Below are 55,999 nucleotides of genomic sequence, written 5' to 3'. Positions count from 1 at the left end.
CCAGCCGAGTACGAGGACAGCTACTACCGTCAAAACCCCGCACTGGCTACCGTCAGAGCGTCAGTTCCGAGCCTCCACTAAACCCGGTACGGGACAGTCCGTTGTTGATGCGCCGCGACGGATCAAGGGGGCCCCTGGAGGAGGGACGCACTGTTGCATTCAGTTAGTCGATCGCGGGCGAGGTGGTGCCGCTCTGCAAGCTGACGCGGACGGAATGTACGAGGAGCTCGCCGTGCCCTTCGTCAGAGCCGCGGGCAACGATTGCTACGCACAGCCGTCGCTCGGGCGGCGGCACGCGCCACCCCGATGCACGCTCAGCCGGACTTCCTCCACTGCTCGATGGCCGCGCGGCACTTGGCGGCCTGTTCTGGATCGTCGGGCAGGTGGAGGTTGATGGTCATGGAGTCTGGGACGGAGACCCATTCAGCGAACGTGAGCGTTGCGCCGTTGCGACGAAGCGCGTGGATGAGCGGCCCCAGGTCTCGGCCGGGCTCGGGTGCGAACTCTTCGACGGTCATGGTCGGGACGATAGCCCCGGGGTGCGCCTTGGAGCAGCGACGTAGACTCGGGAGTGATGAGCATCCAAGACCGGTCCGGGACCACGGCGCGACGCGCCTTGTGGTTCGGCGGGCTGCTCATCCTCCTCGCGGGGATCGTCGGAATGCATGGCCTGAACAGCCACAACGGTGGCATGGCCCATGACATGGAAGTGGTGTTCCACGAGCCGGTCGACGCGTCGATGCCTACGGCGCCGCTACCCGGGGCCCACGAGGCGATGGTTGCGGCCGCCCACGATGTCGGAGCTGTTGGTGCCACGGTGGTCGACGCCACGACCGGCTGGGACATGGACATGACGGCTATGTGCATGGCTGTGCTGACGATGGCTCTGCTCGTGCTGCTCCGCATGCTGAGTGGCGCCCCCGCGCTGCCCTTGTATCAGCGTGTGGCGGCCCCAGCGAGGGCACCCGGTCCGCACGGGCGTGACCCTGATCCTCCGTCTTTGATTGTTCTGTCGATTCGGCGCTGCTGACCGGCTGCGGAGCCCGTGTGTGACGCGTGGCCGATCCGCGGCTTCAGCATGCCCCCTCTACCCGACAGACCTGATTGGACGACCCGTGATGAAACGACTCTTCAGTGCCCTCGCGCTTGCCGTGGTGGCAGCGCTCGCCTTGACCGGTTGCGGCAACGCCGCAGACACCACCGCCAGTGGCAGCAACAACAGCAGTTCCAGCAGCTCAAAGGCCGACTTCAACGACGCGGACGTCAAGTTCACGCAGTCGATGATTCCTCACCATGAGCAGGCTGTGGTGATGGCGAAGATGGCCGCGACTCATGCTCAGTCAGCCCAGGTGAAGGATCTGGCCGCCAAGATCGAAGCAGCCCAGCGCCCCGAGATCGACACCATGTCCGGCTGGCTCAAGGCCTGGGGGCAGGAGCAGCCCTCCCGCGGCGGCATGGGTATGAGCGGCATGGACCACGGCTCAGATGGCATGGCAGGGATGATGAGCGACGACGACATGAGGTCGCTCGACTCGGCCAAGGGAACGAGCTTCGACCAGATGTTCCTGACGATGATGATCGCGCATCACGAGGGCGCGATCGAGATGGCCAAGACCCAACAGGCGGACGGCAAGAACGCCGACGCGGTCGCACTGGCGAAGAAGATCGAGGCCGACCAGACGGCCGAGCTCGCGCAGATGAAGGACATGTTGAAGTCATGACCCCGGCCGCCCAGGTCGACCGCACGGCCAAATCCACGTCGCGGTCGACCTGGGCCCCTCGGTAGCGCCCGCCTTGACTGGGCGTGCACCACTCTCCGAGTCGAATCCCGCCTGTCAACGCATGCAACGACCCTGTCGTTCGTTGGTTGACCAGATACCCCCAGGGGGTACACGATGAATGACATGAGCGAGCACAGCGAACACGCGCGGGTTGCGACCACGGTGAAGGACCCCGTCTGTGGGATGGACGTCGACCCCGCCTCCAGCGAGCACCACGCGTTGCACGACGGGCGCACTCATTGGTTCTGCTCCAGTCGGTGCCGTAGACGCTTCGAGGAGAACCCTGACGCCTTTCTGCATGCGGTGCCCGCTGACGCGAACGCTGATCACGGCCACGGCCCTATGGAAGGTGCGCCGGGGCAGGAAGCCAGCAGCGGTTCGGCCGGGGACTTACAGGAGTGGACGTGCCCCATGCACCCAGAGATCCGGCGCCCCGGCCCAGGCTCCTGCCCGATCTGTGGGATGGCCCTCGAACCCCTCATGGTGACCGCGGAGAGCGGACCCAGCCCGGAGCTGGCCGACATGACTCGCCGATTCTGGACCGGTGTGGCCCTATCCTTCCCTGTTGTCGTCCTTGGCATGGGCGGCGACTTGATCCCAGCGATCCACGACCTGATCTCTCCACGAGCGTCGACCTGGGTCCAGCTGGTCCTGGCCACCCCGGTGGTGCTGTGGGCGGGGGCCCCTTTCTTCCAGCGCGGCTGGACCTCGGTGCGGACCATGAAGCTGAACATGTTCACCCTCATCGCGATGGGCACGGGCGTCGCTTGGTTGTTCAGCGTGGTCGCCACCGTGGCGCCGGGTATCTTCCCGGAGGCGTTCCGGATGGACGGTGCGGTCGACGTCTACTTCGAAGCCGCCTCGGTCATCACCACACTCGTGCTGCTCGGGCAGGTCCTTGAGCTCCAGGCCCGGGAGCAGACGTCCGGCGCGATCCGGGCGCTGCTCGATCTGACCCCCGACACCGCGCGCCGGATCAACGCGGACGGCACCGAGCATGAGGTGACCCTGGACCAGGTCACGGTGGGTGACCGGTTCCGGGTCCGTCCGGGCGAGAAGGTCCCCGTCGACGGCGTGGTCGAGGATGGTCGTTCCACTCTCGACGAGTCCCTGGTTACCGGTGAGTCGATGCCGGTGACCAAGACCGTTGACGACTCGGTCATCGGCGGCACCATCAACCAGACCGGGTCGCTGGTCGTCCGCGCGGACAAGGTCGGCCGGGACACCATGCTGGCCCGGATCGTGCAGATGGTCGCCGAAGCTCAGCGTTCCCGTGCACCGATCCAGCGAGTGGCGGACAAGGTCGCCGCCTGGTTCGTGCCCATAGTCATCCTCATCGCGATCGTCGCGTTCGTGGTCTGGGCCGTTGCGGGACCAGACCCGCGCCTGGCTCACGCGCTCGTCGTGGCGGTTTCCGTCCTGATCATCGCCTGCCCCTGTGCGCTTGGTCTGGCCACACCGATGTCGATCATGGTCGGTGTCGGACGTGGCGCTGGGCTCGGCGTGCTGATCAAGAACGCCGAGGCCCTCGAACGGATGGAGAAGGTCGACACGGTCGTCGTGGACAAGACCGGGACGCTGACGGAGGGCAAGCCGTCCGTGACGCAGATCGTCACCGCGGCGGGGTTCGAGCAGGACGACCTGTTGCGGCTCGTGGCCGGGGTTGAACGTGCCTCCGAGCACCCACTGGCCACAGCCATCGTCAACGCCGCCACGGACGCTGGTCTGACCATCTCGGCCGCGACCGACTTCGACGCGCCGGTCGGCAAGGGCGTCATTGGCAGCGTCGATCAGCGCAAGGTCCGGGTGGGCAGCGCCTCATTCCTGACCGGTGAAGGACTCGACCCGAGCGCACTGACCGCGCAGGCCGACCGTTTGCGCGCCGACGGGGCCACCGTGATCTTCGCCGGTGTCGACGGCCAGGTCGCGGGGATCATCGCGATTGCCGACCAGGTCAAGGGAACAACCCCTGCGGCCGTGGTAGCCCTGCGCGCCGAAGGGGTTGAGGTTGTCATGCTCACCGGTGACGACCGCCTCACCGCAGAAGCCGTCGCTCGCCGACTTGGCATCGACCGGGTCGAGGCCGAGGTCATGCCGGACCACAAGGCCGACGTCGTCAAGCGACTACGCAGCGAGGGACGCGTCGTGGCAATGGCTGGCGACGGCGTGAACGACGCACCCGCCCTCGCTGCAGCCGACGTGGGCCTGGCCATGGGGTCGGGCACCGACGTCGCCATTGAAAGCGCGGGCATAACCCTCCTTGGCGGTGACCTGACCGGCATCTTGCGTGCACGGAAGCTCTCCGAGGCGACCATGTCGAACATCCGCCAGAACCTCGTGTTCGCGTTCGTGTACAACGTCGGGGGAATCCCCATCGCAGCCGGGGTGCTCTACCCGACCTTCGGGCTCCTGCTCTCTCCCGTCATCGCCGCAGCCGCCATGGCCCTGTCGTCCGTCAGCGTCATCGGCAACGCCCTGCGCCTGCGCGCCCGCCACATATGACCCGGACGGCACGAATGGCCGCATCAGGCCTTGACCTCGTAGGAGCCAACTTGTTCCGCCGCGCAATCACATTGGCAGCATCCTCGATGCTGGTCGCCGCCGTCGCAGCGTGCTCCTCTGGGTCGCCGGAAGGCGTGACCACTGCGCCTCCGGGATCTTCGGCACCCGCGCTGGGCCATGTCCACGGGCTAGGGGTAGACCCCGCCGACGGCACCCTGTACGTCGCCTCCCACACCGGGGTCTACCGGCTGGCAGCCAATGGCAGCGCCGACCGGGTCGCCGACCGGTACCAGGACACCATGGGGTTTGCTGTCGTCGGTCCCGGCAACTTCCTTGCCAGCGGTCACCCGGACCTGCGCGAAGACCTGCCGGGCCAACTGGGGCTGATCGAGTCCAAGGACAGCGCGAAGACGTGGACCGCGGTCTCCCTGCAGGGCAAGGCAGACTTCCACGCCATCGAACCTGCCGGGAGACGAACCTACGCATACGACTCCGTCAACGGAGCACTGATCACCTCAACCAACCGGCGGGACTGGACCGTGATGGAGAACCAAGAGCTGCTGGACCTCGCCGCCGACCCCTCCCACCCCCGCGTCCTGTTCGCCACCACGCCGGAGGGACAGGTACTCCGCTCCGAGGACGGGTCCAAACTGACGCCAGTGACTGGGGCGCCTAGGCTCGGACCGCTGGACTGGCAGACCGACGGGCCGCTCGTGGGCGTCGGTGCCGACGGGACCGTGAGCGTCAGCAGCGACGAAGGCGCCACATGGGCCAAGAAGGGCACGGTGGCGGGTCAGGTCGAGGCGCTTGACGTCATTCCGGGTCGGTGGCACGTGGCAACAGACCGCGGCATCTACGAGTCCACCGACGACGGTCAGACTTGGATGCCAGTGCTTGTGGCCACCACGAACCACTGACCCCGGCAAGCCAGATGATCGGGCTGACTCTCCCGTGCCGGTGGCGGCGGTGTCCTTGCTCCATCCCGGGTTCTACGCCCCGGGATTCCGGATTCTGGTACCTGCCGCAAGAGGTCCAACCGGGACGAAGAGGCCATCCGACCGTTTGACGCAGTGTCTTTGACCTGCTCGCGGACGGCAGCAGCGTTGCAAGCGAGGCGCATGACTTCCACATCAGCGACCAGGCGGGGTACCGGTGGCGTCGCCAGACCGGATCGACCCCGGCCTGCAGCGTGACCTGAACCCTAGAAGGCGAACCGCCACGTGAAGGAGCGGGTCGCGGAGCTGCAGCCTGAGCTTGAGCCTGAGATCGAATCGTCGCACGAGCAGTTTGCTCATACAGGCCAGCCTCGAAGGGCGGTAAGCGGCCGCCGAGGGTCACCGCACACCCTCCCTCTCGACGTCGCGTTCAGGGTTATCGTCTCTGAGTCGGGTACCACCAGCACATCAGGCGCCATCGGAGCGCTCCACTACGAGGGCTCACCCAATCGCGTTTGAACGCAAGGGCAGCAACACCTTGGTATGAGGATCGAACGAAACGCGACTCCTCCGAAACCGGGACAACTGTGGCCGATGACTGGTCCCGGGGCGCGGGATCTGCCATGGCTGGAAGACGATCATGCAACGCCAAAGGCGGCTAGCGGTCTTTCAGGTCCAGCGCGGGAGGCGCGATCCTGACCTGCGTCTTAACGCCGTGAAGATCGGCGGATCCGCCTGGTTCGGTGCCGATTACAGCCGCGTATGTCATGTTTCCGGGAATCCATTGAGCTGAACTGTCATGCGCGATGACGTGTCGAAGAGCCGGAGTTCGTTCTCGGTCGCGACGTGACGGACGACAAAGGCGCGATTGCCAACGCGCCAAAGTCCCTCTCCGACCTGCAGATCCGGGAGTTGTGCTTGCTCAGCACTCGAGAGCCCGAGTTCGAGCGCGGTCCGGGGGCCTTCGGAGATCTCCTGTTGGTAAATGATCTTGGTCGAGCAATCCGCGAGCAGTCCTCGGGCCAAGGCTCGGGCTTCGGAGTTGCTGTTGCCGACGGCGTCGAGGTCGGACAGACGGTGGACGATGAGCAAGTTGGCGATGCCCAGCCCTCGGCAGAGCTTCCACTGTGACTGCATGCGGGCGAGCAACGCCGGCTGCCGCATGAGTCTCCAGGCCTCGTCGTAGACGACCCAGCGTTGTCCACCGTCTGGTGCGGCGAGCGCTGCCTCCATCCAGGCGGAGGCGCAGGTCATGACCATGGCGATGAGCTGGTCGGCGCCTTGGATCTGGGAGAGGTCCAGCGACACCATGGGCAGTGAGGGGTCGAAGACAATCGTCGAGGGCCCGTCGAAGAGTCCTGCGAGGTCTCCGGAGACTAGGCGCCGCATGGCGTGGCCGAGGTCCCGCCCGTCTCGCGCGAGTTCGGCGCAGGTGGCCCCGGGACGTGACGACTTGGGCTCCAGGAGCGCGTCAACGACCGACGGCAGCGTGGGTGTGGGGGATTCGGCAATGGCCTCGTCCAATGCGACGTCGAGAGCGGTGTGCTCCACCGAGCTGAGCGGGCGTCCGAGCGCCGACTCAGACAACGAGCCGAGCAGCGTCCGGCGACGGATGCGGACCAGGGTCGCCCACTGCAGGTCGTCCACGGTGCCGACTCGCGGACCGGGGTCCATGGGGTTGAGCCGGTTGGCGCTGCCACCCCCCAGCTGGATGGCCGCCCCACCGACAGCTCGTGCGACGGCGGACCATTCGCCCTTGGGGTCGCCGGGGACGTAGACCCGTCGTCCGAAGGCGATGGAGCGGGTCGCCAGCGACTTGGCCAGGCACGACTTGCCCTTACCGACGACGCCAGCGAGGAGGCAGTTCGGGTTGGTGATGACCCCCTGCCTGTAGAGGGCCCAGGGGTCGAAGCAGAAGCCGCCGCCGGACCAGGCGTCCTGCCCGACGTAAACGCCTTCGCCGCCGAGACCGGCCTCGGCCAGGAATGGGTAGGCGCCGGCCACCGTGTCCGAGGTGGCGCGGTGGGTGGGAACCCGTAGGTGACGGAGAGACCGCAGCGCCTCTGGTCCGATCTCGCCGGGTGCCGGTAGTAGCGTCGCCTGGTGCTCCTGCTCCTGCTCCTCGTGTCGCCCGACGGTTACGTCGTGTTGCAACGAGTTGGCCGATCGGCCTCGTCCCTGCGCGCGACGGCTGCTTCGCGATGCGTCGGCCTCAAGGTAGAACCCTGCTGGTGAGGCCTGTCGGCGGCGCCCTCTCATGCTGAGACCCGCCTGGCCAGGGGGAGTGAGGCTGCCGCGAAAGCTCGCGCCTGCCGACCGTACAGTCGCCTAGTCTCGCAGCCGCTCTGGATGGCGGCGCGCGAGATCTCAGCGACCGCGGCCTCCAACCCGTCGCGCGTGGCGGCCGTGATGGCAAGCATCCCGGTGAAGCGGATGTCGGCATGTCCGCTGATGAGCGCGCGTTCGCGTTCGAGGACGTCGTCGCGCTCCACCGAGTCGGAAAGGTCGGCGATGGTGCCCAGTTTGGCCTTCTGTGCGGCGTCGGTGGCGTACTCGACCTTGGCCTTGCGAATGTCTCGCAGTGCTGCCTCAGCCGACACCGGCTCGAGGGTGAGGGACAGCGTCTTGCGGATCCCCTGCTGGAACACCAGTGCGTGCAGGAAGAACGGCGGGACAGCGACACGTGGCCACTCGCTGACCCACAGCACTGCGGAGAACCCGGTGTCGTGTCGCAGGTAGTCCCAGTGCTCGTCGACGGCAACCGGGCCTGCCGTTGAGAGGGCGCAGGTGCCAAGATCTTCGCGGTCTACCACCGGGTCGTAGGCCGCCCGCAGCGTCGCAGCGAGTTCCGGCTCATCGAGCCACCCGGTCAGCTGCAAGTCGGCCGCGCGCAGGCCCGCCTCGAGCGAAGTCATCTCCTGACGCAGGAACGCGGCCGCACCGGCCATCCCACGCCCCGCCTGCCTGATGTGGCGTCTGGCCTTTCGGAGGTCGAGCGAGATAGCAATGAGCGTACGGTGGGTAGAGGCCGCCGGAGCACACGTGCGCATCAGCTCCTCGTACTCTCGCACCGCCCACTGACGTGGATCCTTGACCCCGTGGGCGTCCCACCACCCGGTGATTCCTCGACCGGAGTCCGGCAGGGACACCTCAAGCACCTGCACCCGCGCACAGGTACCGGTCGCGGAGAGTCCCGCGAGGGCGCGTCCCCAGCCGTGGACGCGACGCGCCTGCTCCTCCGGTGAGAGGAGCACGTATGCCGGGTGGCGAACGAGCGCCACGGCGGTCAGGGTCTGCGCGTGCGGGTCGTGGAGCATCGCAGCCCCGCTCTCTTCATCGATGTGGAGGCGCAGCGACGCGGCGTCCCCAGGGAGGGCCAGCGTGCCGGCCGGGCGCGGACGGTCTGGCCGCGCGCGGTACCTCGTTTGACCGCGCGCCTTCCGGAACAAGAAGTGGCCCGCCGTTGGTGCAAGCTCGGCGGCCGGTTGACCGCCCCAACGTGCAAAGGCGAGAACGAGGAAAGTGAGCCAGAGCGGCGACGAGGCCGCCGCGCCCGGGGCGCCCGCCACGAACATCATCGGGACGAAGGTCGCGGCCGCGCACGCGATGCAGGCGACTCGGAAGGCGGACAGCCCCAAGAGCAGGCCACGCCGGGGGCGTCGGCCGAAGCGGACGGTGAACTGGGACTGTGCGGCGTCAGTCATGGATGTGATCTCTCGGACTCATCAGGTGCTCCTGGGTGGCTGCGTCGGAACTGGTGGGTCGCCGCGCCCGACCGTCGCAGTGTCGAACGAGGGTGCGGCGGCCTCTACTGCGCCGATGGCCTTCTGCCCGGCGGCCTTCGTGGCTTGTGCCGTTGTGGCTGCGGCGACGACTGGAGCTGCGGCTGCTGAGACGGCTGCGGCGCCTCCGCTTCCTGCGGCAGCTCCCGCCGCCCCCCGACCGCCCGCGGCCGGGATCGCTGACGGTGCGGGTGTCGCCGGCCGGGAGGTGTTGATGAGCTCTGCCTCGCGGTCCTTCGACCAGGTCGGCGCCGAGGAACTGCGCGCTGGCGGCCTGGGCATGAGTGCGCGCGCTTGGTACTGCAGGGCGTTGACCTTCTGGGGTGCCCTGATGACGGTCCGGGCGCCTGCGGAGGCCTGCCCGGCAGTGGCGTGCGCGGCATACAGGGTGTCGCCCGCGAAGCTGAACATCTTGATCGCGACCCAGGGCGCGAACCCACCCATGAGCAGGATCAGCGCGCCGCCCGCGAGTTGCGTGCCGGTCTGCGTGGGGCCGCCGCCGTCCTGACCGGCACCGTTGAACACGGAGATTCCGATGCTCAGGATGATGACGAGCAGGAGCTTCGAGACGATCATTGCGCAGACGAACTCGACCCACTTGCGCACCCAGCCGCGGGTGATGTCGGCACTTGCGCCGGCGAACGCCAGCGGCGCCAGGACTGCGGCGATGAGCAGCATGACCTTGCGGATCATCATCGCGGCCCACACGACGACCACTGCCGCGAGGATGACGATTGAGAAGATGAGCGTGACCGCGGGGTTCTGCACGTTGGCGAGGCCGGTGAAGGCGAGTTTGGAGCCCAAGCCGTTGATGTTGGTGCCCATCGTGTACTGCACGAGGCCGGCACTGAGCGAGTCCACTGCTCCGAGGAGTACTCGTGTAGCGGTGAGCGCGAGTGCCGACCCGACGAAGCTGATTAGGAGTCCCTGCAAGCCACGTCCGAGTGCTGCCGGTTCGCGTCGCAGGACGGAGGCGATCATCTGGATGACGAACAGTCCCAGGCACAGGACCGCGGCGACGCTAGCGGTGGCGGCCATCTCTTTGGCCAGCTGGGGTGAGCTCAGGTCGAGGGTGGTGGCGGTGTCGATCTCCTTCCAGAGCCAACTCGTGGCGTTGGTCGCCGCAAGGCCGAAGTAGCCGGCCATGCGGCTGAAGGCGCTGTCGACCGCGCCGGTCGTCGCGCCCTGTGCGGCCTGCCCGGCCAGGCACATCGGGTTGAGGGCGAAGATGCCAGTGCAGCTCATGGCGCACCAATCGGGATGGATGCGTACGTCACCGCGGCGACGAACCCCCATGTCGTCCGAGCGGGCGGGCCTTCGAGGTTGAGTGTCATGGCAACGCTGAACCTTTGCGTGTGGTCACCGCGAGAGCCCTTGGTATGCCGCGTCACCAGAGCGGCAACCTCGCGCCCGGTGATGCTCGGGTCCGTGATTCGACCGTCGGCCACGGCGTTGGTCCAAGCCAGTGGCTCCGTGACGTGCTGGATCTGGACGGAGGTGTACGAACCGGCAACGGCTAGTTGCCTCCATTCCTGCTCGGTGGGAACGGGGGATGCTCCGTCGGCAGCGTCGCTGACCGAGTACACGGCGAGCCGATCGCGCAGTTCGGACGGCACCAGTCCGACCACCAGCGGTTCCTTCGTCGGTGCTGACTCGGTCTGCACCCACGCGAGGTGCGTCTGGCGTGGCGAGCGGTAGTCCTGGGTGAGCAACCGGCGGACGAACTCGGCGGCATACAGGTCGGGTTGTTGCGCTTGCTCGCCCGCGATCCGGCGCGGAGCGCCGCTGGCATACTCGGGCTCGACGGCGCGCAGGCGCTTCAAGTCCTGCTCTGCCGCAGGCGCGTCGGAGCCCCGAGCAATCGACGGGCGCGGTGACGTCCCCGCGGTGGCCGGAGCCCGCTGATGCGTCTGCACTCCTTCGCTGCCGACCGTCGTCGGTGAGGTGTGATTCAGAACTGTCCAGCCGGCAAGGACCAGCAGCCCGATGGCTGCGCAGACCGCGACGGTCACCCCGGTGCGGCCGCTGGCGTACAACCTGTTCATCGAAGCGAGGAGCCGGCGTTGTTGAAGAACGTGACCAACGTGTTGGCGGCCCCGATGAGCATCGCCGCAGCACCGGCGACGAGGACGCCGTTCTTGCCCTTGCCCGCGACGTGCGGGTTGGAGGAGTTGGCACCCACGGCCCAGGCGATCGATGAGATGGCGACACCGGCGACGGCGGCGATCAGACCGAACGTGAGCACCGCTCCGACGATGTTCTCGAGCGCGCCGATGCCGGGCAGGCCAGTGGTGTTGGGCTTGATGTCGATTGATGGTACGGACATGGTTGACCCCTTCGCAGCACGCGGGCCACTCCCGCGCATGTACTGGCTACGTCACGCTGGGGGCACCATGCGTCGCGTCGCAGATCAACCGATGTGCCGCAGGCCCGACACACCGCTGGTGGTGAAAGCGCTCAGGGTGGTCACCTTGACCACGTCGCCGGTCCTTGGTGCGTGGATGACGAGACCGTGCCCGAGGTACATGCCCATGTGCCCCGGCGCGGCAAGGCTGCCCTGGCTGCCAGGGATCAGGACCAGATCGCCGGGCACGAGGGCTGCCTCGATGGTCGGCGCACCGTCGCGCAGCTGGTCCCAGGTGGTTCGGCCGATTGGTATGCCGGCCCGCTGCCACGCCGCCTGGGTCAGGCCCGAACAGTCGAACTGATCTGGCCCGGTCCCTCCCCACAGGTACGGCTTGCCCAGTTGGGCCAGGGCAAAGGCGATCGCCGTCGCGGCCTGCTGGCTGGTGTCGGGCGGAAGCGCGTAGCCCTCGGGGAGGCCGTGCGATGCCGAATCGCCGCGAGGCATGACGTCGGACGCCCCGCAGTCCAGTCTCGATGCGTCGCGTTCGACGACCGCCAGGACTCCTGCGGCGCGGTCTGTCTGGCGTAGATAGTTCTCGCCGACCTCGGCCGAATAGCCGTTGGCGGATGTGGGTCGGCCGTCGAACGCGGACTTCTGCACCAGCTGTGCAGCACGCCAGGGCGGTTGCCCTGCCCAGTTGGGGATCGTCAGCAGGGCGTCGACGAAGAGTGTCGTGGATTCCGTGGCGCTCATCCGTTGCACTGCGCTGCCCCAGCTGCGCCGCTGCTGGAAGAGGCCGAGCGAGTCGTGGTCGTAGCCTGTGCCTTGCGAGGGCAGACCAGCGCCGCTGGGGTCGTTGGGGTTGGCGAGGATCCGCAGGTCCGACTCCGCCATGGCCGTCATCAACGCGATCAGCGCTGCTCCGTGGCCCCCGCGCCCTGAGGCTGTGCTCACCACGACTCTCGCGTTCTGGGCCTGGACAGCTGAAAGGCCGACCACGGGACCGGACGTCGTACAAGCCGGCATACGAGGCGCGCTGGGAGAGTCGATGGCAACCACGGTCGCCAACCCCAGCCCGCCGCAGCCCAACACGGTGGCAGCGACCGCCGTGGCGGCCATCCCGGTCAACCCCATGGTTGCCAGACGCGCAGCGGGGGGCACCATGCGTCACGCGCTTGCGCTGTCGGTGCCTGGGGCGACAGTGTGGTGATGAAGCGGCAGCTCAAGGAGAGAACCGTGAAGGTGAACAGTCGTCGTGCACCCCGGACCCTGACCCGTCCGGAAATCGCGGACGCCCGCGCCCTTGCGCTCGAGCTTGCCGGGATGCGTGAGGCTGCACCGATCGACGCAATGCTCCAAGGGCTCATACTTGAACCGGACGAGGTGGCCCGACGAGTTTCGGCGCTGTGGTTGCGAATCCGTGTTGATGGGCAATGGAGCCCGGCGAGCTGGTCACAGGTTCTCATCAGCGATCATCGGCTGTTGCTCCGACTCAGCGGCGGGGAGCTGGTGTCACTGTGGTGGGGGTCGCTCGTCGGATTCGAGGTGAACCTGGACGAGGAATACGTCATCCTGGATTTCGGCGACGGTCGCCCGCGGGCGCTATCCGGTCCAGGGGTGTCCCTGGTCGCCGTCGCTGGAGTGGCTCGGCTCTACGGTGTGGAGGCTCTGACGACGCATCCGGCGCTGGAGCCGTTGCGCGCCGGATGATGAGGAGCTGACGCCGGACGTAGAGGCGCTCGGCAGGGGTGAGGTCTCGGCCCTGCCCATAGATCGCGAACAGGCCGGCCCAGGTGGACGTGCCAGTCAGCAGTCGATGGACCGCTCGACGCTTGTTTGGGGGAAACCGCAGCTGGTCCAACATCCGCCGAGTCACGGTTCGGGAGTGCCCGCCTGCCTGCTTGCTCGACGCGGTCACCAAGGGTCGGGCGGCGCCGTACCGACTTGCCATCAGTGCCCTCGAGACCAAGAGATCCGCTGCGGCCGAAAGGCCCATCTCCTCGAACTCCTCGCAGGACAGCTCCAGACGTGCCGCAGCCCAGACTTCCCACGACATGACGGTCATGACGCCACCGGCTCCTCGGAGTCGAGCGCGCAGAACCGGAGCGGACCGCCGGCGGGCACATGCGTGAATCCGTGCAGGGCGTCGGCCAGGGCGGCTCTGCCAGATCCGTGCATGCCCTTGGTGGCAGCGCACCGCATCTGACGGTAGAGATCGGCCGGATTCATCGCCCGGGCGCACTCCTCGTGGTCGACGACCCACTCCATCGCCGCCAACAGCTCCTGGCTGGCGTAGTCGGCAGTGACGACCACCGGCGCCTTGGAACCCAGGGGAATGACGGTGCGCCGGGATCTCGTGCACAGGAGCGACTGCACCAGCAGCCAGAGCGCGTTTCGCTCCTCCGACGGCTCGGTGAGTGACGCACACCTGGCGAGCGCCTCGGCGATCTGCACTGCGTGGACTTCATCGGTCTTCATCGCTGCACCCCGGCTTCGTACCTTGCCGCGCCGACCCTCGCGGCGCTTCTGCGATCGAACGACGTGCCGTGTGGCACGGGAACCGTGCGGTCCGCATCTGTGGAGGTCCTGTTCGGCGTTCGAGCGCCGTCCACAGGTCGCGGGATCCTGCTCCCAGCCATTGGAGCGCCTTGCCCGTGGATGCGGTCTGAGTTATCCACAACCCCGCAGCGGATGGCGCACTCTTCCTCGTGTTTGGCCACTTGCTTCCCTGCCTTCGCGCGTCTCGTTCTGTTCCGATACGCACCAGTCAGCCCGCGGACTGTTGACGTTCACACCGCGTGTGAGTGACGCTTGGGACGTTTATGAACGACCAGTGAACGTCCCAACGTCCTGAAGTTGGCGCCGATGAGCAACGAGCGACTTGCCGCAGCGATCTCTCGCGGCCACAAGACGATTGAGCAGATCGCGCGCGAGGTCGACATCGATCCCAAGACGGTTCAGCGCTGGATGGCCGGTCGGACACCACACCCGCGGCATCGTTATGCGCTGGCTCACTTGCTGGGGGAGAGCGAGGAGTTCCTGTGGCCCGGAGTGCATCGCCGTCCGGCCGATGCACTCGGCGCGACGGCTGAGGTGGTTTCGGTCTACTCGCACCGTACGGACCTCAACCCTGACCGGTGGTGGGACCTCTTCCAAGGTGCTGATGCCCAGATCGACCTGCTCGGTTACACGCTCTACTTCCTGCCACACCAGCACCCCGAACTGGTCGAGCTCCTCCTCGAGAAGTGTGGGCAAGGGTGTCGTGTCCGCATCGCACTGGCCGATCCGGAATCCGAACACGTCCGGCGGCGGGACGAAGAGGAGCACGAAGCCATCACCTTGGTGCCGCGGATACGGTCGACACTGGGGGCGTTCGCGCCGCTGGTGGAGTGCGAGAACGCGGACCTGCGGTTCCAGGACGTCCCGCTCTACAACTCGGTCTTCCGGTTCGATGACCAGATGCTCGTGACCCCGCACCTCTACGGGATGCCGGGTCGCTCCGCACCATTGCTTCACCTGCGCAGGCTCGGACCGAGCGGGGTCTTCTCCCGGTTCTCGGCCCACTTCGAGGGGATATGGTCGGACAGCCGGGCGATCGACCAGGAGCGTCCCACTACACCGCTTCGATCCGGCACCTGATCCGAGGGGAGGAGCCATGGGCCGGCGCGACTTCTACGACGACCCTGCCGCACCGCCGGCCAACTCTTTGGTGCCTGCCGCCTCGGCCGTGGTCATCGACGACGACAACCGGATCGTGCTTCAGCGTAGGCGCGACAATGAGATGTGGGCACTGCCGGGCGGTGTGATGGAGCTCGGCGAGTCCGTGGCCGGGTGCGCGGTCCGTGAGACCCTCGAAGAGACGGGCCTCGAGGTCGAGGTCACGGGCATCGTCGGCGTCTACAGCGACCCCAAGCACGTCTTCGCATACGACGACGGTGAGGTCCGCCAAGAGTTTTCGATCTGCGTCCTGGCGCGGGTCCGAGGCGGGAACATCGAGGTCAGTGACGAGTCGCACGAGGTGCAGGCGTTCACAGCCGACGAGATCGCCGAGCTGCCGATGGTCCCATCGATCCGGCTGCGGATCAGCGACTACCTTGCTGGCGGAGCGCCGGCAGTTCGCTAGAGGGAGACCCCGGCTTCTGCGCAATGTCGTCGAACCCGTTCGCGACCGCGCTCGAACCCGGGCATGCCAGCGAGGACGGTGCGAGCCACCACGTGATCGGGGCCGTACCGCTCGACGATCTCCGCCAGACGGTCCTCGATGGTCACGAGCTGCCCATCGGGACTCGTGCTCAAGTCGCAGAACGTCAAAGCGTCGTCGAGGAGCGTTCCCCCAAAAGGAAACTCGTCTTCGTAGTCCTCGATCCCGCGCAGTCCCGCCTCATGCTTGGCGTTCGTGTGGTGGGCGACCAGACGCGCCAAGTCCTCCTCCCCAAACGAGCGAAGGTGTCGGGCGCCGTCGAGGGGATGGAAGCCAGTGGCCGCGAGCCCGGGGGCATAGCCGATGTCATGGAGGTATGCCGCCGCCACCAGTAGTTCCCGATCCCCGCCTTCGAACGGAAGAGACGCAGCTCGCGCTGCAACGGCTTGAACGTGCGCCCAACGTCGACCCAAGGTCGACATGAACTGCTCGGCCTGGGCACGCGCCCAATCGACTCGGTCGCCCCGCATCTGCCACACCATACGCAGGGGTGCGGTTTGGTGTGTAGCGGTCACGTCGTCGACGGATGTGCACCTGGCGACGTTCCGGTCCCGGCGGCCGGCCGGGCACCAGGGGGCTTGTCATCACCGGCGGCCTGGGCCGCCAGCTTCACGCGTCGCCTGAGCTCGCGAGGCTGCCTTTCGAGGAGCTGGGCGGCTCGAGACAGTCCGGAGACCGACACGAGGTCGGACTCGGCCATGGCGAGCTCGAGATCGATCGCGTCGAGGCGCCCGACCAGCGAGTCGAGGCGGCGCGCCACCTTGTCAACCTCGCGAAGGGCCTGCGTCTCGGCCCGTTGCGCCTCCAACAGGCGGAGCCGGGCTTGTTGGCCAACGGGATAGGGGCGACTCATGAGTTCCTCCTCGATTCGTGTGTCAGGTCAACGGCCGCCACGGGGCACCATTCGCATGAACCACCCGGACCTGACTGCCAGGCGCTGCCTAGGGCCCTACGAACCGTCCCCACCTACGCGGCACACGCCCTCGACCCCAGACCGCCACGCCCGGCACCTTCTGACCCATGTCACCGGTCTCGTCCCCACGGCCCTCCCGCCAGCCCGCGCTGGCTCCCTCCGCTCCACCCCGTCTGCGTCAGGCCCAACCTCGGATCCACACGTCTGGCACCAAGGTGGTCGGGTGGGTGTCGATGGTGCCCCCACGACCCCGTTGTCCGACTATGACGATGTCGATCAGGCGCATGACGCTCGGTGCGGGGTACCGCTATCTGATGTCGTCGGTGGCTCGGGCCGACGAGGCCACCAAGGTCGTTGGGCTGACCGGGTACTACGCAGCAACCGGGACGCCGCCGGGCTGGTTTCTGGGCGCCGGTCTCGCGGGTCTCGCTGGGGGAGCGGGGGTCGAGCCTGGCTCGCAGGTCACCGAGGAGCAGCTGTGGAGGATGCTTGGGATGCTGCAGGATCCGGTCACCGGTGAGCAGCTCGGGCGACCGCCGACCGGTGCGGGGATGGTGTTCGTCGACCACCTCGGCAGGGTGCGGAAGGCGAAGGCGTCGGTGGCTGGGTTCGACCTGACGTTCTCTGTGCCGAAGAGCGTGTCGGTGGCGTGGGCTTTGGCGGACGAACCCACCCGGGCGCGGATCTACGCGGCGCACCAGCGCGCCCTCAAGGCGGTGATCGCGTACGGGGAGTCGCAGGTGTTCGCGACCCGCACGGGCCACGCGGGCGCGATCATCGAGGACGTGCGTGGGGTGGTCGCCGCCGCGTTCGACCATTGGGACTCTCGTGCGGGGGACCCCCAGCTGCACACCCACGTGGTCGTGCTCAACCGGGTGCAGTCGGTGGTGGATGGTCGCTGGCGGACCTTGGACTCCAAGGGGTTGTTCCGGGCCGCGGTCGGCATGTCCGAACTGTACAACGGTCTCCTCGCGGACGAGCTCACCAAGGACTTGGGGTGGGCGTGGGTGCCGCAGGAACGGGCTCGGTCGACGGAGCCGAAGTGGGAGGTCGACGGCGTCGGCAAGGAGCTTCGGGAGGAGTTCTCGCAGCGTTCGAGTGTGATCGAGAAGGCTAAGAACGAGCTGGTCGATGCGTTCATGGCCACCCGCGGTCGACAACCCTCGGCACGAGAGGTGATCGGGCTGCGGCAGCGGGCGACCCTGGCCACCCGCGAGGCCAAGCAGGTCAAACCGCTGGCCGAACTCATCCAGGGTTGGCGTGTTCGCGGCCGTGACTTTGTCGGCTATGACCAGCCGGCGTGGGTTGCCGGGCTGGCCGGGCGGCACACTCAGAGGCTCGTCACCGCCCACGATCTGGGGGAGGGGATCCTCGCCGACGCGGCCACGCTGGTGGTGGCGAAGGTCGCGGACAAGCGGGCCACGTTCACCAGGGCGAATCTGTTGGCCGAGGTACACCGGCAGCTGCATGGGGTCCGGTTCGCGACCCCGGCCGACCGAATTCATGTGGCCGAGCGGACCGCCACCTTGGCTGCCGACCGTGCGGTCATGCTCACTCCGGCCGAGGTCCTGCACGTTCCGGAGCACCTGCGCCGCGTGGACGGGTCAAGCATGTTGCGAGCCCGCAACAGTGAGGTCTACGCCACCCAGGAACTCCTCGACGCCGAAGCCCGACTGTTGGCTGCCGGACAAGCCAGCGATGGTCCCGCCGTCAGCACATCCGTCACGGCCCGGCTGGGTCGCATGATCGTGCCCGGCAAGGAGCATGTCCTGTCCGCGGAGCAAGCTCATGCCGTCGCCGCTGTGGTCACCTCCGGCCGACGACTGGACGTCCTGGTCGGTGCCGCGGGGACAGGTAAGTCGACTGCCATGGCGGGGGTGCGGGCGGCGTGGGAGGCCGAGCACGGGCCTGGGTCGGTGGTCGGGTTGGCCCCGTCGGCGGCGTCCGCGGAGGTCCTGGCCGACGCTGTCGGGGTCACCACTGAGAACACGGCGAAGTGGATCAGCGAGAACCAGCGCACCCCCGAACGCGAACAGCGCCTGCGCGAGTATGCGGCGCGGCTTTCCGGCGCGTACCCCTGCGTTGCCACTCGCCAACTGCAGCAGCGTGCCGCGGTGGAGCGGGCCGCATACGGACGGTGGACCCTGCGGCCCGGTCAGCTGGTCATCATCGACGAAGCGTCCATGGCTGCCACCAAGGACCTGGACCACATCACCGCCGTCGCGACCCGGGCCGGGGCGAAGGTGCTGTTGGTGGGGGACTGGGCGCAGCTGTCGTCAGTGCAGGCCGGGGGAGCCTTTGAGCTGCTCGCCGACGACCGGGGCGCCGATGTGGCGACCCTGCACGACGTACGCCGGTTCCGCCACGAATGGGAACGCGACGCCACCCTCCAGCTGCGCGCCGGCAACCCCGAGGTCGCCGACACCTACCTGACGCACGGGCGGATCGAGGCGGGCGCCCGGGAGGACGTGCTTGACCTGCTCTTTGACGCGTGGCTCGGCGACACCGGCGCCGGACGGCAGTCACTGATGATCGCCGCTGACGCCCAGACCGTCGCGGATCTCAACGCGCGAGCCCGAGCCCACAGTGTCGCAGTGGGCGCAGTTGTCGACGGTGGTGTCACCACCTCTGACGGCACGACCATCGGGGTCGGGGACGTGGTCGTCACCAGACTGAACGTCCGCGCACTGTCCACGGGTCGCGGCTGGGTCAAGAACGGCGACGACTGGATCGTTCGCGAGACGCGGGATGATGGGTCGGTGCGACTTACCCGCCCGGATGGCGTGGAGGTGGCGATCCTGCCGGCCGCCTATGTCGCTGAGCATCTCGAACTCGGGTACGCGTCCACAGCCCACCGAGCCCAAGGCCGCACCGTCGACACTGCCCACGCCTACGTCACCGCGACCACGACGCGCGAGCCGCTGTACGTCATGGCTACCCGTGGCCGGGAGTCGAACCGAATCTATGTCGACACCGCACACGACCCGGACGATGCGACGAGGCACAGCGAGCCGGATCATGCCGATCCTGCCGAAGTGCTGGGTCGCGCCATCGCCACGACGGGCGCGGACTCTTCGGCCACCCAAACGCGCCGTGTCGAAACTGCGACGGCACGGGCGCTGTGGCGCCTCGAGAGGGACGGAGCACCAAGCTTGGCCGTCCGTGATCTGGGAGGGCGAGGTCCGGCTTGAGATGCACTCCATGTCGGGTCTGCTGTCACTTCAGTTGACCCATGGATTGCTCTGTTCCTCGCATGGGCTCTTTCGGCAGAACGATTACGATCGTGCACTAGGGACCGCCCCTTCTTGCCGTCCGGCAAGCCCGCTATTGACGCAAACGCGCGGCAACAACTGCTCCGTCAGCAGTCAGGCCATCAGCCCCGCCTGCCCTGCATGGAGGGCCGTGCCCGCGTCGTAGTTACGAAGACCTACTCCGGCGGATGCCGAGAAAGTCACAGAGTCAAGCGGCGCTTCCAACAGTTCCGCCGTCGTCAAGGAGTACTTCTTGACGGCTGGGGAGTCCCGCCGCTGTCCGTAGCTCTGGGCAGTCAAGCGGCAGGTGAAGCCGGGGTTCGCGGGGATATGCGACGGTGCGCTATGAGGCCGGAGGTTGCGGTGAGAGCAGCAACGACCCAGATCGCGGGGCGGACCCCCCAGAGGTCGGCGATGACGCCGGCGAGTAGAGCGCCGACCGCGAAGCCGCCGTCGCGCCAGAGTCGGTAGATGCCGACCGACCGTGCCCGCCAGGCGGGGTGCGCGACGTCGCCGATCGCGGCGAGCAGGGTCGGGTAGACCATCGCGGTGCCGGCTCCGAGGAGAACGGCAGCGGCTAGCCAGGTACCGAACGTGTCACCCAGAGCGACCAGCGCCAGGGCGACCGCTTGGGTGAGCATGCCGGTGACGATGAACGGTTTGCGCCCCCATCGGTCGGACAGTGCGCCGGTGGCGACCTGTCCCAGCCCCCACACGGCGGGGTATGCCGCGGCGAGCCACCCGATGCGGCTCACTGACAGGCCCGCGCCGGCGAACAGGACGGGGAACAGTCCCCAGGCGAGGCCGTCGTTGAGGTTGTTGACCAGGCCCGCTTGGCTGACCGAGGACAGGGTGCGGTCGCGCCAACTGGTGGCCGCGAAGATGTCTCGGTTGGTCAGCGTCGCCGAACTGGCGTGCGTGGCAGGCGCAGTGGCTGCTTCGTGGTGGGCGTGGCCGCGGGTCTCTCGGACGAACAGCACGGAGGCGCCGAGGCCGAGGGCTGCGAAGGCGATACCGAGGTAGAACGGTTCGGGTCGTAGTCCGGCATGGGCGGCGATGTAGCCGGTGGCCAGAGCTGTCGCCGCGACGGCGCCGTACCCGGCGGCTTCGTTCAGTCCCATCGCGAGGCCGCGTCGGGCGGGCCCGGCGAGGTCGATCTTCATGACGACGGTGGTGGACCAGGTCAGGCCCTGGCTGATGCCGAGAAGGATGTTGGCGACGATGACCCAGGTCCACGTGGGAGCCCAGATGAGCAGGAGCGGGACGGGCACTGCGAGCATCCACCCGGCGACGAGGACGGGCTTGCGCCCGTACCGGTCGGACCAGGTGCCTGCGGCGTAGTTGGCTGCGGCCTTGGACAGTCCGAACGCGGCGATGAACGTCAGGGCTGCCGTGTGGGCGGTGAGCCCGAACTCGCCTGCTGCGAGCAGTGGCAGCACGGTGCGTTCCTGGCCGAGCATGCCACCGACGAGGGCATTGACAGCCACCAGCAGCAGGAACTGCGGCAGGTTCGCGCGCAGGCCCAGGGTGGGTGCGTCGGTGTGGCCCGCGGCTCGTGTCGTGGGCGGGGGTGATGTCGGCATGTCAGGCGAGGGTGAGGAAGAGCTTCTCCATCGTGGCCTGGTCCTCGGCGTTGATGCCGTCGGGGGAGGACATGCACTCGCGCATCCCGGAGGAGACGATGGCGAACCCGGCCCGGTCGAGCGCGCGGTTGACGGCGGCGAGCTGGGTGACCACGTCACGGCAGTCCCGGCCCTCCTCGATGAGACGGATGACGCCGCCGAGCTGGCCCTGGGCGCGGCGCAGGCGGTTGATGACGGGGGTCATGTCGTCGGTGTTGAGGGTGACCATCGGGGTGCTCCTTGGTGTGCGGAGGGTGCTGGGCGAAAGGTGCGGGGTTGGGCGGTGGTTCAGGCGGTGAGGGCGGCCAGGGCGGCAGTCAGGCGTTCGCGGGCGTCGGCGGCGACGTCGGTGAGGTTCTCGTTGCGGGTCATGGTGACCATGACCTTGGGGTCCATGGCTTCGACGAGGGTGGTGGTGTCGTCGACGGCTCGCACGACGACGTTGCACGGCAGGAGCAGTCCGATGGACGGCTCGGCCTGGACGGCTGCGTATGCCAGCGGGGGCCGGCATGCGCCGAGGATGACCTGGGCGGGGATGTCGGCGTCGAGCTTGGCCTTGAGGGTGGCGGCGAGGTCGATCTCGGTCAGGACGCCGAAGCCCTGGTCGGCCAGTGCGGACCGCGTCGCCTCTAGCGTGGGCGCGAAGGGCTGGTTCACGGTGGTGCTCAGTGCGTAGCTCACGACGGGGTCTCCTCGGGTCAGTGCTATCGGTGGTCTGGGGTGGAAGCCACTTGGTGCTTCAGGCGGGCTGGCTCTGCTGGGCGAGCTGGGCGGCGATGGCGTCCATGTCCAGGGCGCGAACACCCGCGATGACCTGCTCGAGGCCGGCCGCGGGCAGCGCGCCGGGCTGGGAGAACACCAGAATGCCGTCGCGGAACGCCATCAGGGTGGGGATGGACGTGATCTTCGCAGCAGCGGCCAGGGCCTGCTCGGCCTCGGTGTCGACCTTGCCGAACACGATGTCCTCGTGCTGGGCCGAGGCCGCCTCGAAGACGGGTGCGAACTGGCGACACGGGCCGCACCAGGAAGCCCAGAAGTCGACCAGGACGATGCCACCGGCGGTGATGGTGGACTCGAAGCTCTGCCCGGTCAGGGTCGTGGTGCTCATGTGGATGCTCCTTGGTCTGCTGAGGTGAGGATACCTGCTGGGGTATGGAGCGCTCGCCCAGTCTTATCCATTCCCACGGCCCCGACGATACCCCGTGGGGTACATCACAAGCGCCTTCCTCGATTTGACTGGAATGCCCCTGGGGGTACTAGCGTTGGCCTCACCAGATACCCCGCTGGGTATCAGTTTCGAGATGAAGGAGAGCAGTCAGATGACCGAGGTCAGCCTCGACGCGTTCGCTGCAGCCCACGCCGACGGCGCCACCGTCATCGACGTTCGAGAGCCCGGTGAGTACGTCGGCGGCCATGTCCCCGGTGCCGTGTTGATGCCGATGGGCCAGCTTCCGTCGCGCACCAGCGAGCTCGACCGCGACCGGACCGTGTACGTCATCTGCGCCAGCGGCAACCGCTCCGGTGCCATGACCGACTACCTCGTCCACTCCGGCTTCGACGCCCTGTCCGTGGCGGGTGGCACCTCCGCCTGGGCCACCAGCGGCCGCCCGGTCGTGACCGGTCAGCGCCCCACCGCCTGACCGCAGCGCCTCCCTCACGACCGCGTCCCGGAAAGGACCACCCATGAACACCAGCGCGAGCACGAAAGGCACGACCATGACCACGCCGGTCATCATCCCCATCGACACGCCCACTCTCGGCGACCGCTCCTACCTCGCCCACGACGGCCGAGTCGCCGTGGTCATCGACCCGCAGCGCGACATCGACCGCGTCCTGGCCCTGGCCGCCGACGCCGGCGTGCGAATCAGCGACGTGTTCGAGACCCACATCCACAACGACTACGTGACCGGCGGGCTGGCCCTCGCGCAGGCCACCGGCGCGAAGTACCACGTCAACGCCGCGGACGAGGTGTCCTACGAGCGGTCGCCCATCAGCGACGGCGACGTCGTCGAGGTGTCCGCCACGATGCGGGTCCGCGCCATCGCCACCCCGGGCCACACGTACACCCACCTGTCGTACGCCCTCGAGGCGGCGCCCGTTGCCGGGGAGGCGTTCGAGCCGGTCGGGGTCTTCACCGGCGGGTCGCTGCTCTTCGGTGCCACCGGCCGCCCGGACCTGCTCGGCCACGACCACACCCACGACCTGGTCCACCACCAGTTCGCCTCCGCGCACCGCCTGGCCGACGAGCTGCCCGAGCACACCCACGTCCTTCCCACCCACGGCTTCGGGTCGTTCTGCTCCGCCGGATCCACCGGCGACACCACCGCCTCCACCATCGGTGACGAGAAGCGCCAGAACCCCGCCCTGACCCAAGAGCAGGAGCGCTGGGTCGCCGACACCCTCGCCGGACTCGACGCCTACCCCGCCTACTACGCGCACATGGCCCCCGCCAACAGCTCCGGCCCCGGCGCACCGGACCTCACCACGCCAGAGAGCGCCGACAAGGACACCCTCGCCGCGCGCATCGCGGACGGGGAGTGGGTGGTGGACCTGCGCACCCGCACCGCGTTCGCCGCCGGCCACGTCACCGGCACCCTGAACTTCGGCCTCGACGGGCAGTTCGCCACCTACCTCGGCTGGCTCATCCCCTGGGGAACACCGCTGACGCTGCTCGGCGACAGTCCGCAGCAGGTCGCCGAGGCTCAGCGTGAGCTGGTCCGCATCGGCATCGACCACCTCGCCGGCGCCGCCACCGGCACCCCGGACCAGTGGACCGACAACCCGCTCGGCACCTTCGAGCGCGCCGTGTTCGCCGACCTCGCCCAGGTCCGCCACCACCGCCAGGTCGCCGTCCTGGACGTCCGCCGCGCCTCGGAGTTCGACGACGGGCACATCGACGGGGCCGTGAACATCCCGCTGCACGAGCTGCTCGCCCGCATCGGCGACGTGCCGGCAGGTGAGGTCTGGGTGCACTGCGCCGGTGGGTACCGCGCCTCGATCGCCGCGTCCGTCCTCGCCGCCCGCGGCATCCCCGTGGTGGCCGTCGACGACAGCTTCGGCGAGCACGCCGCCAGCTCCGGCCTGCCCATCACCACAGCAGCCTGACCACACCTGACCTGACCACCAACCCTTCGCTTCACCACACCCAAGGAGAACCACCGTGTGCCGTCCCGTGAACTGCAAGGTCTGCGGCAAGACCACCTGGGCCGGCTGCGGCCAGCACGTCGACCAGGTCATGGCCGGCGTTCCCCGCGCCGACCGCTGCCCCGGCCACACCGCCGACGAGAAGGCTGCCGCCAGCAGCGGGTCGTTCCTCGGACGTCTCTTCGGGCGGAACTGAGCCACCCGCTCACCCCACAGAGCTGGGCGTCGCCGTCATCCCCCCCTGGCGGCGGCGCCCTACCGGGACGCGCACCCCCCGAACCGCGTCCTGGTCAACCCGTCGGGGCCGGCGCCCCTGCGCTGGTCCCCGACGGGCCCACGAAACCTAGGAGAGAACACCCACCGTGTCGCCCCTGGTACTGCCCCTCGGACTTCTCATCGGCCTCGCGCTCGGCGCGCTCGGCGGTGGCGGGTCCATCCTCACCGTCCCCGCCCTCGTCTACCTGCTCGACCAGGACCCGCGGTCGGCCACGACCAGCTCGTTGCTGATCGTCGGCGCCACCTCGCTCATCGCCCTCCTGCCGCACGCCCGCGCAGGCCGGGTCCGGTTCGGTCAGGGCCTGATGTTCGGCGCCCTCGGCACCGCAGGGTCCTTCGCCGGGTCCGCCCTCGCCGCCCGCGTCGACCCGCAGGTCCTGCTGACCGCGTTCGCCGGCCTCATGCTCGTCGTCGCCACCCTCATGATCCGCCGCTCGCTACGGCGCACCGACGTCGCGGGCGACCTCGAAGACCCCACCGTCGAGCCCATCCTGACCTTCCACCCCATCACCTGCGCGTGCCCACGCCTGGCCAAGGTCGTCGTCACCGCAACCGCTGTGGGCCTGCTGACCGGGTTCTTCGGCGTCGGCGGCGGGTTCGTCCTCGTCCCAGCACTCGTCCTGGCCCTGTCGTTCCCCATGCCGGTCGCCGTCGGCACCTCGCTGCTCGTCATCGCCGTCAACAGCGCCACCGCCCTCACCGCCCGCGTCACCACCGGCAGCACCCACCTCGACTGGAAGCTCATCGCCGGGTTCACCGCGGCCGCCATCATCGGCAGCCTCTTCGGCGGACGCATCACCTCCCGCGTCAAGCCCTCCCACTTGACCCGCGCGTTCGCCGTCCTGCTCGTCGCCGTCGCGCTGTACACCGCTGCGCGCAGCATCCCCGCCCTGTTCTGACCCGCGACACCACCAGCGCCACCACCTGCGACACCACCAGCGGCACCACCTGCGACACCACCAGCGACACCACCAGCGGCATGCCCCCGGGCCGCACCAGGCGCGCCCTCAACACGTGTGCCGGGAGTCACCCGACACACCCTCGAAAGGAAACGATGACCCACCCCAGCACAACCACCCCCACCGTCCCTGCGGCGACCACGACGGGCACCCGACTGCGGCGCCCCGCCGCCCTGGACGCTCACACCGTCCAGAACTGGCTCACCACCTCTGACGGCCCGCGCCTGCTTGACGTGCGCAGCCCCGCCGAGTTCACCACCGCCCACATCCCCGGGTCCTACAACGTCCCCCTGGACCTGCTGCGCGAGCACAAGGATGAGCTGCGCACCCACCTGGGCGACGACATCGTCCTGGTCTGCCGCTCCGGCGCCCGCGCCGCCCAAGCAGAAACCGTCCTGGCCACGACCGGACTGGAGAACCTGCACGTCCTGACCGGCGGCATCACCGCCTGGGAAACCGCGGGTGGACCGCTGACCCGCGGCGCGCAGACGTGGGAGCTCGAACGACAGGTGCGCCTGGTCGCCGGCAGCATCGTCCTGGCCGGCGTGGTCGCCAGCACCATCGTCCCGTGGGCCAAGTGGGTCTCTGCCGGCATCGGTGCCGGCCTGACCGGAGCAGCGGTGACGAACAGCTGCGCCATGGGCATGCTGCTGGCCAAGCTGCCGTACAACCGGCACAACACCCCCGACATGGCGGCTGTCCTGCGCGAGCTTCACGACGACCGGTCGTAGTCGAAGCCGCGGGGTGGCGGTCAGCCGGGTCCGCCACCCCCGTTGCGCCGGGCCCGGACGACAGCTCACCGGGGTCGAGGGCCCGTCATGGTGCGCTCAGCCAGAGGTGATGAGTCCGTTAATGAAGGCAGCCAGATTGGTCGCGATGAAGCCGCCACCGACGACGCCGCCGACGATGGCAGGAATGCGGCCAGCGCGGCGGCCCAGACGTACCGCAGTGCGTCCGTGGGTGATGGCAAGGATGCCGGGGATGACGAACACGACCAGGGCGGGAACAGCCGCCAGAGCTCCTTGCCAGAACGCGGCATGCTCGGGGTCGTCGGTGAGCAAGGCCAGGATGCCTTCGCCGAGGCCGAACGCAAGCAGGAACGTGAGCGGGTACAGGGTCAGGGACCACCAGGCGCGACGGTAGGCGCGGGCGGCAGCCGCGTGGTCGTGCCGGCCGCCGTGCGTCGCATAGCCCGTGGGGGCCGCGGGACGTGGGTCACGAGGTCGGGTAGTCATCAGTGCACCTCCTGGGCGAGCCTCCACGATCGCAGGAACACGTACCCGCAGGCAGGGTCGTAGGTCACAGTTCGTTCCCGCAAGGCCGGGATGGTCAAGGCGCTCCGAATCGCAGGCAGGGTTGCAGCGAAGTCCTTGACCATGGTTGGCAACGCTGATGGTTGACCGCCGGCATGAAGTCAGCGTCGCAGGACCCCGTTGCCAGTGACGATGCCGGATTCAGCGGCGCACCGCAGTTCCACCGCAGTTCCACCGCGACCAACCGAGGCCCCGTGGAGTGTGTAGTGGTCTACACGCCGCGGTTAGGACCACGCTGGCAACGGGCGCAGACACCCCGCAGCGGGCCCGCACCCCGGGGGTTACCGCGGCACCCGCGATGGCGTGTGAGGTCAGGACTTGGCGGCGGTAGCGACCTTGTCCATGCCGGCCCGGGCGACCTTCTCCATGTCGTCTCCGGCCATGGGGGTCAGGCCGGCGGCGGTGAACGAAACGACGTTGTGCCCGACGGCGACGAACACGGCGTCGATGACGACCTCGATGCCGTCGGACTTCGCCTTGGCTCGGAAGGCGAGGGTCTGGTCGCCCAGGTTCGGGAACGACAGCCCAGTCATCGTCATCGGCATGCGGTCGGCACCGTCGACGACGGTCATCTTCGAGCACTCGGTGAGAACCTTCGCGAGTCCTTGGACCTTGTCGCCCTGGTTGTCGTCGTCGAAGGAGGCGACCTCTTCTTCGAACTGGACGCCGAGCATGCCGCCCTGGGTGAACGACGTCTTCGCCTTGTTCTTCGCCTTCACCTTCTTGCCGGAGGTGTCCATGTTGTCGAACAGCTTCTGGCACGACGCCGGCTCAACCGTCGACGTGTCGTCCTTCTCCGGCTCGGACTCGGCCGCCGCCCACCCGGTCGGCATGTCACCCACGGCCAACAGTGCAGCCTTGACCTGCTTGGCGTTCAGCTTGTCACCGGCACCCTTGGGCTTGGGGGCAGCCTCGCTCGTCTGGGCAGCCTTCGCGGCAGGCGACTGCGTGCCGACGGTGACGGCACGCTCGGGGGCGTTCCCGCAGGCGGTCAACGCCAGCGCCAGGACGGCGACGGGCAAGGCAAGGCGGGCGGTGCGGTTCACGTGGTTCCTCCAGGAGCGGCGTCGGTATGCGCGTGCGGGCGCCGGCCCAACGTAGGTGCCGGCACGGACATCGCGGGGACCGTTTTGTGGTGCTGTGACGCAATCGAGACGGTCCGCACCCGTTGAGCATCATGTCCGCCGTGCTCTCTCTGGTGGCGGGCGTGGCCGGGTTGGCGCCTCTTTTCAACGTGATCAGACCAGTTGGAGGTCCAGGCGGCGAAGCACCGGCCTGAGCGCCGGCCGGAGCTGGACACCGCCGCGCGTCGACTCGCGCGCGGCTGCCTTACTGGTCTGCTCACCGAAAGGTGACCGCGGGAGCGGTGTGGCACGCATCGTTCGATGTTGGCTGTGTCGGTCTACGGGTCCAGTTGTTGCGTGCGGTGATCGCGCACTCGTAGAAGCCGAGCACGTTGTGGATTCCGCCCGGCACCAGCAGCACGGACGCGACCGGACCCAAACGGTCCGCTGCGTCCCGGACGGTGGCCGGTGGGCTGAACGAGTCGAGGTCGCCCGTCAGCATCAGCATCGGCACGTCACGGGCGCTACTCGGGGACGGTGCCGCACGCACCGGCACGTCCCATGCTGCGCAGGCGTCCGCGTACGGGGACTCCTCGAAGACAGCGGCGTATACCGCGCGTTGGTCTTCGAGCCCTCGGGTCGTCTCCGGCGCAGTGCCGCGGGACGGCCAGGTGCTGCACAGGTCGGTGAGGAAGACGCCCAAGCTGAACCGCTTGTCCCGGCACTGTGGCCGGTAACCACTGCAGAAAGCGGGGTCGCTGGCCACCATGGTCGCGAGTTCTGGCGCGAGCTGGCCGTGCGCGGCCCCGGTGATGATCCTGGGTAGGGCCGCCAGCTGGCCACCCTCCCCGCCGAGGGCGAACCGAGCGGCCCGCACAAGTTTCGGCGCGTCCACGACAACGGCGACCTGCTCGGCTCCGACCATGGCCGTCCCACGCAACGGGTGGGTCCTCGTGCGCTCCAGGGCCTGAGTCCAGAGCTCCTCCAGATCAGGGGATGCCCCTCGACAGGCGGCATCTTCCGCACACAGGTCGAAGAGCGTGTCGAGTCGGCCTTGAAGAGCGACTGCTCCGTCGTGGAAGTTGGCTGGGCTGGTGAAAGCCGGTGAGTCGAGGTACGCCGCCTGTACCCGTCCGGGGAAGAGGCGGAGGTACTCGAACAACACGGCCGACTGCGTCCCGTACGACGCACCCATGGCCCAACGGTCGATTCCGGCCGCGACCCGAAGGTCCTCCATGTCCTGGGCCATGGCCGTTGACGTGTAGTCGGCCGGCTCCACGCCGCTCGCCCGCAGCCGCTTCGCGCACTGGGCGACTGCGGCGACGAACGCTCCGCGCAAGCCTGGGTCGTTGTTCGGGGCTCCGGCGGCACGCACCCCGATTGGGTCGACCTCGGGGCACCGTAACGACGGCTGGTTGTGTGGACCGGAGCCACGCCACTCCATCTGCAGGTTGGTGCGGCCCAGGCGCGCGGTCCCGGCTGCCATGGCGCCGCCGACGGCCTCGGCGTCGCCGAAGTTGGGGCCGAAGCTGGTGCCCAGACCGGGCATGGTGGCCCCCGCTGGTGGCGGCACCTTGGCGACGAGGAGCTTGACGGTGGCCCCGGTGGCCCCGGTGGGCCTGCTTCGGTTGGCCAGCACCGTGAGCGTTCCGCACTCATGCGGAGAGAGGAAGGTGGTCTCGACGTCGTCCGGGCAGGGCGCCCAGACCAAAGAGGGGCGGAACGGTTCGGGCTCAGACGGTGACGTGCACGCCGACAGCATCGCCACGGACAGCAGGCAGACCAACCCGGCCGCAGCGCCGCGATGCCGGTAACCGCTCACGCGGGTCACCATTGGCCCCTCATCCCTGCCGGTGCCAGGGACCCTCGAGGAACAAGCGCTCCTCATCCGACAGTTGCGGCCCGGACTTGGGTATCGAGGTCGTCAGTGTGTCTCCGCTGATCTTCCAGTCGATCAGAACCGAGCCGCCCGTGCTGTCGCTTGCCTGCACCCAGCGGCCTTCGGCGTCGTAGCTGGTGCCGCCCTGGTCGCCCACCTCGAAAGCACCCGCGTCGTCCTCCACCAAGATGGACCAGCGTGCGGCCTGCGACTTGAGCACCAGTCGGACGCTGCCGTCGTCGAGGTAGTTGCCGGTGATGACCTCCGGCGGGATTTGCAACCCACGACGAGTGATCTCAGCCTTCGTGACCTCACGGGTCCACGTCCCATCGGGGATTCGAGCCTTGTCCGTCGCCGGCGCGGTGGAGGTCGGCGCGGTGGTGGACGGTGGCGGGGAGGACGACTGCGTCGCTTGCCCGCTGTCCGGTGCGCCACCGCACCCTGCGAGCAGGATGCCGACGGCCAACAGCGTCGCCGCCTCGGTTCGTGTCCTCATGACTGGAGTCCCTTCAGGTCTGCTTACTTGTGTACAGGCCGGCGCCGTCGCTCAGGTTGACGTCGCTCAAGGGGCGACCGTCCAGGCGGTAGCCCCCAGCACGCCCACGCGCGCCGCGCATGGGTCGTCCACCGCCATCAGGGCAAGCTGCGACCCGGTCCGGGTCACGGCGTACCGGCCCAACGGTTGGCCCGCGCACCGGTCTTGGCTGAACAGGTCGGTGCGCATCTCCTGGCCCTGCACGGCGTACAGCACCCCGGACACCACGCCGGAGTAGGTGGGAGGCGCGGTGACGGTGAGCACCCCGCCGGCCTTGAACTCGAGCACCCATCGCCCCGCGACCTCCGGAACCGTCGGGAGCGCAGCGACCTGTCCGGCATACCGGCCCTGAATGGCGACCGATGCGGTCGGGGTCTTGGCTGGGAGCACCGGTGCGTCGCGGTCGCTTCCCCACCCGCCGATCACCAGGACGATTGCGGCGGACGCTGCCGCGACTAGCCCGCCCGCAGCGGCACCCCAGCGCAACCACAGTGCACGCCGGTGCGTGGCGAGGGCCGACTCGAGCAAGACCTCAACGTCGGGGTCAAGGCTGCGGGCGTTGCGGACCAAGCCGCTTCGCAGACGCTCGTCAACGGACATCGCCGGTCACCTCCTCGCCAAGGGTCTGAGCCAGCCGGGCCCGGGCCCGGTGCAGATGCTGCTTCACCGTTGACTCCGACACCTGAAGGATGCGGGCAATCTCAAGGACCGGTCTGTCCTCCCAGTAGTAGAGAGCGACCGCCGCGCGCTGCATCGGCGCCAGCGTCGCTACGGCCCGGGCGACGTCCGGGTCAGGCAGCGTCGGGTCCACAGGGGCAGGTTGAGCGCGACGCTCGCGCTGCGGTCGGGACCGTTCACGCCCGACGTAGCGCACCGCCATTCGCACCGCGACCTTGCGCGCCCACGCCTCGGGTCGCTCGTAGTCGGACACCGACGACCACTTCTGGAGCAGCTTGAGGAAGGCGTCCTGGGCAATCTCCTCTGCGACCGCCCGACTTCCCACGATCAGGAACACCGTCCGGGCCACGGAGGTGAACCCATTGCGGTAGACCCACTCGTAGTCCCGCTGCTCGTCGCGCTGCATGATGTCTCTCACGCCATCCCCGACACGTGCTTACCAGCGTGGTCCGGGCCGCCCACCGCTGATGCTGTCACTGTCCGGCCGTGGCTGCTGCGCATACAGCAGCGATGAAGGTGTCGTCGCTGAGGACCTCTGTGAGCGGGGCGTTCTCGTACCGGGTGGTCTGCGACCCAGCGGTCACATGACCGCTGAAAGTGGCGCCCGAGTCAGGTGGCTCGACGAGAGTGCCAACCGCCCGCCACACCGCAGGCCCCGCAGCCGGGCGGATGTCCCACAGGACGCCGTCGCTGACGATGGTGCGGGTGGTGTCGTCGCCCGGGACCGCGAACGTCTCGGCAAAGCGGACGTTCGTGCTGATCGTCGCCGTGGCCGGGCCAGTGGGGGAAGTGCGCAGGAAGTCGATGTCACGCGTGCGGAACTCACGGCGGGAGTCCAAGTAGTCGCGGTTGTAGTACCGGGTCTGGTATCGGTCGGACTCGCCACGAGCCCAGACCTGGGTGTCGCCACAGGGGAAGTCGGAAAGCTCCCATGCTCCGGAGAAATGACGCTCGCCCTTGCACACTGGGCCGGACTGCGTGGTCCGGCAGGACCACGGCGCGAACGACGGGCTCAGCGACGGCACGAGGCGCGACTGCTCAACCGGCGGCGGCGCTCCCGCCCGCGCGGACTTTGGTGCCCCAAGGACGGTGAACGCGATCACCAAGAGCACGATCAGGGCATGACGTGAACGATGCATGGCGGTTCCTCCATCGTGGCGACGCCGCACCGGCCGCGGGTTGTTCGCCACCCATGTACAGGCCGGCGACGCCCCGAAGGTTTACCCTGCGACGAAACTCTCGCTGCCCAACGGCCGACTCTTCCGCCCGGGCTCTGGTGTTACTCCAGGGCCGGCTGCCACTCGCAAGCCGGGTAGGCATGGCCACGGTGTGAGCCTGGGCTGCTGCCAGCCAGCCTTGAGGGCGCAGCGCACTCCCTCACCCCGAGGGGATCGGGGCGGGCGTGCTGCTACCCCATGGTGCACCCGCAACCTGTGCCGGGCGGCCGGACCCGTTCAGACGGTCACGCCGAAGTTGTCTGGAGGTGAGTGCGCTCCAGCTGAGGGCGGCTCACGTTGCAGGGGGTATGAGCTTTCCTTCCGCTGGGGCGACACCCACCTCGCTGGCAGGAGGCCACCGTCCTTGAGTGTTTCAACGGACGGGAGGCGCACCGGAGTGTCGCCCAAGTCTGTCCGTCTGGCTGAGAGCGGACCTGTACGACCAGGTGCGAGCTGGCGCATGTGCGATGTTTGCGCCGTGTGCATGAAGAGGGCAATTACGGGCGCGACCGGAAATGGCGCGCGGCCTGACGCCACCGGCTGGTGGTACGGCCACCTGCACAAGAACACGTCCGGCCTCGAACACGCGGATGAGCTTGCCCAGGTCGCTGGTGTGGCCTGTTCGCCTTTCGCCACGGCAACCAACACCGCACACCGGTGGGCTCCAGCCGCTCGTCGAGCAACGGCCGCACTTCCGTCAGCAGCTCCGCTGTACAACGCGCTGATTGCCCTGTCCCGACGAGCCGGTGAAGACCTCGCGCGCTGACAGTGACCTCAGGCGAGGCTCAGCCTCGAGCTGAAACATTCAGCTCGAGCACGAACCACACGCTCATCCCCCCAGGGTCCAACTCCGAACCCCAACCTGTCGCCAGCGCGTCGACCAGCGACAGCCCACGACCATGGACTGCCAACGGGTCCTGTTCCACCCTTTTGGGGTCGACAACGACGTTCGAGCCGCCGTCGCGAACGGTTGCAGTCAGGGCCTGCTGGTCGAGCAGGAGCTGAACCTCGCACCCAGCTCCGGTGTGAATGACCGCGTTGGTGACCAGTTCGCTGAGGCAAAGCAACGCGTTGTAGGCGACGGCCTCGTCAACGTCCCACGCGGCCAGCGTCCGCGACGCGAAGTGACGGGCCCGAGCGACGCCATGGGTGTCCGGGGCCACGCTGTGGGTAGCCGCTCGCACCCCAGCTGGCACCGCCATCGCCGCAAGCGCCCCCGCCGGGGTCACGGCACGCTGGACCCGGCGCAGCCCCTCTCCGAGCTGAGCCCCCACGTCCTCTAGGTCACTGACCTGTGACGGGTCGAAGGACTGCGGACAGTCGTAGAACAGGATGTACCCGCCCATCACCTGACCGGCCGAGACGACGGGCACAGTCACCAACGACATCATCTTGGGCAGCTGACGGTCCATGAAGTCCCCGAACCGGCCCGCCAGACTCTCCCGAGAGCCCGCCATAACGTCACCTGTGCGCACAGTGTGCGTCAACGGAACATCCGCGTAGGCGTCGATCTCACACCAAGGGACACTGCTCGTACCGTCACGGTCGCTGGCCGTGAACAACAGCCGCCGCCCGCCACCCTCAACCACAGCCAAACCCGCTCGGTAGGCGCCAGGCACATCAGCCAACACCGCGAGAGCGTTCAGCGCCCACGGCTCTCCTTCGGGAACTGGCCTGCTTGCGACGGTATGCGCCACTCGCGCAGGATATCGGCCCTGCCAAGCCCTTTGACGTGACAGTAACGGGCGCCGACGGGCGCCACAGCAAAGGTGCGCAACCCAGGATGGCACTTCCGGCGCGCCCGTCCGCCACGCAGTCAGGTGGTGGGCATGCCTCCTCGCTTTCGACGTCGCGCCGGCTACCGTCCCAGCCAACTGTCCGACCAGCTGAGCCAAGCGATCGCCGACGAGGCCCAGTCGGTCACGGACCTGGCCGAGCGGTTGGCGGCCTTGCGGCGGTCGGTAACACGTTCGCCGCGTTGGACGACGCGCTGACTCAGCTGGTCGTGCCGCGGTTGCGGGCGGTAGCGGAGCTGCGCCGGCAGGGGTAGAGCTACGAGCGGATCGCTGCGGCCACGAACCTGTCGAAGGGCGTGTGGCTCAGCTCGCGAAGGAAGCGCGCGCCCGTCGTTTGTGACCCACCGGGGGCAAAAGCTGTGGATGACCGGCGCGCAAGCTGCGCTCGGCACACAATGGCCACGGAACTGGGCGCACGATGACGGCCGTAAGGGGGTGACCGGTGACATCCTCGAACTACGACGCGGTGAAGGCGTGCGCCTTGCTGGGATTGGGCGCTGCGTGGGCCCCGGTCCTCGCCGAACACCTGGGACCCGCGGATGAAGACGGACGGTGGGCAGCCCATCAGGTGCACGTGGCGCGGCGCCGACTCCTGACCGGGTTCGACGAGGTGGGCGTTACCGACCTGCGCGCCATCGCCCGCGCTGCGACGTGGCACCGCGGCGCTGCGGGCAGTCGCATACCTCCCCGGCTACAGAAGGTGGCGCTGACCGTGGCGCTGGCGGCCTCTGGTGACGATGCCGGCTGGCGCGGCAGCCAAGGCCGCACCACCCGGACCCTGCTGGCCCGTGGTCTGGCCACCAAGAACGACACAGACGCCGCCACCCTTGTCGCGTTCGACGCGCTATGGATTGGCGGGTGCTCCCGCACCCACATTGGCGCCGTGCTTCTGTTGAGCAACACAGCGATCGAACGCCTCGCCAAGCAGGCATCTCCGCCAAGGTGGGGGTATCGGGCTGTGACCCGGCACCTTGGCTGGTCACCGGACAACCTGCGACTGCGCCGCAACAACGGCACCTTCCCAGCTCCGGACGGCACCGACCGCGGCAAGGACTGGTGGTGGCCGAACACCATCGACTCCTGGGCCGACCGGGCGGGGCTCGAGAGGTGACCGGTCGGACGCACCTGATGGGCCGTATCAGCAGACCGCGCGCGCCCAGGATGTTCTGCTCGACCTCTTGCCCGAGTTCGGTGACCGGGAGCGCCCGATCTCGCCTTCGAAGAGTCCCACGTCCTTGAACAGCAGGTCGTACTTCACATCCCTCAGGTTGTCGCCCATCCAGCTGTCCTGTCGACACCTCGATCCCTTCGGCGAGGTCCAGTGCGGGGACGCCCAAGGATGCGCTAAGGGTCAGCAGCCTTGAAGCCGCAGCGAGGTTGTAGGTGGCAAGCGCATTGTCATCGGCATGGGAGTGCATATGGCCGGCGAGGTGGGCGTACCTGTTGCGCGATAGTGCCCCGGCGAATGCGTGGGCAATGTGAGTGCCGTGCGGGCTCTCGTCGGCGACGAGATCAATAGAGGGGGCTTGCTTGACTAACTGTCTGACGACGGGTGCGTGTCCGAGTGGATGCCGGCGGACCGCGGAGGACTGGTTTCGTGCTCAGATGGACGTCCGGGCACGTCCGCGGATGGTCGGGGAATGCGATGCGGGGAAGAGGTCACTGGGGAAGCCAACCAAGGCCGTGCGACGCCGTCCCGTCGTCGAATAGCTAGGGGAGTACTCGGCGGCGGAACCCCGACGGCCCCTCCTAGGGTCATGGCGGCACCAACAGTGACATTTCATGGTCGGACCTCGGGCAACGGCAAGTAGACATGCGCCGATTCGCCATCGCCGCTTCGACCTCGCATAACACAGCCGACATAGGTCTTGACGGTCAACCGGAGGTCCGGTAGAACGGTTGTCATGACAACTGTGGATCGCGCCCAGCCGTTGCCTTTGTATGCCCAGTTGGAGCAAGCCCTCCTCGCTGATATTGAAGGGCGACAGCTGAAGCCGGGCGATCGCTTGCCCACCGAGGCTGAGATCTCGGCGACCTATGCGGTGTCGCGCGCGACCGTGCGTCAGGCCTTGACCCGGCTGGTGACCGACGGGCGGGTAGAGCGCGTGCAAGGGCTGGGTTCTTTCGTCGCACGTCCGCGTCCCACGCACCAGCCCATGCTGACCTCGTTCACTGAGAACATGAACGCCCAGGGCTTCCGCCCGCAGCGCAGGGTGTTGGTCAGTGAGCTGATCCCGACTCCGGACGAGCACGCTGGGGTATTTGGTGAGCAGACCCCTGAGTGCCAGTACATCTGCCGAATTCTGTTGGCCGACGACCGGCCGGTCGGGATCTCCCAGACGTGGCTTCCCCGTGAGGTGTTGGCCAACCGGTTCGACCTGTTCACCCCTGCCGCCCTCGAGTCGGGGTCGCTGTACGACGTGCTTCAGGGACCCGACATCGGAATCGAGCTGCATCGGGGCACCGAGACCATCGGCGCTGGCCGGGCGACCGAGGAACAGGCGCGACTGCTGGAGTGCCAAACCGCGGAGCCGACCCTGATCGTCCGACGCGTGACCTACACGCGCACGGATCGTCCTATCGAGTCCACGGTCATGACCTTTGCCGCGGACCGCTATGAGTACCGCGTCAACTTGTTTCCCCCCGCCATCTGACATCGAGACTCTCGCGTCAGTTCTCAGAGTTCGGCCTAGTTAGGAGAAAGCGTTGAAGATCTCACGCAAGCTCGCTCCGGTGTTGGTGTTGGTGTTGCTGTCGGCAACGGCGTGCAGCAAGGCATCCACGGTGTCATCGTCGGGCGGAGGTGGCAGCAGCGATGGAAGCGACAAGCTGGCTGGCAGCCAGACGCTCCAAGGCTATGACAGCCTGCCGTTCAAGGACATCTTGGCGATGCCTGAAGGCGACGTGAAGGTGGCCGGGAAAGAGAAGATCCTGCTTGGCTTCTCCCAGACCTGCTTCAACCACCCTTGGCGAAAGGCGATGCTCGAGAGCGTGCTCGCCGAGGTGAAGCGGCACCCCAACGTCAGTGTTGTGACTGTGGACGGCAACTGTGACGCTGCCAAGCAGTCCAACGACATCGACGACCTGATGGCCCGGGGTGTTGACGCCATCATCATGAGCCCCGTCGAGTCCGCGGGTCTGGCGCCGGCCGCGCGACGCGTCATGGCCAAGAAGATGCCCCTCGTCCTGCTGGATCGGGATGTTCCTGCCGAGAAGACCGTGTTCATCGGACAGTCCAACGTCGAGATGGCCTACGAGACGGCCAAGAAGATGATCGCCGACATGAACGGCAAGGGAAACATCGTGGAGATCACCGGGCTTTCGGGCTCTTCTCCGGCGACCGACCGCTCCACCGGCCTCAAGAAGGCCCTCGCCGAGGCCCCCGGCATGAAGCTGCTGGCGGTCGGTGACGGCCAGTGGGTGCGGGAGCCTGCGGTGAAGGTCATGGATGACTGGCTGACCAAGTACCCGAAGATCGACGCGGTGTTCTCCCACGCGGAGGAATCCTCCTGGGGCGCCATGCAGGCGATCAAGAATGCCGGGCGCTGCAACGACAACATCAAGGAGTACACCCACGACGGCTCCGCGCCCGGATTCAAGGCCGTCAAGGAGGGCCAGTTCCAGGCGGACGGCAACTACAGCCCCTTCATCGGCGACATCGGGGTCCGCGCAGCCCTCGGTGCTCTTGAGGGCAAACCAATCGACGGAGCGAAGGCGTACTCCCAGCCCGGCTCGTACCTTCAGCTTCCCAACCTGCCGCTAGTCACGGCCGAAAACGCTGACCAGTGGGTTCCCAAGGGTTGGGGAACCTTCGAACTGACCAAGAACCCCTGCAAGTAGTCACGTTCGGTGGCGCGCCGCTCTCGGCGCGCCACCGACACCAGCCAGACCACGGAGGACAAACGTTGACGCACGTTGCGGAGCTGAAGGGAATCACCAAGAACTATCCCGGCGTGGTGGCCCTCCGGGACGTGAGCATCGCGATCCGGGCGGGGGAGATCCATGGATTGGCTGGGGAGAATGGTGCGGGCAAGTCGACGCTGATCAAGATCTTGGGTGGCGCCCTCGCTCTTGATGCCGGTGAGGTTCTGATCCACGACCAGCCCGTACGGCTGTCCACACCGCACGCTGCCATCACGCGTGGGATCAGCGTGGTGCACCAAGAGCTGGTGAGCGCTCCGTCGCTGTCGGTGGCCGAGAACGTCCTGCTGGGCCACCTCTCGCACAACGCAGTCGGTGGCGTGCGCTGGAAGGCAACGCGGGAGCGTGCACGGGACGCGTTGGACCGGGTGGGCCTAGCGGTCGACGAACGCACCGAGATGGGCCGCCTCAGCCTGGGCCAGCAACAGCTTGTCGAGATCGCGCGCGCACTCCTTAGGGACGCTCGAGTCCTAGTCCTTGACGAGCCGTCCGCCATCCTCGGCGGCAAGGACCTCGACGTTCTTTATGACGTGGTGCGCTCCACGCGAGACAGCGGAGTCGCGGTCGTTTACATCTCCCATCGGTTGAAGGAGGTGCTGTCGTTGTGTGATCGAGTCACCGTGCTCAAGGACGGCAGGTCACAAGGAACCGTCGACGTAACAGACCTCGACGAGCAACGACTGGTGACGATGATGACGGGCCGTCAGCTGACTGCCCCCCAACGGCCGGTTGTGGTGGCAAAGGCCGAGACCCTGCTGGAAGCGATTCCTACAGAACGGGACTCGGGCGGTCTGAAGGTCACAGTTCGTGCCGGAGAGATCGTCGGCCTCGCGGGCCTCGTCGGTTCCGGCCGGACCGAGGTCGCTCGAGCCATCATCGGTGCCGAGCCTGGTCCGTACGACGTCACCGTCGCGGGAGAGCCGTTCCGCCGGCGCTCCCCAAGGGCAGCTCGCCGCGCTGGGATCGCCTATCTGCCAGAGGATCGCAAGGACCAGGGGCTGCTGCTCAACCGGTCGATCCGCGAAAACGTCGGGCTGGCAAGCCTTCGGCTCCGCTCGATCGCCGGTGTCATGCGCTCCAGGCGTGACCGCGCCTCGGTGGCGGACCTGGCCAAGCGGGTGCACCTCAAGGCGGCATCACTCGAAGCGCCCCCGTCCACACTTTCCGGCGGCAACCAGCAGAAAGTCATGCTCGCACGATGGTTGGCGACATCGCCCACCGTGCTGATCCTTGACGAGCCGACCCGAGGCATCGACGTAGGCGGTAAGAGCGAGATCTACACATTGATGCGCGAGCTCACGGACTCCGGGCGCGGCATTTTGATGATCTCAAGTGAGATCGAGGAAGTCGTGGCCATGTCTGACCGGGTCCTGGTGATGAACCAGGGGCGAGTCGTCGCCGAATACAGCGGTCATGAGATCACCGAAGACAACATCAGCCGCTCTGCGCTCCTAAGCGCCCCGACGGATCAAGGACACGTGCAATGAACGAGCCAGCGGCGACAATGCTTGCCAAGCCCAAGATGCAGGGCGTTCGCGAACGAGGACCTGCCGCGACCGCGACGATGCGCAAGTACGGGGCCGGTGTGGCACTCATCCTGCTCATCATCTTCTCCAGCCTGCAGTCCGACCGATTCCTGCAGGTGGACAACGTCCTGAACGTCCTTCGCCAGATCTCCATCGTCGGGGTCCTCGCGCTCGGAATGACCTTCGTCATCATCACGGCGGGCATCGACCTTTCCGTTGGTTCGATGCTGTCGGTCGTGGTCGTCTATACGGCCGACACTGTTCAGACCCGTGGGGTCTTCCTCGGAGTGATCATGGCCCTGAGCCTGGGCTGCCTACTTGGTTTGGTGAACGGCCTCGGTGTCGCCATCGGCAGGATTCAACCGTTTGTCATGACCTTGGGAATGCTGGCGTTTGCCAAGGGCATCGCCCTGATCTTCACAGAGGGTCAACCGGTGGCGATCACCAATGACGCCTTCCTCGCCTTTGGGAACGGCAGAACACTAGGCATACCCAATCCGGCGATCGTGTTCCTGGTGCTGCTCGCGGTGTGCATGTTCGTGCTGCGTGGCACCGTCTTCGGGCGTTCGGTCTACGCGGTCGGAGCAAACGAGGAGGCTGCGCGTCTGTCGGGTATCCCCGTGCGCCGTGTCAAGTGCGCGGTGTACGTCATCTCCGGTCTGATGGTTGGGATCGCGGGGATCCTGTACGCCAGCCAGCTCGGCGTGGGCACGCCCGTCGCGGGCGACGGCAAGGAGCTGGACGCCATCGCAGCGACAGTTGTCGGGGGTACGAGCCTGTTCGGGGGTGTCGGAACCGCCGGTGGCACCTTCGTGGGAGCGGCGATCTTGGGTGTCCTGTCCAACATTCTCAATCTGAGTGGGGTCTCCCCCTACGTGCAATACCTGTTCCGGGGTGGGTTGATCGTTGCTGCTGTGCTGTTGCAGCGCCGCGAAGGCCGAGGTCGCTGATGCGCAACATTGCCTCCGTTCTGGCGGACCGCCCCTCCCTGATCGATGACATCAACCGCTTGGTGACCCCCGAAAGCCTTCTCCAGGTGCTGCGTTCCGTGGCGGATACCCCTGCACCGTCAGGTACGTCGTCGTTGACACGAGGAGCGGTCATCCAGTCCTGGTTCGAGTCCCGCCAGCTCGAGCACGCCGGCGCAGTCCTGCGTAGAGACGCCTTTGAGAGCGGCTGCGACGTGCTGACCAACGGGGAGGGCGGTATCGGCATCCTGGCGCACCTGGACGAGGTCTCCTACCTGCTCCGGGAGCCTGTCAGGCCAGGGCTGTGGCAGGTAACCCCGTACTGCTACCACTTGGCCGAGGAGCCGACGCCCGCGCGGGTCGTCCGGTTCGCCCCTGACGGAACCTGGAGTGTTCTGTGCCACGCACAGATCTCGCTCGAAGAGGGACAACATCTGGTGTCGCATCCGGTTGAAGTTGAGCTGAGGCCGGGGGATCGCGTCGTCTTAGCTACGCCCCTCGCGCACGACCCAGACACCGGCCGGGTGACCGGCTCCTTGGACAACGCCGCGGGTGTGGCAGCGGCCCTACTTGCCAGCGAGACGATGCTGCGATGTGGGATCGCCTTCAGCACTTATCTGACCGACGAGGAGGAGGGGCCCAGCGGAGCCGCGAGCCAGACGATCTCTCGCGGAGCGGCGCGCCTTCTGAGCAGGCTGGATCCTGCGCCATTGACCGTGGCGGTCGACATCCATGGCTTGAGCAGCGTCGACCTTCAACGCAACGACAATTTCCGCCGCCCTTGGGGTGCATCCTTGGCGGAGTACTCCAGCCGCGGCAAAGGGTCCGTCGCGCGTCCCGACATCTACGCCTCGCTGGTGCAGGCTCTGGAGCCCCTGTCCAGCAAGGGAATCCACGTAAGGGCCAACGTCGGCGGACACGTTCCCCGCTCGGATGACGTAGTTGCCATGCTGCATAGCAACCGAGTCGTGATCCTGGGATACCCAGGAGAGAACAGGCACTTCGACCGCGGACTTCCGGCGACGAACCTGCAAGACCTCGTCGACCTCGCTCGCGCCCTGGTCGTCGTCGGGGCAATGGTCCATCCCTCGCCCGGCTCGGATCGATCGTGACAGCGCCTACTTCGGTCCTGACCATTGGCGAGCTCACTCTCGACGACGTCGTGATCGAGGATCGGGACGTCGACTGGAAGCAGGCGGGCGGAGGTGCGCTCTACAGCGCCATCGGCGCCTCCCTGTGGAACACCGAGTCTGCGATCTGCTCGACCGTGGGTCCGGACTACCCCGCCGAGCTCCTCACGGAGCTCACCGATGCGGGCATCGACCTGACCGCGGTCAGGCGTACCCCTGAATGCAACAGCCTCGGCCTGTGGCTGCTCTATGAGTCCTCGGGCATGCGCCACCAGTTTGAGAAGAGCTCCGGTGGCACCTTCCGGCAGCTTGACGCCCTCCGTCCCCGATCCCACGAGCTCGGTGACACCCCGGCGGGCATTCACCTCGCGCCACAGTCCAGTGAAGGCCACGCAGAGGCACTCGCAGACTTTGCGGAATCCCAGACCCTGATCACCCTTGACCTTTTGGTAGAGCCGTACATCGACACCAGCCGCTACACCGAAGCGAACTTTCTTGGCCGCGTCGACGCGTTCATGCCCAGCGTCGCCGAGGTTGTAGACCTCTGGGGGCATGACGACATCCGCGTCCTGCGCACGGAGCTGTCGAGACTTGGATTCGGCGGCACATTGGTCATCAAACGCGGACCGCTGGGTGTGGATGTTGCGGTCGCCGGCGAAATCGTCCGCGTTCCGGCAGCCCAAAGCACGGTGCTCGACGTGACAGGGGCGGGCGACGCCTTCTGTGGCGGCTTCCTTGCCGGACTCATCGCCACCGGCGATCCGATTGTGGCGGCCGCGCACGGGGTAGTCAGCTCCTCCTTCATCGTCGAGACGCGTGGTGCGCTCCCCGCGCTGCAGTCATTGGACCCAGAGCTTGCCGCCATACGGCTGGACGCCGTGCTCACATCCCTGAAGGGAACCTCTTGAACAGCAACTCGTCCGTGACACCGACCGACCGACCCGACGCCTTGTGGGACATGTTCGGAGTGGCCAAACCCATCATCGGCACCATCCACCTCCCGCCGCTGCCCGGGACGCCGCGCTACGACGGCCAACCCGTGAAGCAGATCCGCCAACGAGCGGTCGAGGACGCGCGCCGGTACGCCGAAGGAGGCGTCGACGGCCTGATAGTCGAGAACGAGGGAGACATCCCATTCGTCAAGCCAGACGACCTCGGCCCCGAGACGCCTGCCTGCATGGCAGTCGTCACCGCGGCAGTCATCGAGGCTGTGGGCCTGGTCACGGGAGTCCTCGTTCTGGCCAATGCCACCATGCACAGCATCGCCGTGGCCAAGGCGGCCGGTGCGCAGTTCGTGCGTGCCAACCAGTGGGCCAACGCGTACATCGCGAATGAAGGATTCCTCGAAGGTACGGCGGGTCAGGCGCTGCGGTACCGGGCCAGCCTCGGCGGGAACGACATCAAAGTGCTTGCCGATGTGCACGTGAAGCATGGAAGCCACGCCATCGTCGGCGATCGCACCATTGCTGAACTCACCCGCGACACCGAAGCCTTCGATGCTGACGTGCTGATCGCGACGGGGGAGCGCACCGGCGACCCCACAAGGGTTGACGAGATCCGGGCCATCTCCGACGTCGCCACCCGCCCCGTACTGATCGGCAGTGGCCTCAACGCCGGCAACGCCAACGAGCTGCTCATGCACGCGAACGGAGCAATCGTCGGAAGCGCAATGAAGGAAGAAGGCGCTTGGTGGAACCCCGTATCGGTCGACAACACTCGTCAGATCATGGATGTCGTGAAGGGACTGCGATGAACACCGGGCGACTCTTCCTCGACTCAGCGGACCTGGACCTTGTCCGAGCCGCTGCCGCCAGCGGTGTGGTCGCAGGCATCACCACCAACCCTGCGATCATGCACAAGCAGGCAGCACACGGACCGCAACACCTCGGCGCCCTGGTGCGCGAGTTCACCTCGGGCCCTGTGTTCTATCAACTCACAGCGCGAACTCCCGACACCGCCCGCGCCGAGCTAGGCGAGGTCGATCAGGCGGCGGCGGGCAGTGTGGACCGAGTGGTGATCAAGTTGCCCGCGCAACCGTGGCTCTATGCCTTGGCCGCCTCCCTGACCGCGGACGGGCGGGAGGTAGCGTTTACCGCGGTCTACGACCCTGGTCAGGTCGTCTGCGCAGTGGACGTCGGCGCTCGGTGGATCATCCCGTACGTCGACCGCGCCTCCCGGCTCGACGGCGACAAAGGACCGTTGGTGCCCCGGTTGGCGGCCTTCGTCCCCGACGGCGTCGCATTGTTGGCGGCGAGCATCAAGTCCGCCGACCAGGCCTTGACCGCGATGCTCAGCGGAGCGGACGCAGTGACAACCACATGGCCAGTGATTCAAAGCCTCATGACGCATCCCCATACGGACAGCGCGGTGGACGAGTTCGCTGCACTGCACGTCTCCTAGCGGCGGCGACGCCCGGTCTCCGCGTCCCCGAAACAGCCCGGACCTCCGCACCCCCGGCGGGGGTCCGGGCCTCCGCTAGTCCCACGCACCCAATGCATGGGTCAACCCGGCGGATTCCCCAGAACGGATCTGGCATGAAAAGCATTTCGCCGGCCGTACGTGTCGTAGCTGCCCCATCGGACAGCACGTCCGCGCCGTCGGTCGACCCGACCGGCAGGGCGCGCGACCTCCTCGGCGTCTCCCGCCTCACCAACTCCGCCCTCACCAGCTGGCTGCACGGCCTGCCGGGCGTCGACCAGGTGGGCTGCGAGGGCCGCGCCGCAGGTCTCGGCACCCGTTCGATCAAGACCACGTCGAAGGCGTTCGCCATCGACATGGCCATCTCGATGATCGACCTGACGACGCTCGAGGGCGCTGACACCGCCGGAAAGGTCCGCGGCCTCGCCGCCAAGGCGCTGCACCCGGACCCCAGCGACCCGAGCACCCCGAGCCCGGCCGCCGTCTGCGTCTACGGCGACATGGTCGCCACCGCCCGCGCAGCACTCGGCGACAGCCCGATCAACGTCGCCGCCGTCGCGACCGCGTTCCCGTCCGGGCGCGCGCTCATGCCGGTCAAGCTCGCCGACACCCGTGACGCCATCGCGGCCGGGGCCGACGAGATCGACATGGTCATCGACCGTGGCGCGTTCCTCTCCGGCGACTACCTCGGGGTCTTCCGCGAGATCGCCCAGGTGGCCGAGGCCTGCGTCCGCGAGGACGGCTCCCGCGCCCGTCTCAAGGTCATCATGGAAACCGGCGAGCTCGTGACCTACGACAACGTCCGTCGCGCCTCGTGGCTGTCGATGCTCGCCGGTGGCGATTTCATCAAGACCTCGACCGGCAAGGTGTCGCCCGCCGCCACCCTGCCCGTCACCCTGATCATGCTCGAGGCCGTCCGCGACTGGCGCGACCTCACGGGCGAGATGGTGGGCGTCAAGCCCGCCGGTGGCATCCGCACCAGCAAGGACGCCATCAAGTTCCTCGTCACCGTGAGCGAGATCGCGGGCGACGACTGGCTCGACCCGTTCTGGTTCCGGTTCGGCGCGTCCAGCCTGCTCAACGACCTGCTGCTGCAGCGTCAGCGGATGCGGATCGGCGCCTACTCCGGCCCCGACTACGTCACCGACGACTCCCCGAGCCTGTATTGAGCGAGCTCAATCCAGGCCCGTGGGCCCACCCCAGCCTCTACTGACACCTGCGAATTCGAGGAAGCACAGACATGGCCAAGTTCGAGTACGCACCGGCTCCGGAGAGCAGGGCGGTCGTCGACCTCGCCCCCTCCTACGGGCTGTTCATCAACGGTGAGTTCACCGAGTCCCAGGGTGGCTCCGCCTTCAAGACCGTCAACCCGGCGACCGAGGAGGTCCTCTCCGAGGTCACCGACGCGAGCGCCGCCGACGTCGACCGTGCCGTCGCCGCCGCCCGCCGCGCCTACAACGGGGTATGGGGCCGGATGTCCGGTGCCGACCGCGGCAAGTACCTCTTCCGTATCGCGCGCATCCTGCAGGAGCGCGCCCGTGAGTTCGCGGTCCTCGAGACCCTCGACAACGGCAAGCCGATCAAGGAGAGCCGCGACGTCGACGTCCCGCTCGCCGCAGCGCACTTCTTCTACCACGCGGGCTGGGCCGACAAGCTCGAGTACGCCGGCCTCGGCACCAACCCCCGCGCGCACGGCGTCGTCGGCCAGGTCATCCCGTGGAACTTCCCGCTCCTCATGCTGGCGTGGAAGATCGCCCCGGCCCTGGCCACCGGCAACACCGTCGTCCTCAAGCCGGCCGAGACCACGCCGCTGACCGCGCTGCTCTTCGCCGACGTCGTGCAGCAGGCCGACCTGCCCCCGGGTGTCGTCAACATCGTCACCGGCGCGGGCGCCACCGGCCAGGCCATCGTCGACCACCCCGACATCGACAAGCTCGCGTTCACGGGCTCGACCGGCGTCGGCAAGATGATCGCCCGCTCCATCGCCGGCACCCGCAAGAAGGCCACCCTCGAGCTCGGCGGCAAGGCCGCCAACATCATCTTCGAGGACGCCGCCATCGACCAGGCCGTCGAGGGCATCGTCAACGGCATCTTCTTCAACCAGGGCCACGTCTGCTGCGCGGGCTCGCGCCTGCTCGTGCAGGAGAACATCGCCGAGGACCTCGAGCGCCGCCTCAAGCGGCGCCTCCAGACCCTGCGCGTCGGCGACCCGCTCGACAAGAACACCGACGTGGGCGCCATCAACTCCAAGGCCCAGCTGTCCCGCATCACCGAGCTCACCGCGGCCGGCGAGGCCGAGGGCGCCGAGCGCTGGGACAACGGCTGCGAGCTGCCGGCCAAGGGCTTCTGGTTCCGCCCCACCGTGTTCACCGGCGTCAGCCAGGGCCACCGCATCGCCCAGGAGGAGATCTTCGGACCCGTCCTGTCGGTGCTGACCTTCCGCACGCCGCAGGAGGCGGTCGCGAAGGCGAACAACACGCCATACGGGCTGTCCGCGGGCGTCTGGACCGAGAAGGGCTCGCGCATCCTCTGGATGGCCGACCAGCTCCGGGCCGGCGTCGTCTGGGCCAACACCTTCAACAAGTTCGACCCGACCAGCCCGTTCGGCGGCTACAAGGAGTCGGGGTACGGCCGCGAGGGTGGCCGTCACGGCCTGTCCGCCTACGTCACGACTGAAAGCAACGGGTGATCTCCGCGATGCCGACCAACCAGCGGACTGCCACCGACGCCCGCGTCGACGTGCGCAAGACCTACAAGCTCTACATCGGCGGGAAGTTCCCCCGCTCGGAGTCGGGCCGTTCCTACGAGGTCCTCGACGGCCGCGGGCGCTTCCTGGCCAACGCCTCGCAGGGCTCGCGCAAGGACGCGCGCGACGCTGTCGTCGCCGCCCGCGCCGCGTTCCCCAAGTGGGCCGGGGCGACCGCGTACAACCGTGGCCAGGTGCTCTACCGCGTCGCCGAGGTGATGGAGGGCCGCCGTGCCCAGTTCGTCGCCGAGGTGCGCGCCAGCGAGGGCCTGACCGAGCGTCGCGCCGAGGCCGTCGTCAACGCCGCGATCGACCGCTGGGTCTGGTACGCCGGCTGGACCGACAAGCTCGCGCAGGTGCTCGGCGGGCTCAACCCCGTCGCCGGCCCCTACTTCGACATCTCGGCCCCCGAGCCCACCGGTGTCGTGGGCGTCCTTGCGCCGCAACGCTCTTCGCTGCTCGGCCTCGTCTCGGTGGTCGCCCCCGTGATCGCGTCGGGAAACACGGCGGTCGTCCTCACCAGCGAGCTGCGTCCCCTCCCCGCGATCACGCTGTCCGAGGCGCTGGCCACCTCCGACGTCCCCGGTGGCGTGGTCAACCTCATCACCGGTCGCACCGCTGAGGTCGCTCCGTGGATCGCTTCGCACCGTGACGTCAACGCCATCGACCTGGCCGGTGCGGCCGAGGCCGAGGGCATCGCTTGGGGCGACCTCGAGCTGGCCGCCGCGGAGAACCTCAAGCGCGTGGTCCGTCCCGCCGGCGAGGGCAGCGACGCTGTCGAGCCCGACTGGACCCGCACGCCGGACATGTCCCGGATGACGGCGTTCCTCGAGACCAAGACCGTCTGGCACCCCAAGGGCCGCTGACCCTTGACGTCATAGCTCGAGCCCTGGGGCGAGCTCCCATCTCTGCTGATCGAAATTGAGCTAGAGCTGCACGCGACCGGCGTGGTCGTCGTCGCACGCGACTGTGGCGGTGGGGGCTGCCACGGCTTGAGTGTGCGGAGGGCGGTACGGGGGTGAGTGACTAAGTGAGTGACAACCGGTGCGGATTTGGAAGACGTCGAGGGACTGTGGGGGAGTGGTTCCTGCTTTGGCGGGTGTCCACGCCCTGCAACGGATGGTGTGACAGTATTGACACGGAAGAGGTCGCTAATTCAAACCCAGTATCGCCCACCAGTACGAAACAGCCCCTGACCTGAGGAAACGCGTGTCAGGGGCTGTTTCCATGCCGGTGACGATGGGCGCCTGCTTGACCAACTACTTGACTAAGACGTCGCGTTTCGGCCTTGGTACCGGTCCCCCTGCACGTCCGCTGACGTGCGTGGACGTCCGGGGGAGGGCCAGTCACTTCCCGCTCAGGGAACAGGTCAGTCGCCTTCGTCGAGAGGGGACGCTGGTGCTCGACTCCTCGCGCGTTCGACGCCTCGCGAGTGAGGGTCATGTAGCCGCGTCAGGCGAGGCCGATCTTGAGGCTCTTCGTGACCGGGCCGCCCACTCTGGCCCGATCGGCGATGACACCCTCGTCCACCGAGTCGAGTTCCACGTCGTGTAGCGACTTCGCGGCGGTGTGACGCGACGTGCTCGGGTCATCCCGCGCGCATCAGACAGTGCTCCACCACTCTGTGAACGGTGCTGCAGGTCGGACGGGGAGCGCCGTTGGCCCGTGACTCTCCAGCAAGTCAATGGCGGCGTCGAATTCCGCCCTGCTGCAGGGGTATGCGGTTCGACGAGGCATCGACATGATTTGGTTTCCGGCGAAGGCTGTTGCGCGGAGCTCATCGATGGACACCGGGTGGTGCACCGAATACCAATGGATGGCGAGGGGCGCGAAGGGCGTCAGTGTTGATTTCTGCTTTTGGTCACCCCAACCGAGCGGGTAGCCCGTCCGTGGCTCACCAGAGACCTTGCCTGCCGCGTGGATGCCTCGCATCGCCGGTTTGGCGCTAGCCAGCCAGATCAAGACGCCATCTCCGACGCCGATCTGATTCTCGATGCCGGTCACCGACCATCCCAGGATCGGTTCGGAGAACAGTTTGTCGGGACGGTCCCACCTCTTGGGGTTTCCCTGCAAAATCCAGAAGTTGGTCATGGCTCGCTCTCTCCTCGTTGCCGCTCATTGCACGCTATCGAGTGTCGAGAAGGCGCGGGGAAGACTCGCACGCAATTTTCGAGAGGTGCGGCTTCGCACGACCGCGGTCTTGAAGCCGCCCATCGCCCTAAGTGGGCCCATCAGCTACGCCCGAAACTGAGCACGCAGCCGCCACGCGGCGAAATGACTCGCCTGGATCGAGTGGGCCGACCACCCAAGCAGCCACGAAGATGCCGGCCGACCTATAACGTTGCCCGTCCGATGGGTGCGGAGAGGTCGCGGTGAGCTGACTGCCCATTATGAGCCGGGGGTGAACATGTACTACGCGCTGGCGGCAGTTGCACTTGCTGTTGTCGTCTTCCTGCTTCTCAGGAGGCGCGATTCGCGTATTGCCACGATCAGGTCCCTACCGAAGTACGGAACGCCTGACGCGGCCGAGCTTCAGGATGCAATTGCGCGGCAAGGCCCCGCTCGACTCTTGTCCGGAGCCGGGACTGCACCGTCCTTGATTGACATTGAGCCGCCACGCAGCGAGGCGTACTTCCGAGAGCGCTTGGCAAAGGGAGGGCGCCCTTCTACGTCGCCGGTGGCCCGATGGCACCGTGCACGAAGCAAGCCTGTGCGGCCAAAGCCGCTCCCCGCCCCTCGACCTCGACCGGGACCCGCTCCACCTCCGACCATCTTGGTTCACGCCAGCCGATGCCGAATCTGCGGCCGTCCCCTCACCAACTTAGAGAGTCGTCGCCGTGGGTTGGGCCCGGACTGCTACCGAAACTACGGAGCCCGCCTCGTTCACGCTTCCAACCCCGCATTTGGCGAGTGGTCGGAAAGAAAGCGTTCGATGGAGGCACAAGAGGCACTGTGGCAGTCGCTGCTCGACGAGATGTACGAGCTGCTGATGGCCCGGTTCGAGAGCGAGATGCTGAATTGGAACTCGGCCGCTAAGAAGGTTGCGTAGGGAGGCCGCCTTCGCGCCCAAGGCATGGCGCGTGGTTTGCGGCGGCTAGATGCATCCCTCACGACGGGCAGGCGGCGCCGATCTAGACGGTGATGTGCTCGACGCGCGTGGTCATCTCGAGTGCGTCGGGCACAGCCTCAGGCACGGTCAGCTCGACTAGGGCCTCGCCTTTGTATCTACTTCGGTACTCGTCGTAGGGGTAGCTCGAGATCGACTGCCATGACTCATGTCCCCGGATCGGATGGTTGATCTGGGTGCAGGCGCCGCTGTTGAAGCGGCATAGGCCAATCACCGGCTCGTAGACCGCGACCAGGGCACGTGTGTCAAGGGTAAGTACGACCTGAGGGGAACCGCGATACTCCCGAGCCTTAAGGAGCCGTTCAAGCCGGTCCCTCGTGGGTGCCAAGAAGATTCGGGAACTCAATGCCTCGAGAAACGCTTCCAGGCTCGAACTGGGGTCGATCTTCTGCTGGATGAACTTCAGCGGCTTCTGGTCGCGGATCACAGCCATGCCGAGGCCAGGCGTAAAGAGTTGTGTCGACTCCTCGCGCTTATGGCGCAGTAGTCGATCCCGCTCCTCAGGCCCGACGTTGTGCAAGTTGAGGAGGGCGGCCGTAGACAGCAGCCCGTGCTCTTGGATCGACTGCCAGGACGCGGCCGAGGCAACGTGAAAGACATGCGGGTGGCGGACAATCAGGTCCTCGGTCATCACCCATTGAGCATGTCATCGCTGCACGACATAGTCCGCGGTTCGCCTCCACGCGACGGTCGGCTCGCGGCGGTAAGACGCAACGATGCCCGGCACCTTCGAACACGGTGCTGCAGGACCTAGTCGTATCGCCGGTAGCGACCCGAACCGCTGGTCGGCTCGCCCTGCTTCAGTGCAGTGTCGACCGCTAGGGCGGCGGCGATCACGAGGCACCTCAACGGCTCTTCAAGTGGCCTATGGATCTGCACGACGTAGTTGTCGGCCTTTGTGAACCGTTCTTTGGCCCAGCCTGCCCATGTCTTGGTGATCCGTGCGATCTCATTGCCCGTTGCGTCCTGGACACTGAAGTCCCAAGCTCGGCGAGTTTCGGCATTTATGGATCCCAGAACTTGACCACCTGATTCGAGATTGAAGCGGACCTTGCGGAGGACGCCGGTGTTCTTCTGCACGATCTGTCCTTGGGCGCCCTTGGGTCCCACGACGGTCATCTTGGACTTGAGGATCATTGCCGGTCGGTGGAGGGAGATGATCACGTTCCCATTTGCGTCGATGATCTGGAAGCGATGCGTCGCGTGTTGGCCGCCCACGCCCACAGCCTTCTTGATGAGGCGTTGTCCAACTTCCCTGCACGCGCCGACCCGAAGCCCACGCTGGTCATAGACGTCATACTCCGCGTTAACGCCCAGGAGCTTCGCCTTCTGGTTGACGACCAGCACCGGTTCGTTGAGGAGGGCTGCTTCGCCGCCGTAGGAAGAAGTGATGGCACCACTGTTGTGGACCTGACGCTGGATCTTCTTGTCTCCTCGGTCAGCCCCCGGCGTGGGTGTCGCAGTTACAGGGGCGTCTATAGCTTGGCGCCCACGTGAGGCGACGTGGTGCGTCCATTGGACGCCGTCCCAGAAGCGCCTTTCGTGACGTCCAAAGGGATCGGGATACCAGCCTCCAAGGTTCTGCTCGGCGGTGACAGTGGGTTGTCTCGGCTGGTCTATTCGATCGATCCCCTGACGTCCCCCCGAGGCAACGTGCTCGGTCCATTGGGTGCCGTCCCAGTAGCGGCGCTCGTGCCGGCCTAGAGGGTCCGCAAACCAGTCGGCCTGAGGGTGGGTGGTCATGCGCGGAGGGTAACGTGCGAGTGGCGCACGCGCTTAGAAGTCACCGCGGCAAGCCCGAGCCATGCTGAGAACCAAGTCCGGCGCAGCTCGCGGCGGAAAGACTGCACCGCTCGGACGGCGGCCTGGGGCCCGGCCGCCCTAGCCCACTTGGGCCCGCCGCGGCATAACGGTCTTTGGCGAGCTACTCCTGGACGACTTGAAGAGGGAGTCGCTGCCTGACGAGTAGTGCACGACCGCGTCGGACTCCCGGAGCCTGTGGCGGAAGGGGGCAGGCTCCGCATTTGCCTAGTAATGCAAGTTCTCACGGGCAAATCGCAGGATTCCGACGATTGGGGTTCAAGCGGACGCGTCCGCCCGTAGTCTGCACTCCATGAGCGGGGGCGCGTCTCACGAACCTTTGGTTGCGGTGGTCGACCAGGTGCCGGTGGAGGATGCTGGATCGGTCACGTCGCGGTATTACGACTTTCAATATGGGTGCGCAGCGGCGGCCTGCCTCGAAATGATGCACTCAACAAGTGACTTGGACTGGGTCTTGTGTGAGTGGCACACGGACTACGTCTTGGGCATGGCAGATGGTTCATGCTGCTTGGTAAGTATCAAGCACCGGGAGCCAAACTCCGGCCAATGGACCATCGCGCGACTCTTCGCCGATGGCGGGCTGGACATACTCTTCCAACGGTGGCTGGATTGCGGCCGTCCTGGTGAATGCAGGTGGATCACAAATGGTGGGCTAGACCAGAAGTGCCGCCAACTTCGTGACTCGTGTGCCGGAGGAGACCGGGGGGTAGTCGACGAACTGGCTCGCGAGATGGCGGGCCGCTTCGGTTCCGACGACCTGGTCGCTGTCGGCGACTTCCTTGCGGTTCTCAGGCTGGACAACGATCAATCGCGAGCGACCGATCAGCGCTTTGTGCATATTGAGCAAGTCGCGCGCCCTGCCCTCGTGGCTCTAGGCCTTTCTCCAGCGGATGCAGGGAAGGCGTACGACGCAGTCTTATCGCTGGTTCGGGCCGCGTCTCAAGCCCTCGCAGGCGTGCCGGGCGTGTGGATGCGCTCGAACTCCGGGAATCTTGACTCCGCAGCTCTGGTCGCGGAATCCGTGCGGAACCGACTGTTGCGAAGGGAGGATGTTGCATCGGCGCTGAGGTCGGAGGGCGTGGCCGCCACTGCCCAGTTGCCGAACCCCTCGTCGACTGGCACGACCTTGACCAAGAAGTTGGATCGTGGGGAAATCGTGCCAACGGCTCGGGCGGCGGCGGCTAGGGCGCGCATGGAGTGGTCCTCCTTCGAAATGGCCCGCACGCCTCCCGTCCCAGACAGACCCTCGTTCTCGCGGTTGAGGTCGCTCCTAACCGCCTCCGCACTGGATGCTCAGCTCAACGCTGCGGCACAGGCAGCGGATGCGCCGTACGGGAACGCGATGCTGACCGACATGCGGCGCCGAGTTGGCCGATTGGCGAAGGATGGGGACCTTCCTGCGGGGCTGGATGCGGACCTTCTGATGGGCTTGGTCTACGACCTCACGGCGAGGTGCGAGATCTGGTGGTCGCCCGAGTTCGACGTCACGGCCGACGTTCATGAATAGGAGTCCGGACCTCGACTTCCACTTGGGCAGGATCTTGATGCTGCTCCGGCACTTCGGGCCGGATGAGGGCCAGTCGCTCCGGAGCCTCACAAAGCTCGCCAAACTCGACTTCTTGCTCCGATATCCGATGTTCACCGATCGGCTGCTTGAGAAGCGGCATGTCAACTGGGTACTTGGTACGGAGCCGACGGATGCCGAGCGGGTGGCGGTCGAGAGTCGGATGATCCGATACAAGTACGGTCCCTGGGATGACCGGTATTACTCGGTCTTGGGGGCGCTCTGTGGTTTGGGTCTGATCGGAGTCCAACGTGACGGCGCGACGATCTCTGCGTTCCTTACAGACCTTGGCCGCAGTATTGCGGTGAGTTTGGCGCAAACGGAGGATTGGGCCGGCACCGATGCGCGAGCCGGCCTGCTCAAGGAGACGTTTGACCTGAGTGGCAACGCACTGAAGAAGCTCATCTATGCCGAACTCCCCGACGCCGTCGACCGACCACATCACCGCGAGATCTGAGGGTTCCAGTGGGAGAGCAACTGATTATCGAGTCCCTGGAGATCCGTACGGATTCCCAGACCAAGGTCTACGAATTTGCTCCTGGCGTGACAGCCGTGTCGGGTCCGCTGGGCACCGGTAAGAGCTCGATGCTTGAGCTAATCAAGTACGGCCTTGGTGGAAGTGCCAAGGTGATGCCCGCCGTTCGCGACAACGTCACGCTGATCGTGCTGCGATTTCGAGCGGGGGCGGAACGTTGGCAGTTCACCCGACAGCTTGGCAGCCACACCGTCGAAGTCATCGATTTGATTGCTGCCGAGTCGCTCGGCACCTGGGCAGTCACCAACCGACAAAACATGCGACGGGTGTCGCCCCAGTTGATGGGAGTACTTGGCCTGCCCGTTGATTGGCGCGTGCCCAGCAGTCGTCGCAAGCCGCGAGGCGCCACAGTGCCGATCAGCTTTGGCGACATCTACAGGTACATGTATCTGGACCAGAACGGCATCGACAAAAGCGTTGTCGGACACGACGACAGGAACCTAGACAACAAGCGCATCGCCGTCTTCGAACTGCTTTATGGGCTAAGCAGTCCAAGGAGCGTGGAACTCGCAACTCGACGGGGAAGGACGCTGGAAGATGCGCAGCGAAGCCGCGCCGATGCAACAACGGTTGAGCGCTTCTTGCGGGAGACGGGAGAGCCAAGACGAGCTGACCTCGTGGCCCTTCGGACCCAGGCGAACACAGTGGCAGCCGTCGCTCTCGAGGAATTCGAGGAACTGCGAGACTCGGTCAGCGCCGACCTAGCACCACGGGCTCTGCTAGCCGAGATAGCCACCCTGCGCCAAGAGTTGGACGAGCTCGTCAGTCAAAGGAACGCAGTCGCGCACATGGTTGACGAGGCGAAAGCCGTGGTGGCGCAGCTCGATCTGAAACTCTTGGCACACGCCAAGGCAGGCGCCGTGTCGAGCGCGCTTAGCGGCCTGGACTTCGTGCAATGCCCCCGTTGCCTCCAAGGAATCGGAACGGCGCGGTATCCGCACGATCAGTGCAACTTGTGTGGGCAGCACGTGGGCTCTCAGGTGGACTCATCGCAGGGCCTGGCCAGAGTCCTAGGAGAGCAACGACGAGAGACCCTTGGGCTCCTGGAGGAAGACGCAAGCACGTTGGGCCTGCTCGACGCCCAGGTCGCCGGGCTTCGGGATCGTCTGGTCGAGTCCTTGCGTGACGAAGAGCGTCGCGTCGGCCACCCCTCGGCACCTCAGATTGACGCCGTGTCCGAGGCGGCGACGAGGCTCGCCAGAGCGAAGGACGAGCTAGTGCGCCTCGATGCCGCAGAGGCACGCTGGGCAAGCCATGACGCCGTCCTGTCGGAGGCCGAAGATTTGGAGGTTGAGGCGAGAAGGCTCGAGGAGGAGGAGCTGCGGCTCCGGTTGGAGCTGAGTCAGAACAGCAGCCGGGTTGGCGACCTGTCTGAGGTCTTTGACTCGATTCTGGCGTCCCTACGCGACCCTTGGTACCAGTCAGCCAGGGTTAGCGGGGAGGACTATTTGCCGCTCGTTGACGACGAGCCATTCGACATGCTGAGCGTTGGTGGCGCGCGCAAGACGATCGTTAATCTTGCATACCACCTTGCGAATCTGAGCATGTCCATCTCGGGTCGCAACGAGATCCTGTTGCCGGCGTTCCTCATCGTTGACAGCCCCCGGAAGAACGTCGGTGAGGGAGAGTGGGACCGCGCGGTTGTGTCCGCGATCTACGCCAGGCTCCGGACCCTCCAGGATGCATCAGGTGATCGATTCCAGATCATTTTCGCTGATAACGACCTCCCCCCGGATGCCCGCTCATGGGTGAACGCGCATATCGAACTTGACTACGACCATCCCTTCGTCCCGGGCGTGGGGCATCCGGGGCCAGACGTGGAAACGTTGGGCAATGCAGCGACTGTCACGTTGGAGTGACTCAGTAGTGGGAGCACCGTAAAGCCAAGACTGTTGTCCTTCGGATGCTCAGCAGGGGCACGGAGACTTGGGCCATGCAGTGCAAGAGTCTTAGTGGGCTACTAGAGGATTCCCTCAGGGCCGGTGTCTGGCCAGACTCGGTCCAGGTGCCCGACGGGACGCTCTCTAGTGGGCTGCCCACCCTTCGCG

54 protein-coding genes and 1 pseudogene are annotated in these 55,999 nt (G+C 67.0%); 29 read left to right on the top strand and 26 right to left on the bottom strand.

Annotation, left to right across the window (positions count from 1 at the left end; genetic code table 11):
• Window positions 1-314 precede the first annotated feature (314 nt).
• Window positions 315-518: a hypothetical protein gene (locus ASC58_RS20370; RefSeq protein WP_056914727.1), complete on the bottom strand. Its 204-nt coding sequence runs from the start codon at window positions 516-518 to the stop codon at window positions 315-317.
• 56 nt (window positions 519-574) lie between these two features.
• Between ASC58_RS20370 and ASC58_RS20365 the strand changes: the two genes are divergently transcribed.
• From ASC58_RS20365 to ASC58_RS20350, 4 genes are all read left to right on the top strand, one after another.
• Window positions 575-1,030 (top strand): DUF6153 family protein, encoded by a 456-nt coding sequence (locus ASC58_RS20365; protein ID WP_056914726.1) that lies wholly within the window; start codon window positions 575-577, stop codon window positions 1,028-1,030.
• A gap of 88 nt (window positions 1,031-1,118) precedes the next feature.
• Window positions 1,119-1,721 carry a DUF305 domain-containing protein gene (locus tag ASC58_RS20360; RefSeq protein WP_056920579.1) on the top strand — a complete coding sequence of 201 codons (603 nt, stop codon included), beginning with the start codon at window positions 1,119-1,121 and terminating at the stop codon, window positions 1,719-1,721.
• 183 nt (window positions 1,722-1,904) lie between these two features.
• Window positions 1,905-4,283, top strand: a complete 2,379-nt coding sequence (locus ASC58_RS20355; protein WP_056914724.1) for a heavy metal translocating P-type ATPase — start codon at window positions 1,905-1,907, stop codon at window positions 4,281-4,283.
• A gap of 86 nt (window positions 4,284-4,369) precedes the next feature.
• Entirely contained in the window at window positions 4,370-5,200 is an 831-nt protein-coding gene (locus ASC58_RS20350; RefSeq protein ID WP_056920578.1) for a F510_1955 family glycosylhydrolase, read from the top strand.
• 783 nt (window positions 5,201-5,983) lie between these two features.
• Here ASC58_RS20350 and ASC58_RS20345 read toward each other — a convergent pair.
• From ASC58_RS20345 to ASC58_RS20320, 6 genes are all read right to left on the bottom strand, one after another.
• On the bottom strand, window positions 5,984-7,222 hold the full coding sequence (locus ASC58_RS20345; protein ID WP_056920585.1) for an ATP-binding protein: 1,239 nt from the start codon (window positions 7,220-7,222) through the stop codon (window positions 5,984-5,986).
• Between the two features lie 251 nt (window positions 7,223-7,473).
• A complete protein-coding gene (locus tag ASC58_RS20340) occupies window positions 7,474-8,922 on the bottom strand; it encodes an SCO6880 family protein (RefSeq protein ID WP_056920577.1) in 1,449 nt (482 codons plus the stop codon).
• 21 nt (window positions 8,923-8,943) lie between these two features.
• Window positions 8,944-10,245: a type IV secretion system protein gene (locus ASC58_RS20335; RefSeq protein ID WP_056920576.1), complete on the bottom strand. Its 1,302-nt coding sequence runs from the start codon at window positions 10,243-10,245 to the stop codon at window positions 8,944-8,946.
• Window positions 10,242-11,036, bottom strand: a complete 795-nt coding sequence (locus tag ASC58_RS20330) for a hypothetical protein (RefSeq protein WP_157598597.1) — start codon at window positions 11,034-11,036, stop codon at window positions 10,242-10,244. Before ASC58_RS20330 ends, ASC58_RS20335 begins: the two co-directional genes overlap by 4 nt.
• A 5-nt stretch (window positions 11,037-11,041) precedes the next feature.
• Complete coding sequence (locus ASC58_RS20325; RefSeq protein WP_200947897.1) at window positions 11,042-11,326, bottom strand: DUF6112 family protein; 285 nt, start codon at window positions 11,324-11,326, stop codon at window positions 11,042-11,044.
• A gap of 84 nt (window positions 11,327-11,410) precedes the next feature.
• On the bottom strand, window positions 11,411-12,466 hold the full coding sequence (locus ASC58_RS20320) for a C40 family peptidase (protein WP_157598596.1): 1,056 nt from the start codon (window positions 12,464-12,466) through the stop codon (window positions 11,411-11,413).
• Between the two features lie 90 nt (window positions 12,467-12,556).
• On the opposite strand from ASC58_RS20320, the gene ASC58_RS20315 reads away from it, so the two are divergent.
• Window positions 12,557-13,057: a hypothetical protein gene (locus ASC58_RS20315; protein WP_157598595.1), complete on the top strand. Its 501-nt coding sequence runs from the start codon at window positions 12,557-12,559 to the stop codon at window positions 13,055-13,057.
• A 351-nt stretch (window positions 13,058-13,408) separates the two neighbouring features.
• Here ASC58_RS20315 and ASC58_RS20310 read toward each other — a convergent pair whose 3' ends face one another.
• Window positions 13,409-13,825 carry a hypothetical protein gene (locus tag ASC58_RS20310; RefSeq protein ID WP_056920571.1) on the bottom strand — a complete coding sequence of 139 codons (417 nt, stop codon included), beginning with the start codon at window positions 13,823-13,825 and terminating at the stop codon, window positions 13,409-13,411.
• A 387-nt stretch (window positions 13,826-14,212) separates the two neighbouring features.
• On the opposite strand from ASC58_RS20310, the gene ASC58_RS20305 reads away from it, so the two are divergent.
• Both ASC58_RS20305 and ASC58_RS20300 read left to right on the top strand, forming a co-directional pair.
• Window positions 14,213-14,986: a helix-turn-helix domain-containing protein gene (locus ASC58_RS20305; protein WP_056920570.1), complete on the top strand. Its 774-nt coding sequence runs from the start codon at window positions 14,213-14,215 to the stop codon at window positions 14,984-14,986.
• A gap of 16 nt (window positions 14,987-15,002) precedes the next feature.
• Window positions 15,003-15,470 (top strand): NUDIX domain-containing protein, encoded by a 468-nt coding sequence (locus ASC58_RS20300; RefSeq protein ID WP_056920569.1) that lies wholly within the window; start codon window positions 15,003-15,005, stop codon window positions 15,468-15,470.
• Here the strand turns inward: ASC58_RS20300 and ASC58_RS20295 are convergent.
• Together ASC58_RS20295 and ASC58_RS20290 are read right to left on the bottom strand one after the other, a co-directional pair.
• Complete coding sequence (locus tag ASC58_RS20295) at window positions 15,467-15,970, bottom strand: HD domain-containing protein (RefSeq protein WP_235529351.1); 504 nt, start codon at window positions 15,968-15,970, stop codon at window positions 15,467-15,469. The genes ASC58_RS20300 and ASC58_RS20295 overlap by 4 nt on opposite strands.
• An 89-nt stretch (window positions 15,971-16,059) precedes the next feature.
• Window positions 16,060-16,401: a hypothetical protein gene (locus tag ASC58_RS20290; protein WP_056920568.1), complete on the bottom strand. Its 342-nt coding sequence runs from the start codon at window positions 16,399-16,401 to the stop codon at window positions 16,060-16,062.
• Between the two features lie 329 nt (window positions 16,402-16,730).
• Here ASC58_RS20290 and mobF point away from each other — a divergent pair, with 329 nt between their 5' ends.
• Entirely contained in the window at window positions 16,731-19,652 is a 2,922-nt protein-coding gene (gene mobF, locus ASC58_RS20285; RefSeq protein WP_235529350.1) for a MobF family relaxase, read from the top strand.
• A gap of 356 nt (window positions 19,653-20,008) precedes the next feature.
• Here mobF and ASC58_RS20280 read toward each other — a convergent pair whose 3' ends face one another.
• The 4 genes from ASC58_RS20280 to trxA are packed head-to-tail and all read right to left on the bottom strand — an operon-like array spanning window position 20,009 to window position 22,442.
• Window positions 20,009-21,295, bottom strand: a complete 1,287-nt coding sequence (locus ASC58_RS20280; RefSeq protein WP_056920566.1) for an MFS transporter — start codon at window positions 21,293-21,295, stop codon at window positions 20,009-20,011.
• Window position 21,296: 1 nt separating this feature from the next.
• Entirely contained in the window at window positions 21,297-21,563 is a 267-nt protein-coding gene (locus ASC58_RS20275) for a metal-sensitive transcriptional regulator (protein ID WP_056920565.1), read from the bottom strand.
• Window positions 21,564-21,622: 59 nt separating this feature from the next.
• Complete coding sequence (locus tag ASC58_RS20270) at window positions 21,623-22,015, bottom strand: DUF302 domain-containing protein (RefSeq protein ID WP_056920564.1); 393 nt, start codon at window positions 22,013-22,015, stop codon at window positions 21,623-21,625.
• A 58-nt stretch (window positions 22,016-22,073) separates the two neighbouring features.
• The gene (trxA, locus tag ASC58_RS20265) at window positions 22,074-22,442 is read right to left on the bottom strand and encodes a thioredoxin (RefSeq protein WP_056920563.1); all 369 of its coding nucleotides are present in this window, start codon (window positions 22,440-22,442) and stop codon (window positions 22,074-22,076) included.
• Window positions 22,443-22,635: 193 nt separating this feature from the next.
• Between trxA and ASC58_RS20260 the strand changes: the two genes are divergently transcribed.
• The 5 genes from ASC58_RS20260 (at window position 22,636) to ASC58_RS20240 (ending at window position 26,444) form a co-directional block, all read left to right on the top strand.
• A complete protein-coding gene (locus ASC58_RS20260) occupies window positions 22,636-22,974 on the top strand; it encodes a rhodanese-like domain-containing protein (RefSeq protein ID WP_235529349.1) in 339 nt (112 codons plus the stop codon).
• 43 nt (window positions 22,975-23,017) lie between these two features.
• Window positions 23,018-24,439 (top strand): MBL fold metallo-hydrolase, encoded by a 1,422-nt coding sequence (locus ASC58_RS20255; RefSeq protein WP_235529348.1) that lies wholly within the window; start codon window positions 23,018-23,020, stop codon window positions 24,437-24,439.
• A 55-nt stretch (window positions 24,440-24,494) separates the two neighbouring features.
• Window positions 24,495-24,674 carry a hypothetical protein gene (locus tag ASC58_RS20250; protein WP_056920561.1) on the top strand — a complete coding sequence of 60 codons (180 nt, stop codon included), beginning with the start codon at window positions 24,495-24,497 and terminating at the stop codon, window positions 24,672-24,674.
• 166 nt (window positions 24,675-24,840) lie between these two features.
• Window positions 24,841-25,653 (top strand): sulfite exporter TauE/SafE family protein, encoded by an 813-nt coding sequence (locus ASC58_RS20245; RefSeq protein WP_056920560.1) that lies wholly within the window; start codon window positions 24,841-24,843, stop codon window positions 25,651-25,653.
• Between the two features lie 155 nt (window positions 25,654-25,808).
• A complete protein-coding gene (locus ASC58_RS20240) occupies window positions 25,809-26,444 on the top strand; it encodes a rhodanese-like domain-containing protein (RefSeq protein ID WP_082553513.1) in 636 nt (211 codons plus the stop codon).
• A 96-nt stretch (window positions 26,445-26,540) separates the two neighbouring features.
• Here the strand turns inward: ASC58_RS20240 and ASC58_RS20235 are convergent, their stop codons facing one another.
• The 8 genes from ASC58_RS20235 to ASC58_RS20200 all read right to left on the bottom strand — a co-directional run bounded on the left by ASC58_RS20235 (window position 26,541) and on the right by ASC58_RS20200 (window position 34,096).
• Window positions 26,541-26,948 (bottom strand): hypothetical protein, encoded by a 408-nt coding sequence (locus ASC58_RS20235; protein ID WP_056920559.1) that lies wholly within the window; start codon window positions 26,946-26,948, stop codon window positions 26,541-26,543.
• Window positions 26,949-27,337: 389 nt separating this feature from the next.
• Window positions 27,338-28,072: a hypothetical protein gene (locus tag ASC58_RS20230; RefSeq protein ID WP_056920558.1), complete on the bottom strand. Its 735-nt coding sequence runs from the start codon at window positions 28,070-28,072 to the stop codon at window positions 27,338-27,340.
• Window positions 28,073-28,367: 295 nt separating this feature from the next.
• Window positions 28,368-29,912, bottom strand: a complete 1,545-nt coding sequence (locus ASC58_RS20225) for an alpha/beta hydrolase (protein ID WP_157598593.1) — start codon at window positions 29,910-29,912, stop codon at window positions 28,368-28,370.
• Between the two features lie 19 nt (window positions 29,913-29,931).
• Entirely contained in the window at window positions 29,932-30,465 is a 534-nt protein-coding gene (locus tag ASC58_RS20220) for a hypothetical protein (protein ID WP_056920556.1), read from the bottom strand.
• 66 nt (window positions 30,466-30,531) lie between these two features.
• The gene (locus ASC58_RS20215; protein ID WP_056920555.1) at window positions 30,532-31,104 is read right to left on the bottom strand and encodes a hypothetical protein; all 573 of its coding nucleotides are present in this window, start codon (window positions 31,102-31,104) and stop codon (window positions 30,532-30,534) included.
• Window positions 31,094-31,600: an RNA polymerase sigma factor gene (locus ASC58_RS20210; RefSeq protein WP_056920554.1), complete on the bottom strand. Its 507-nt coding sequence runs from the start codon at window positions 31,598-31,600 to the stop codon at window positions 31,094-31,096. The genes ASC58_RS20215 and ASC58_RS20210 overlap by 11 nt, the downstream gene beginning before the upstream one ends.
• 55 nt (window positions 31,601-31,655) lie before the next feature.
• Complete coding sequence (locus ASC58_RS20205) at window positions 31,656-32,321, bottom strand: hypothetical protein (protein ID WP_056920553.1); 666 nt, start codon at window positions 32,319-32,321, stop codon at window positions 31,656-31,658.
• Between the two features lie 863 nt (window positions 32,322-33,184).
• A complete protein-coding gene (locus ASC58_RS20200) occupies window positions 33,185-34,096 on the bottom strand; it encodes an ATP-binding protein (RefSeq protein ID WP_157598592.1) in 912 nt (303 codons plus the stop codon).
• Window positions 34,097-34,637: 541 nt separating this feature from the next.
• Here ASC58_RS20200 and ASC58_RS21205 point away from each other — a divergent pair.
• The gene (locus ASC58_RS21205) at window positions 34,638-35,306 is read left to right on the top strand and encodes a hypothetical protein (protein ID WP_157598591.1); all 669 of its coding nucleotides are present in this window, start codon (window positions 34,638-34,640) and stop codon (window positions 35,304-35,306) included.
• Window positions 35,307-35,333: 27 nt separating this feature from the next.
• Here ASC58_RS21205 and ASC58_RS21200 read toward each other — a convergent pair whose 3' ends face one another.
• Complete coding sequence (locus ASC58_RS21200; protein ID WP_157581255.1) at window positions 35,334-35,474, bottom strand: hypothetical protein; 141 nt, start codon at window positions 35,472-35,474, stop codon at window positions 35,334-35,336.
• A 625-nt stretch (window positions 35,475-36,099) separates the two neighbouring features.
• On the opposite strand from ASC58_RS21200, the gene ASC58_RS20195 reads away from it, so the two are divergent.
• From ASC58_RS20195 to ASC58_RS20145, 11 genes are all read left to right on the top strand, one after another.
• Window positions 36,100-36,849, top strand: a complete 750-nt coding sequence (locus ASC58_RS20195; RefSeq protein WP_082553511.1) for a GntR family transcriptional regulator — start codon at window positions 36,100-36,102, stop codon at window positions 36,847-36,849.
• A 52-nt stretch (window positions 36,850-36,901) separates the two neighbouring features.
• Entirely contained in the window at window positions 36,902-38,035 is a 1,134-nt protein-coding gene (locus ASC58_RS20190) for a substrate-binding domain-containing protein (protein WP_056920550.1), read from the top strand.
• 65 nt (window positions 38,036-38,100) lie between these two features.
• Window positions 38,101-39,603: a sugar ABC transporter ATP-binding protein gene (locus ASC58_RS20185; RefSeq protein ID WP_056920549.1), complete on the top strand. Its 1,503-nt coding sequence runs from the start codon at window positions 38,101-38,103 to the stop codon at window positions 39,601-39,603.
• A complete protein-coding gene (locus ASC58_RS20180; RefSeq protein ID WP_082553509.1) occupies window positions 39,600-40,592 on the top strand; it encodes an ABC transporter permease in 993 nt (330 codons plus the stop codon). Before ASC58_RS20185 ends, ASC58_RS20180 begins: the two co-directional genes overlap by 4 nt.
• Window positions 40,592-41,722, top strand: coding sequence for a hypothetical protein (locus tag ASC58_RS21310; RefSeq protein WP_056920547.1), 1,131 nt, complete (start codon window positions 40,592-40,594; stop codon window positions 41,720-41,722). Before ASC58_RS20180 ends, ASC58_RS21310 begins: the two co-directional genes overlap by 1 nt.
• On the top strand, window positions 41,719-42,648 hold the full coding sequence (locus ASC58_RS20170; protein WP_056920546.1) for a carbohydrate kinase family protein: 930 nt from the start codon (window positions 41,719-41,721) through the stop codon (window positions 42,646-42,648). The genes ASC58_RS21310 and ASC58_RS20170 overlap by 4 nt, the downstream gene beginning before the upstream one ends.
• Window positions 42,649-42,662: 14 nt before the next feature.
• On the top strand, window positions 42,663-43,493 hold the full coding sequence (locus ASC58_RS20165) for a BtpA/SgcQ family protein (RefSeq protein ID WP_200947896.1): 831 nt from the start codon (window positions 42,663-42,665) through the stop codon (window positions 43,491-43,493).
• A complete protein-coding gene (locus ASC58_RS20160) occupies window positions 43,490-44,140 on the top strand; it encodes a transaldolase family protein (protein ID WP_056920545.1) in 651 nt (216 codons plus the stop codon). The genes ASC58_RS20165 and ASC58_RS20160 overlap by 4 nt, the downstream gene beginning before the upstream one ends.
• A 134-nt stretch (window positions 44,141-44,274) precedes the next feature.
• Window positions 44,275-45,327, top strand: a complete 1,053-nt coding sequence (gene deoC / locus ASC58_RS20155) for a deoxyribose-phosphate aldolase (protein ID WP_056920544.1) — start codon at window positions 44,275-44,277, stop codon at window positions 45,325-45,327.
• A 71-nt stretch (window positions 45,328-45,398) separates the two neighbouring features.
• Window positions 45,399-46,847 carry an aldehyde dehydrogenase family protein gene (locus tag ASC58_RS20150; RefSeq protein WP_056920543.1) on the top strand — a complete coding sequence of 483 codons (1,449 nt, stop codon included), beginning with the start codon at window positions 45,399-45,401 and terminating at the stop codon, window positions 46,845-46,847.
• An 8-nt stretch (window positions 46,848-46,855) separates the two neighbouring features.
• Complete coding sequence (locus tag ASC58_RS20145) at window positions 46,856-47,770, top strand: aldehyde dehydrogenase family protein (RefSeq protein WP_056920581.1); 915 nt, start codon at window positions 46,856-46,858, stop codon at window positions 47,768-47,770.
• A 736-nt stretch (window positions 47,771-48,506) separates the two neighbouring features.
• On the opposite strand, the gene ASC58_RS20835 is transcribed toward ASC58_RS20145, so the two are convergent.
• Entirely contained in the window at window positions 48,507-48,995 is a 489-nt protein-coding gene (locus ASC58_RS20835) for an EVE domain-containing protein (RefSeq protein ID WP_082553507.1), read from the bottom strand.
• A gap of 316 nt (window positions 48,996-49,311) precedes the next feature.
• On the opposite strand from ASC58_RS20835, the pseudogene ASC58_RS22010 reads away from it, so the two are divergent.
• A pseudogene (locus ASC58_RS22010) lies at window positions 49,312-49,758 on the top strand (DUF6011 domain-containing protein); the annotation flags it as partial.
• Between the two features lie 277 nt (window positions 49,759-50,035).
• On the opposite strand, the gene ASC58_RS20140 reads toward ASC58_RS22010, so the two are convergent.
• On the bottom strand, window positions 50,036-50,665 hold the full coding sequence (locus ASC58_RS20140) for a hypothetical protein (protein ID WP_157598590.1): 630 nt from the start codon (window positions 50,663-50,665) through the stop codon (window positions 50,036-50,038).
• Between the two features lie 116 nt (window positions 50,666-50,781).
• The gene (locus tag ASC58_RS20135; protein ID WP_082553515.1) at window positions 50,782-51,774 is read right to left on the bottom strand and encodes a phospholipid scramblase-related protein; all 993 of its coding nucleotides are present in this window, start codon (window positions 51,772-51,774) and stop codon (window positions 50,782-50,784) included.
• Between the two features lie 808 nt (window positions 51,775-52,582).
• On the opposite strand from ASC58_RS20135, the gene ASC58_RS21760 reads away from it, so the two are divergent.
• The 3 genes from ASC58_RS21760 to ASC58_RS20120 are packed head-to-tail and all read left to right on the top strand — an operon-like array spanning window position 52,583 to window position 55,810.
• Window positions 52,583-53,359, top strand: coding sequence for a hypothetical protein (locus ASC58_RS21760; RefSeq protein WP_056920541.1), 777 nt, complete (start codon window positions 52,583-52,585; stop codon window positions 53,357-53,359).
• Between the two features lie 37 nt (window positions 53,360-53,396).
• Complete coding sequence (locus ASC58_RS20125; protein ID WP_157598589.1) at window positions 53,397-53,873, top strand: hypothetical protein; 477 nt, start codon at window positions 53,397-53,399, stop codon at window positions 53,871-53,873.
• An 8-nt stretch (window positions 53,874-53,881) separates the two neighbouring features.
• Complete coding sequence (locus ASC58_RS20120; protein ID WP_056920539.1) at window positions 53,882-55,810, top strand: ATP-binding protein; 1,929 nt, start codon at window positions 53,882-53,884, stop codon at window positions 55,808-55,810.
• The last annotated feature ends 189 nt before the right edge of the window (window positions 55,811-55,999 follow it).

The organism is Phycicoccus sp. Root101 (genome assembly GCF_001426245.1).
In the GTDB taxonomy this organism is placed as follows: domain Bacteria; phylum Actinomycetota; class Actinomycetes; order Actinomycetales; family Dermatophilaceae; genus Pedococcus.
Note: the sequence above shows the minus strand (reverse complement) of the source record. Positions and strands in the feature narration are given on the sequence as shown.

Bases quoted from the DNA above. Each gene is read 5' to 3' on its own strand.
- ASC58_RS20135 (WP_082553515.1), bottom strand. From the start codon at position 51,774: ATGACCACCCACCCTCAGGCCGACTGGTTTGCGGACCCTCTAGGCCGG.
- ASC58_RS20360 (WP_056920579.1), top strand. From the start codon at position 1,119: ATGAAACGACTCTTCAGTGCCCTCGCGCTTGCCGTGGTGGCAGCGCTC.
- ASC58_RS20355 (WP_056914724.1), top strand. From the start codon at position 1,905: ATGAGCGAGCACAGCGAACACGCGCGGGTTGCGACCACGGTGAAGGAC.
- deoC (WP_056920544.1), top strand. From the start codon at position 44,275: ATGAAAAGCATTTCGCCGGCCGTACGTGTCGTAGCTGCCCCATCGGAC.
- ASC58_RS20370 (WP_056914727.1), bottom strand. From the start codon at position 518: ATGACCGTCGAAGAGTTCGCACCCGAGCCCGGCCGAGACCTGGGGCCG.
- ASC58_RS20340 (WP_056920577.1), bottom strand. From the start codon at position 8,922: ATGACTGACGCCGCACAGTCCCAGTTCACCGTCCGCTTCGGCCGACGC.
- ASC58_RS21310 (WP_056920547.1), top strand. From the start codon at position 40,592: ATGCGCAACATTGCCTCCGTTCTGGCGGACCGCCCCTCCCTGATCGAT.
- ASC58_RS20310 (WP_056920571.1), bottom strand. From the start codon at position 13,825: ATGAAGACCGATGAAGTCCACGCAGTGCAGATCGCCGAGGCGCTCGCC.
- ASC58_RS20300 (WP_056920569.1), top strand. From the start codon at position 15,003: ATGGGCCGGCGCGACTTCTACGACGACCCTGCCGCACCGCCGGCCAAC.
- ASC58_RS21200 (WP_157581255.1), bottom strand. From the start codon at position 35,474: ATGGGCGACAACCTGAGGGATGTGAAGTACGACCTGCTGTTCAAGGAC.
- ASC58_RS20305 (WP_056920570.1), top strand. From the start codon at position 14,213: ATGAGCAACGAGCGACTTGCCGCAGCGATCTCTCGCGGCCACAAGACG.
- ASC58_RS20365 (WP_056914726.1), top strand. From the start codon at position 575: ATGAGCATCCAAGACCGGTCCGGGACCACGGCGCGACGCGCCTTGTGG.
- ASC58_RS20315 (WP_157598595.1), top strand. From the start codon at position 12,557: ATGAAGCGGCAGCTCAAGGAGAGAACCGTGAAGGTGAACAGTCGTCGT.
- ASC58_RS20335 (WP_056920576.1), bottom strand. From the start codon at position 10,245: ATGAGCTGCACTGGCATCTTCGCCCTCAACCCGATGTGCCTGGCCGGG.
- ASC58_RS20145 (WP_056920581.1), top strand. From the start codon at position 46,856: ATGCCGACCAACCAGCGGACTGCCACCGACGCCCGCGTCGACGTGCGC.
- ASC58_RS20280 (WP_056920566.1), bottom strand. From the start codon at position 21,295: ATGCCGACATCACCCCCGCCCACGACACGAGCCGCGGGCCACACCGAC.
- ASC58_RS20835 (WP_082553507.1), bottom strand. From the start codon at position 48,995: ATGACCAACTTCTGGATTTTGCAGGGAAACCCCAAGAGGTGGGACCGT.
- ASC58_RS20295 (WP_235529351.1), bottom strand. From the start codon at position 15,970: ATGTCGACCTTGGGTCGACGTTGGGCGCACGTTCAAGCCGTTGCAGCG.
- ASC58_RS20180 (WP_082553509.1), top strand. From the start codon at position 39,600: ATGAACGAGCCAGCGGCGACAATGCTTGCCAAGCCCAAGATGCAGGGC.
- trxA (WP_056920563.1), bottom strand. From the start codon at position 22,442: ATGAGCACCACGACCCTGACCGGGCAGAGCTTCGAGTCCACCATCACC.
- ASC58_RS20215 (WP_056920555.1), bottom strand. From the start codon at position 31,104: ATGTCCGTTGACGAGCGTCTGCGAAGCGGCTTGGTCCGCAACGCCCGC.
- ASC58_RS20290 (WP_056920568.1), bottom strand. From the start codon at position 16,401: ATGAGTCGCCCCTATCCCGTTGGCCAACAAGCCCGGCTCCGCCTGTTG.
- ASC58_RS20320 (WP_157598596.1), bottom strand. From the start codon at position 12,466: ATGGCCGCCACGGCGGTCGCTGCCACCGTGTTGGGCTGCGGCGGGCTG.
- ASC58_RS21760 (WP_056920541.1), top strand. From the start codon at position 52,583: ATGGCGGGCCGCTTCGGTTCCGACGACCTGGTCGCTGTCGGCGACTTC.
- ASC58_RS20350 (WP_056920578.1), top strand. From the start codon at position 4,370: ATGCTGGTCGCCGCCGTCGCAGCGTGCTCCTCTGGGTCGCCGGAAGGC.
- ASC58_RS20220 (WP_056920556.1), bottom strand. From the start codon at position 30,465: ATGAGGACACGAACCGAGGCGGCGACGCTGTTGGCCGTCGGCATCCTG.
- ASC58_RS20160 (WP_056920545.1), top strand. From the start codon at position 43,490: ATGAACACCGGGCGACTCTTCCTCGACTCAGCGGACCTGGACCTTGTC.
- ASC58_RS20260 (WP_235529349.1), top strand. From the start codon at position 22,636: ATGAAGGAGAGCAGTCAGATGACCGAGGTCAGCCTCGACGCGTTCGCT.
- ASC58_RS20125 (WP_157598589.1), top strand. From the start codon at position 53,397: ATGCTGCTCCGGCACTTCGGGCCGGATGAGGGCCAGTCGCTCCGGAGC.
- ASC58_RS20235 (WP_056920559.1), bottom strand. From the start codon at position 26,948: ATGACTACCCGACCTCGTGACCCACGTCCCGCGGCCCCCACGGGCTAT.
- ASC58_RS20150 (WP_056920543.1), top strand. From the start codon at position 45,399: ATGGCCAAGTTCGAGTACGCACCGGCTCCGGAGAGCAGGGCGGTCGTC.
- ASC58_RS20205 (WP_056920553.1), bottom strand. From the start codon at position 32,321: ATGCATCGTTCACGTCATGCCCTGATCGTGCTCTTGGTGATCGCGTTC.
- ASC58_RS20275 (WP_056920565.1), bottom strand. From the start codon at position 21,563: ATGGTCACCCTCAACACCGACGACATGACCCCCGTCATCAACCGCCTG.
- ASC58_RS20195 (WP_082553511.1), top strand. From the start codon at position 36,100: ATGACAACTGTGGATCGCGCCCAGCCGTTGCCTTTGTATGCCCAGTTG.
- ASC58_RS20240 (WP_082553513.1), top strand. From the start codon at position 25,809: ATGACCCACCCCAGCACAACCACCCCCACCGTCCCTGCGGCGACCACG.
- mobF (WP_235529350.1), top strand. From the start codon at position 16,731: ATGTCGATCAGGCGCATGACGCTCGGTGCGGGGTACCGCTATCTGATG.
- ASC58_RS20325 (WP_200947897.1), bottom strand. From the start codon at position 11,326: ATGTCCGTACCATCAATCGACATCAAGCCCAACACCACTGGCCTGCCC.
- ASC58_RS20255 (WP_235529348.1), top strand. From the start codon at position 23,018: ATGAACACCAGCGCGAGCACGAAAGGCACGACCATGACCACGCCGGTC.